Origin of the sequence: Pannus brasiliensis CCIBt3594 (assembly GCF_036688125.1) — a bacterium.
In the GTDB taxonomy this organism is placed as follows: Bacteria; Cyanobacteriota; Cyanobacteriia; order Cyanobacteriales; family Microcystaceae; genus Pannus; species Pannus brasiliensis.
This window is the reverse complement of record NZ_JBAFSM010000020.1, coordinates 1-57,191: the sequence shown is the minus strand read 5'-3', so window position 1 is coordinate 57,191 and position 57,191 is coordinate 1. Positions and strand designations below refer to the sequence as shown.

Here is a 57,191-nt window from a genome sequence, read left to right as displayed (position 1 = left end):
AACTGGCGGCGGCTCTCTGGCAGGGCGCTCACACCCGCGACGACTACGGCACGAAAAAGGCTCTCCTCGCCTTCAAACTCTTCCCGGATGAGGTAATAGAGCGACTGAAACAATTACAGTTCACCGAGTTAAAAGTCGTTGGTTTGCACTTCCCGACGAACGAATATGGCAATCGGCAATGGCGGGGGGAGGAAGTCGATTGTGAAATCGCCCTTCATCCTCTACCCGATAAAACGGGGCAAATCGAGGAAAAACGGGTTATCAAGGTCGGAGGAAAGGTCTTAGCCCCGTTAACGAGTGAATCTTCTTCCCTTCCTGTCGGGACAAAATTTCGGGGGGCGATCGTCTCCGAGCCGAGTTCTTCGGTGATAGCGACCACTCCGAAAGGGAATACCCTCAAAATCGGACAGGTCAAGAACTGCGCTTACAGAGGGCGTGACTGGAAAGGAGAGGATGTGAAGATCTCCGTCGCGAACGTTAGAAACGGCGCGGGGAAAACGATTCCCCTCGTGACGCTTAACGGGAACGCGTTGGGGATTCTCGATCGAGACAGCGAGATGAAATTGAAGGAGCGGGGATTATTGAAAGAGGGAGGTCTGACTTTGAGCGCCCGACTGGAAAACAGCCCACCCACGACAGCACGAGTCATGGTCAAACCGGAAACAGTTCTTTACCCTTGGCAGGAACGGGAGCGAGAACAGCGGGACGAAGCCCGACGCGCCCTCTACCGGGAAAAGTACGAGGCTTACACGACCGAAATTTTGAAAAATCCCTCTTTTAAAGACGTTTCTCCCCGAGACATCGATATAGAGGTGGCGATACGGGCTTATTCGGACGGTCGCGATTCCCATGAGGTCGCGGGAATTTTGAGTCAGAGCGATCGAGTGCGAGAATGGAAAGCGAGCGTCCCCGATCCGGGCGAGTATATCGGGCTGGCGCGAGAGTATCTTCGTCAAGTGCGATCGTCCGCCGAACAACGCTTAGGTCAAACCCCACCATCAAGACAACAGTATTCCGATCGAGGATAAAAAAACGTCAAGAACGAGTGATCGAATAAATGGGAGTAAGTGCGTGAGCGAGCCATTATTAGAACGAATCACCCATCATCCCGATGTCTGTCATGGAAAACCCTGTATTCGCGGGTTAAGATACCCCGTTGAATTTCTTCTCGAACTCCTGAATTCCGGGATGACAACCGAAGAGATCTTGACAGATTACGAGGATTTGGAAAGAGAGGATATTCAAGCCGTTCTACTATCCGCCGCGCGCCGGGGCGATCGTTATCGATAAAAAAATAAAGCGGTCGAACAACCGCTTTACGGGTAAATTGTTCGGCGATCTAGACAGAGGGAGTGCTAGACCTCGATCGGTTCCAAAATTCCCATATTTTTATCGGTTTGCCAGTGAATTCGTCCTAAAGACATTTCGTAGGTCGCGTCCTCCCACCCCATCCGGTAATAGTAATTTTTCGATCGAGGCGGCAGAGAGTTAATCGCGTCCATCTGTCCCGTTGCGAAGTCTTCAATGGCAGTTTCTTGACACCGGTTTCCTTGAATTGTTTTCATTTTTTTCACGGATTCGAGAATTTTTCATAATCGAAAGCCGTTAGGCTATCTTTCTAAACTCTCGTGTTCTGTTCCGAGGTAAACTCGAATTCTAAGTAGAAACTTTTACCGACCGGTATGAAGACCGAATTTTTTTTATTCTTCCTCTGGAGGATGCCAGCCCGCGGAAATCCAAGCCCGTCGCAATACCTCTCGGTTAAGGATTTTCCGGGGCTTCTCGCCTACGGAATTTCAAGGGCTTCAGTATCCTTGTGAATGGGTAAACGATGCTTATCCGAGAAGTATTGAAGCCCGTCGAACGGCGACCGCGATTTGATTGTTAAGCTGTAATGCCTCCACCGTAGCCCGTCCCCGGTTCGTTAATCCCTCAGGGTAAACGCGTCTAAATTTTCTGGACATTAACCAAACATCGTGTATCTAATATTTTCTCGATCTTGGCGTGTTACCTTATCTAAAATTGAGTGCGAAATCTCCCCCACGCTCTAGTGGGGTTGTCAAGTTATTTGACCAATGTTCCGCTTACCTCGCACTCGCTCTTGACGAGATTGACCGATCATTTTCCGTTAAGCGACCGCGAAGGTTAGGATTTTTAAGAGATAATCATTATCGAGTCCCGCTAGATAACGTTTCCTTTTCACGCTTCTTTTATCCCCGATGTCTTGTTTCAAAATATTCAGAGCTAGGCGACGCAATAAAGCGAAGTTTTCGGGGGCGTTTTCCTTACGGATTCGACTTTTATCTTCGGCGAACGTTACATCTAATATCCAATGCACCGTATTTTCAATTCCCCAGTGGCTCCGAATCGCTCCTGCCATCTTTTCCGCATTTTCCATCCAACTACTCAAATAAATATGAGTTTGTCTCGTCGTTTTATTCCAACAAATTCTTTCTCTAACTATCACTACGATATTCTTTAATCCAGAAACGTTGAATCTCGCAATAAAACTTTACATTGAAGTGTACACTAACCCTATCAACGCCATTGATCAGATTGAATAGACAATTTTTCTGAACCAGTGTACATAGCTGGTATGTTGACACATAAAACTCTGTAAATAACGCAGTTTATCTAATAAGCTTTTCCCAAAATCTTCTGCAATATCAATTAATTGCAAAATTAGGTAGGCCAGAATACAGCTATAGATTTGTATCCGAATCCCATTTCCATTTTTGGTAATAATGTTGTCGAGTTTAAGGTGCATTTTTAAAAATTTCCACAGGAGTTCTATCTGCCATCTTCGCCGGTACATTTCCCCGATCTCTTCATTGCTAACCGCCCCTTCCCCTTCTAAAGGTAAATCGGTTGCTATCCGAAATTCAGTCCGGGTTTCTAGATCGCAGAAAGCCACCACTCTAACCTCTACTTGCCTTCTTCCTTTTCCGAGTTTACACCGTCCATTTTCCAGCATTTCTAGGGACATATTATTTTTGACCCTTAGAATAAAATGTTTGTCCTTTTCTTCTAATAACTTTAAAATTCTCGGGCGAGAAACAAACCCTCGCTCCATTGCCCCTACTCCATTTGCCGGGATCGCCTCTACCGTTTTCTCTCCTTCTTTAGAGTCATGACCTTGCCCGAAATGGATCACGATTCCCTCTACGGTTGTCGTGATACTATTCAGTCCCGAAAACAGCTTGACTTGATGCCATCCTTCCTCCCACAATAATTTACTCGTCAAGGTGATTATTGTTGAGTCAATGGGAAACATCGCTCGCGTGTTCGCTTTCCCCTTTTTCGCGATTAATCGTTTCGTTAACTCCGCGATTATTTTCTCGAATGGCTCGGTTTCTCGAATTTTACTGGCTTTAGAAAACGTGGAGAGATTAAGGTTGATTCCTTGAAGGGTCATCCGCGTACATAAGTCTCTCATACTGACGAGGCTTTGATCTAAAGCGAAACCTATCCAACTGGACACGAAGGTAAATGTACTGATGGCCGGATAGTCATTTTTTGGTAAAGGCTTGAGAAGCTCTTTCATGAGTTTTGGAAAAATTGTTGTCATAGCAAAATCAAAATTTGCAGGTTGATAAATTGTCTAAATTCTATCTATAATAGCATTTTTTGTTTCGCTTTTTTCAACGTTCAACACTTCTGTCTTTAATCCTTTCCATTCTCCCTTCGGATCAAGACCGGGGATCTCCTCGACGGGAACTACCCACACTTCTCTTTTTTCAACTCGATGATGTCCGTTCTCTACTTCTTGATAATAATCAGATTTTCGACCGACAAAATTTTCCGCTTTCGCCAATTGAAACCAGTCAAATACTCGTTCGTACATCCCTTTATGGTTCGCTTTCAAACAAAGAATATAATCGGCTTTTTTCTGGATTATCAAGGAAGCGATCTCTTTCTGACACCCCATCGCATCCAACGTTAGCACCGCTCCTTCTATTGATAACATTTCTAGCAATTCCGGGATAGCCGTTATCTCGTTGGACTTATTTTTCACTTTCTGTTGACCGAGAATCAATCGATGGGATGAAGACCACGCACTCACGAGATGTAGGGCTTTTTTTCTTGACTCTCTATCGTAGGAACCTTTCAGCGTTTTCCCATCGATCGCGATCGCCGGAGGCGCACCCTTGGCGACCACTTCTACCCCCAACTTTTCCGTTACCGTTTTGACCCACCCCAAAAAACTTTCCTGAAATTCTTTCGGGTCGATTTTCGCGAAAACTCGACTAAAAGTATCGTGCGAGGGGATTCCGTTCGGTAATTCTAAAAAATTTTTTAACCATTCACATTTCCCTTCTCCGTAAGCTTCGATTTCTTCCCATCCGTCCGCACCACTTAGAACGGCTAACAAGGCGATCGCGATAATGTCGAGTAGGTTATGAGCCTTAGTTCTTTCGATGCGCAGATCTCGGACACTGGCGAAGTGTTTCTGAAATCCAGTCGCTAAAAAGTGTTCTTTTTTGCCTTTCGAGCCACTTTCTTCTTTCGGGTTGGAAACGGGGAGAAAACCTTGAGTCATTTTCAGTATAGATGTTTGCGGACAATTTTAGCTCACGCTTCAACTCTATCCGATTTTTGTCCGAAAATTCCGATCTCATATCTCGAGATATTTTTTTGTATATTTAGTTACTAAATAAGACGCGCTTACCCTGGTTAATCCCTCGATATAAACCCCGTTTTCTTTCCAAGTAAAATGCTCATTCCAATTCCTTTCGCGCGGATTGTAGAGAGGGGCGATCTCGCCGGTCAGAGGGTCTTTTCCCCGTACCTGAATTCCTTTATAACCGTTACATAAACGGCAGGCGAGCCATAAATTTTCCTCGTCATCCGTTCCGCCTAAAGCTTTCGGAATAATGTGGTCAATTTCTAACTGCCCCAACACGTATTTCTGTTGGCTTAGACAGTAGCCACACCGCTCGCGGGCTTCTCTCCGAACTCTCGCCTTTATCTCTTCCGAAATATAGCGGCTCATCCGTCACTCAAAGGAGCGATTAATTCCCGTTTGACGGCCTCGCTCAAAGCCGTCGCTTTCCGTAATAATCCGGCTTGATAAACTCCCATTAAAGTTTGCAGTTCGAGTCTTTCGGACGGAGTTAAATCTCTCGCTTGTTGTTGTTCGAGAAGCTCGCTCAATCGCCGATCCTCTTCGTCCTCCATCTCCAATCGGGTTAACGCGAGTACGCGCTCGTCGGACAGGCTAGAGATCGGCCCGTCGAACTCTGATTCCCGGTCTAATACGGGGAGAAACCTCTGTAGGGTATCGGTTAGAACCTCGGCGATCTCGCGGTTCGAGAGGCGGGCTAAACGCTGGAATCGTTGATAGATTTCATCCGGTAAGTCGATGGTGAGTCGCTCGCTCATTCTTATTCCCTTTCGCTCTCTTTCAATTGTGCCGGTGGATCGCTGGTTTGGAAAGAAAAAAGGGGAGAGTTATCCCCTCCCCTTCCAATACGTTCAAGCCATCGATCGAATCTTCTCGATCACCGTCACCGCCCGCTCGTTAACGGGGATGAAAACGCGGAGTTTCCAATCGATCGTCTCGGTCAGACAACCGATCGCCTTCAAATACATCACCTCGGACTTTTGGTGAACCCCGACGATCTCTAGGCGTTGATTTCCCATGATCGAGGAGGAACGCAACCGCCAACCCCTCGCTAATGGTACGGTTTCCTTTCTCTGCCAGACCGATCGAAACACCTCATCGGCGGTAAGTTTCGGAACGTCGGTAATTCCCAAATTTCGATAGACCGAGGCGATATTGCCCGCGTGGACGAGACGACCGAGCAATTTCTCGCCGTCATCCGTCTGTAGGCGGAATACTCGCATATTCTCGGCATCCAATCGATTCCAGATAGGTAAGAGTAAGCCGGTAATCAAGTAGAAGGAATCGACCTCGAATTCGGGAGATTCCCCCGTTTCCTCCCGCCAGAGACGTTCAAATCGCGCGCGTCCCACCTCCCGCCATGTAGAGGCTCGGAAGGTTTCCACGCTCATCTTCTCGTTGGAAAGCGGACGGATCAAGTTCACCCGCCGCTCGATGGCCCCGTCGTCCGTGACCGCGCTATTGGTGGGGATAGCGATCGCTACCCGACCCGAGCGATCGTTAACGACTAACTGACCCGCGTGAAACCGGACGATATCTAGAGCTTCTTCGGGAGATAAAAGCCGCGCCCGACATTTTCGCTCGATCTTGACGCAATGGGTTCGCGCCCCCGTTTCGGGATGGGTATAGATCACGGTTCGCTCTAAAACCCGAAAACTTTCGGCTTTGAGGGTTTCCACGCCTACCTCGTGGTTTCCCGCGGCGATCGCCTCCTCGATTTTGTTCTCCAATCTGACCTCGAATTCCTCGAATAGCGCGTTTTGCAGTTCGATCCGTAAAGCGAGGACACGGTTGAGGAATTTGGCGATCGGTGGCAATTCCTCTTTGAGATTCCCCTCCTTATCGGTAAGCGTGAGTCCGGTGTGTGTCTCGAACTCTTTGAGGGAACAGCAGGAGAGTTTTCCGAGGTAAAGGGCGTGATAGAGTTGCCGTAGTGCCGCCCTCGCGTAGGGCGATTCCAAGTTATCCTCCTGTCTGAATAATCCCTGTCCTCCCGTCTGCCGTTGTCCCCGCGTCAAAGCGCCCAAAGAATCCAAGCGCCGGGCGATCGTCGAGAGGAAACGTTTCTCGCCTTTCACGTTGGTAGTCACGGGACGGAATCGGGGAGGTCGCGCCTGATTGGTTCGATTGGTGCGCCCCAATCCCTGAATCGCGGAATCGGCTTTCCAACCGGCTTCTAGAAGATAGTGAACGCGGAGACGTTGGTTCTTGGCGTTGAGGTCGGCGTGATAGCTTTGTCCCGTCCCTCCGGCTTCCGAAAAGATGAGAATTCGCTTTTTATCGTCCATAAACGCCCGTGTCTCGGCAATATTGGCCGAACCCGCTCTCGGCTGTAGCGCGAGTCTTTCCCGACCTCCCCCGGTTTCCCGCACAATCCGCTTAGAACGCCCCGTGACCTCCGCCACGTTTTCATGACCGAAATATTGGATGATGCGATCGAGCGCGCCGGGTACAGGAGGCAGAAGCCCCAAACGTTCGACGAGATCCTGCCGTTTCCGTAGAGCCTCCTGACAGAAAACCGAATTCCCCTCGCTATCTTTCACCGCTCTGGAATACTCGTTTCCCTCCTCATCTGTATAGACCTCGTGAAGATGGACGGGGAAAGAGTGCAGAAGATAATCCATGACGTACTCTCGCGGCGTGATGTCCACTTGAAGGTCATGCCATTCCGAGGCGGGAATGTTCGCGAGCCGTCTGTCTAGTAGTGCCTCATCGGTCGAGGTAATTTGAATGACGACCGCGTGACCGTCCGCGAGATCCCGTTCGATCGCTTTCAGGAGCGTCGGGCATTTTATCGAGGTGAGCAGGTGGTTAAAGAATCGTTGTTTATTACTCTCGAACGCCGAGTAAGCCGCCGATTTCGCGTTTCGGTTCCGGGTTTTCCCGCCCGGACTGGTGATATTCGTGGCTTCCAACGCCGCCTCTAGATTTTGGTGGATAATTCGGAAAGCGTCGGCGTAGGCGTTATAAATCTCGATCTGTTCGTCGGTTAACTCGTGTTCGAGTAGATCGTATTCCACCCCCTCGTAAGAAAGCGATCGCGCGGTGTAGAGTCCGAGAGCCTTCAGATCCCGCGAGACCACTTCCAGCGCCGCGATTCCCCCTTTCTCCATCTCGGCCACGAAGTCAGCTTGACTCGCGAAAGGGAATTCTCCCGTCATCCACAGCCCCAACCGTTGAGCGTAGGCGAGATTAGCGATGGTCGTCGCGCCCGTTGCCGAAACGTACAGAACGCGGGCCGAGGGTAGTCCGTGCTGGAGTCTCAATCCGGCGATGCCCTGTAGCGAGGCTTTCTTGATTCCTCGGTCTCCTTTCTCCGGGGAGGCATTGGACATCGCGTGCGCCTCATCGAACACGATCGCCCCCTCGAAATCCTTACCGCACCAATCGATCAGTTGTTCGACACGGGATTTCTTACCCCCCTTCGCCTCGGTGCGGAGAGTGGCGTAGGTGGCGAAGATGATACCTTCCGAGAGTTCGATCGGTTCACCCTGCCGGAAGCGACTTAGCGGAACGATGTGGTCGGGATTGCCTCCTAACGCCGTCCAGTCCCGTCGCGCGTCTTCGAGTAAAGTGTCGGATTTAGAGATCCAGAGAGCTTTCGAGCGTCCCTGTAGGAGATTATCGAGAAGAATCGCGCTCACCTGTCTTCCCTTGCCCACTCCCGTCGAATCGCCGATAAAGTAACCGCGACGGAACCGGACGGTATCGGGGCTTCCGGACGGGGCGATCAAGATCAGATCGAGTGTATCGTCCACTTGATAATTACCCTCCAGAAATTTCCCGTGGGACTCTCCCGCGTGGATGGCCGATTCCAGTTGAGCGTTCGAGAGTATTCCCTCGCTAATCAATCTTTTCGGCAGTAAAGGTTTGTAAACCGGCACGGGAGGCGCGACACTCGCCATCGCGACGCTCTGAACGAGAGGAGACGGATGTTCGAGCGCTCCCTCGATCTCGATCGTTTGAAGTTCGTAGGTCTCGTAGAGAGAATCGGAAATCTCCCGAACGCTTCCCCCGCGCTCGCGGACACCGTAGTTCAGTTCGATAATCTCGTCGGGAGAGATCGCCGGATGAATTGCCGATTTCTGTTCCGAAGCGCTCGATCGTTTCTTGGTTGTCGAATCCGCCGCGGGACGAGGGAGATCGATCGCCGTTACCAACGATTTCGAGGGCGTTTCCTCTCTCGGTTCGCTCTCTACGATCGGGGCGAGTGCCTGACGTTGGGGAATAAACATCCCGACGTAATCGAGCAGGGCGGGTAGCGAAAGAACGCTCTCGAAACAGTTGATAAACTCGTCAGAATTATCGGGTGCGACTTTATCGAAGACGGTCAAACGGGTCTCGATCGCCGTACCGTGTTTGGCGTAGACGTTGCCAGCGATCGGACAAGAGAAGACCACCCGCGCCGAACGTTGCAGTTTCGTGAAACACGAGTGCCATTCAGGATGTAAAGGGGAAAACCAATTCGCGGAGATCGCCACTAGACGACCTCCTTCCGATAGTCTCGCCAGTGCCGAGCTTATATGTTTGTAAGTGGCGTGGGCGTTGCGTTTCCCCATTTTCGGAGAGGCGGAAAAGGGCGGGTTCATGATGACGACGGTAGGGCGGTAACGTCGATCGAGATAATCATCGATCGCTTCCGCATCGTGGCCCGATAACGGGCGATCGGGGAAAATTGCCTTTAGGATTCCCCGACGTTCCGGACAGATCTCGTTCAAAATCAGTTCAACCCCGCCGATTCGGGCGAAGACGGCTAGTATCCCCGTCCCCGCCGATGGCTCTAAAACGAGATCGTCGGGAGTAAGCCGGGCTGCCACGCGAGCGATGTAGGCTAAAGGCAGGGGTGTAGAGAACTGCTGTAACCGGATCGAGGTTTCGGAACGTTTGGTGTGAGTCGGGCATAGCCGATGAATCCGTTCCAATTCCGATCGGGTGGTCTGACGATCGGCTCGATCTAACAATTCCTGACCGTGTTGGTTCACCCACAGGATCTGCGCGACTTCCAAGGCTTCGTAAGCGTCTTTCCAAAGCCAGCAACCTTCCGCATCGGAACCGCCGAAGTTTTCGGTCATCGCGCGCGAGAGAGCGGCATTAGTCACCGGCCGTCCCTCTTCTAAACAGGGTAAAAGTTGACGGGCTACCCGGATTAACGCGAGCGGGCGATCTTCCCCTTTCGAGCCAAGATCACTGACGGGAACGACCCGATCGATCGCTTCGATCGACACGGGAGAAGGAGATTCTTCGATCGCTCCGACCTCGTGGATAGGTTCGGTCGCGGGATTATCCCCCGTGAAAATCTCTTCTAAAGCCGCTCGGATCTCCGTCGAGGTTTCGGGAACTAAAGCGGTTAATTGACCGATCATTTCTAGCGCGGTACTCACCCGGTTAAATCGTTCCGTTACTCGCTGTTTTCGAGTCTCTAATACGGTGAGAGTTCGAGTTAAATTTTCGGTTTCTCGACGGATTCGATCGAGACGATCCGCGAAAAGTTCTTTCGAGGCTATTGCGGTTAGTATCATGACGGTTTATCCAATTACAAAAAAGCCCGTCTAGCGAGACGGGTTAGGGAGAAAATTATTAAGAAGTTCGGGATAAATCGATCGGGGCGGACGATTGCGCTCTGGCGATCCGTGCCCACCCCGAATGATTTTTAACCGGCTATCTCACGCGATTCCCGATTCACGATCGAGTGCGAGCAGGAGTTCGGGAAGATTCACCTCGATCACCGATCGGACTCTCGCCGGGTTCTCGCGGAAGAGTTCTTGGATCTCGGCTTTGATAGAGGTTAGCGGTTTCTCGGTCTTGCCGCGGGTCTGTCGGATACCGAGGGGCTTGCAGATTTTTCGGCAGGAGCGTTTCGTCAGCTTATCGATGAGAATCTCGGTTTGAACGAGAGAATCGTCTTCCCGCTCGAACTGTCGGCTGTCCCCGTCGGGAACCGGGACGATTTCTCGATCGATTGGCGGGGCAGTGATTTCGATTTCCGAGTCCGGTGCGGAAGGGGTGTCCTTCATACTCTCGCTCGCTCCCGACGCGTTCGATCGACGGGTGAGCGTGACTGAAATCACGCAGAAGTAGAGGAGGAACAGGAAGATCGGGAAAAGAGATTCATTGATGGTGGCTAACATATCTTGTCTCCTTGATTTACGTTCGAGCGAGATGCCGTGTAGAGATAGGCGATCGCTCGATCGAAATGGCGTTAGCCATTGATTTATCGGTTCGATATGTGAGCCACGGGCGTTAGTTTCCAGCGAATAATATTTTTTTAGAGTTCGGGAACGGAGATTTGTTCGACGGGCTTCGCGTACACCCGATCGATCATCGCGGCCGAATTTCCCACCCATTTCGCGATCTGGATCGAGGGAATGCCGGCCTCCCGACACAAACTACAGAAGGTATGTCGGGTTTGATAAGGATTACGGTACTCTATATCCGCTAAAGATTTCAGGATCGATTTCCACGCTCGGTTCGTAAAATTATGCCAGTCGATAAATTTCCCTTCGGGACTGGGAAACACGAGAGAATCGAGAACGTTTCCGTGGGGTCGAATCGTTTCGAGTAATCGGCTTAGTCTGGCATTGACAGGAAATTTACGAGAGCGTTGAGTTTTCAGACCCTCTTTGAGTACCGGCCCTTTCCCGTCGTAGATAACGGCTCGCTCGAAAGTGATAAAGGTCTGTCCGATGTGTTTCCACTGCAAAGCGAGTGCCTCGGACGGTCGGCATCCGGTAAAGAATAGGAACTCGATCAAGGGAGCGTAATGCTTGTAATAACGGTTATTCTGGAAAGCTTCGAGAATCCGATCGCGCTCCGAGCGGGTAAACGGTCGGATCTCTTCCTCTTCCGTGCCTCTTTTTTTGACCTTGACCTCGGAAGCGCTCCCCTCGAACGGATTGGAATCTAGCAATCCGGACTTCTTCGCCCATTTACAGCAAGCCGATAGGTGCATAAGGACGCGTTTGGTGGAGTCGGCCGGGACGTTGGCGTTTAACCAATCGAAAATCGCTTGAGCTTCGGTCGGGGAGCGATAGGGACATCGGTCGAGATGGTTGGCGACCCATCCGTACATTCGGAGTGTGGCCGGAGATTTTCCCGCCGAGCGAGCATTACTGTACCGTTGCCACAATTCAGGTAAGGTGGGGAGCGAGACTGCCGGGACGGCCGGCTCGATCGCTGTCGGGAGGGTAATCTGTTTATATTTATCGAGATTGGCGGGATCAAATTCCCCGTAGGCGATGTCCCGTTCGATCTCTAACGCTTTATCCTGCGCCCGTTTACGATTGTAGGGATTATCACCCAATCCTGTCGAGACAAAATACCGCCTGCCCTCGAAAGAGAAAACAAGCTGTAGACGATCATTGCTACTCCGGATCTGGACACTGCCACTTTTCGCTCTTTTACGATTTCGGGAATACATGAGATCGAGATGAATCGCGACGGGATTCGTACAATCATACTATGCCGCCCCGTTCTCTATCACAATTTTTATCTCAATCTTTATCTCAAGTTGCGCCCTAAACTGACCCGATAGCGACCGAAATGACCCGATCGAATCTAGTCCGTCCCTCCGCGACCCGCGCTCCGAAAGCCTTACGGTCAGCGGAAAGCGTTTATTTTCTTAAGAAGCTGGTGATGGGATTTGAACCCGCGACCGACTGATTACAAATCAGTTGCTCTACCACTGAGCTACACCAGCGTTTTAACCCTACCCAGTATAGCACGAGAGCGGAAGCTACGGGGAAGGTGATGATCGATGTCTTTCATCTCTCATATTTTTTATAAAAAGTCAAGTAAGTTTTTTTGATCGCTCGATCGAGTTCGCTTCTAGACCGATCTCGTCGTGGAAATCGCCCCGGGAAAGTTAAAAAAAACGGTGGATATCCCGGGCGGAAAACTCGATTCCTTTATAATTAAACTCCCGTTTTTCTCGATCGCTCATTCCATGAAAATTCGGCTAGATCCTGTAACATTCCCTCGTAATTCGTAACGATCGAATCCTGTCATCCCGCCCGGTAGTCCGTTATACTAAAAGAAACCACCTAAGTCAGTGGGTGTTTGTAAATCCATTCAGTTCTCGGGTGGGCCTAGCCCACCAGAATTCCTTTTTTTATAGTTTACCTCGCTATTAATCTAACGTTTTCTATCTTTTTTTATCGCTCCGTTAACAAAATTCAATCTATTTAACCGTTTCCCCCGAAACGCCCGAGAAATCGATTTAATAAAAAACAGTTTTCGATACAGAAACAACGGGGAGCGATACACATGGAAGCTTTACACGAAACGCTCGCGCCCTCGGCCGGTGTCAAGGGCGCGGCCGCGGCGATCGAGCGGGAACCGATCCATCTCTACAATCGAATTCAGCCCCACGGGATTTTATTCGTCCTCGGCGAACCCGATCTACAAGTCCTGCAAGCGAGCGAGAATACCCGCTCGATCTTGAAGATTTCCCCGCGGGATCTGATCGGCAAAACTTTAGAGGAAATTTTCGATCCCGTCCAGATCGATCCGCTCAAAGAGGCGATCGAGAACAACGATTTCGACGCGCTCAACCCCTCGAAACTGTGGGCGCGGATCGACGGGGACGAGTTCGCGGTTTTCGACGCGATCTTCCATCGCGGGGCCGATTATTTACTGATTCTCGAATTAGAACCCGCGATCTCCTACGAGAACATTCCCTTTTTAAGCTTCTATCACCTCGCCAAAACCTCGATCGATAAACTCGAAGCCACCCGAAGCCTGAAAGATTTCTGTAACATTATCGTCCGGGAAGTCCGGAAAATGACCGGGTTCGATCGGGTGATGCTCTACCGATTCGACGAGGAAGATAACGGGGACGTGATCGCCGAGGATAAGATCGACGAACTCGAACCCTATCTCGGCCTGCGCTATCCCGCCTCGGATATCCCCTTCCCCGCGCGACGTTTACTAAGTTCCAACTGGATTCGCCAGATCCCCGACGCGACCGCGGAAGCGATCGATCTCTTCCCCAACGTCAACCCGATCACCAAGCAATCGATCGATCTCACCCTTTCCAGTCTGCGCGCCGCGTCTCCCTGCCACCTGGAATACCTGCACAATATGGGAGTCGGCGCGTCCCTGACCATCTCCCTGATCGAGAATAAACGCCTCTGGGGGATTATCGCCTGTCACCACCGAACCCCGAAATTCGTTTCCTACGAACTCCGCAAAGCCTGCGAGTTTCTCGGTCGGGTGGTGTTCTCGGAAATCTCCGCGCGCGAGGAAACCGAGGATTACGACTATCGGGTGAAATTGACCTTTATCCAATCGCTATTGGTCGATTTCATGACCCGCGAGGAGAACTTTATCGACGGATTGATAAACCATCAGCCCAATCTACTCGATCTGACCGGCGCGACCGGCGCGGCCCTCTGTCTGGGGGGAAATTACACGCTGATCGGTCAGACTCCCGACGAGGAGGAATTAAGCTACCTGATCGGCTGGCTGGAGAAAAACGTTCACGAGGAGATTTTCTATACCAACTCCCTGCCCCGTCTCTACGCCGACGCGGGGAAATATAAAGACATCGCCAGCGGGTTACTGGCGATCCCGATCGCCAAACGGAATTACGTCCTCTGGTTCCGGCCGGAAGTGATCCAGACGGTGAACTGGGGGGGAGATCCGGGGAAAGCGATCGAGACCGTCCGCGTCGATGGCGAGATCCGTCTGGGCCCCCGCAAATCCTTTGAACTGTGGAAAGAGACCGTCCGCCTGAAATCTTTACCGTGGAAAGCGGTGGAAATTAACGCCGCGCTGGAATTACGCAAGGCGATCGTTAATATCATTCTCAAACAGGCCGACGAACTGGCGCGACTGGCGCGGGATCTGGAACTGTCGAACGCGGAGTTGAAAAAATTCGCCTACGTCGCCTCCCACGATTTACAGGAACCGCTCAATCAGGTGGCGAACTACGTGCAGTTGTTGGAATTGCGCTATCGATCGGCACTCGACGAGGACGCGCTAGAATTTATCACCTTCGCCGTCGAGGGGGTGAGTTTGATGCAAACCCTGATCGACGACGTTCTCGCCTACTCGAAAGTGGACCTGCAAGCGGCGGAATTCACCACGATCGACGCGAACGAGGCGCTGGAAAAAGCCCTAGCCAACCTACGCGGGCGGATCGCCGAAAATCACGCCGCTATCACCGTCGATCCCCTGCCGATCGTCATGGCGGATAAAACCCAGTTAATGCAGTTGTTCCAGAACCTGATCGGCAACGCGATCAAATTCCGCGGCCGCGAAACTCCGGTCATTCACATCAGCGCCCGACGGGAGGACGAGGAATGGCTATTCTCGGTGAGCGATAACGGTATCGGCATCGATTCTCGGTTCTTCGAGCGTATTTTCATCATTTTCCAACGGCTCCACACCCGCGACGAGTACCCCGGCACCGGCATGGGACTGGCGATCTGTAAGAAAATTATCGAGTGCCATCGCGGCCGGATCTGGGTCGAGTCCGAGGTGGGTAAAGGAGCGACTTTCTATTTCACCATTCCCCTAGGAGGTAGCGATCGTGAGCGTCGGCGAGGACGTAGCGCGCAAAATTATCTTGTTGGTGGAGGACAGTAAGGCCGATATCCGCCTCATCCAAGAGGTGTTGAAAACCAGCACCGTACAGCACGAATTGGTCGTCGTTCGCGATGGCGTGGAGGCGATGGCCTATCTCCGGCGAGAGGGGGATTACACCGAGTCCCCCCGGCCGGATCTCATCCTCCTCGACCTCAATCTCCCGAAAAAAGACGGGCGGGAGGTACTGGCGGAGATTAAAGGCGATTCCGGGTTAAAAAGGATTCCCGTGGTCGTTCTCACCACCTCGCGCAACGAGGAGGATATTTTTCATAGCTACGAACTGCACGTCAACTGCTATATCACCAAATCTCGTAACTTGACCGATCTGTTTAAAATTGTTAAAAATATAGAGGCTTTCTGGTTAGAAACCGTTACTTTTCCCACAGAATGAGTGAGAGGCCGATCGTCGGGGATCGGGAGTCGGACAGCCTGTTTTCTCGGGCCGAGCGTTGTCATCGAACTCGTTATCGTCATCGTTGAAGGATCGACTACTACCCGCCCAAATTCAAGCTTTTTAGCGAAAATGATAGTGTCGCGAGCGATTCATGTGTTATTGATCGAGGATAATGTAGCGGAGGCTCGACTGTACCGCGAAATTCTCAAGGACGCGAGCGCGAGAGAGTTTTATCTGTTTCATGTGAAACGGTTGGCGGAGGCGATCGAATCTTTAGAGAATAACGATTTCGACGTGATTTTACTGGATTTAACGTTACCGGATAGCTACGGGATAGCTTCCCTCGATTCTCTACTGAAAATCGCTCCCCGCTTACCGATCGTCGTTTTAACGAATACGAATGATGATAATCTTGCGGTCGAGGCCGTTCGCCGGGGAGCGCAGGATTATTTAATGAAACGGGAGGTATCGCTCGATCGATTGACCCGATCGCTGTGTTACGCGATCGAGCGCAAACAGACGGAAGAAGCCTTACGGGAATCGAATCAAACTTTACAGACGAGGGTGCGGGAAAGTACGAGCGAGTTGGAGAGAGCCAAGGAGTTAAACCAACAGAAAACCGAGTTCGTTTCCATGCTATCCCACGATTTCCGCAACCCGTTAAATAAGATTTCACTTTCCGCGGGATTGTTGGAAGAAAGCCGGGATCGGTTAACGAAAGAACAACAGGTCGCGTACTTCCGGATGATCCGATCGGCGATCAAAGATATGGATCGATTGTTAACGGAAGTTTTATTGATCGGTCGCGCGGATTCGGGCCGGCTTTCGGTGCAGTTTGACGAGGTGGATCTGTTGGGTTTCTGTCAACAATTGGTGGAATCTTTCTCGATCAAATGCGAAGATCGATCGCCGATTCTTTTCTCGATCGAGGGACAACTCGATCGGGGTTTGTGGGATGTAAATTTAATTAAACATATCTTGATAAATTTATTAGAAAATGCTATTAAATATTCTCCCGCCGCCACTCCCGTCGAGTTTCGCGTCAAAGTGGAGAGCGATCGGGTGATTTTCCGGGTGGAGGATCGGGGGATCGGTATCCCCCAGAGCGATCGGGCGCATCTTTTCCAACCTTTCTATCGCGGGGAAAACGTCGAGGGGATCGGGGGGACGGGATTGGGACTGGCGATCGTCGCGCGTTGCGTGGAAGCGCACCGGGGGGAGATCTCGATCGAGAGCGAGGAGGGAACCGGCACGATCGTCACCGTTACCTTACCGATTCTAACCGAGATAGAATGGTAATCTCTCTCTAGAATGCCCGGCGGATTTCACGGCGAAATTTTCATACCGATAATTCTTGTTGTCTATAATTAGATTCATTGGGTCTTGTTCGCGCTAATTCTACATAGTCGCGATTAATTTCTATCCAGTAATTAGTAAATCAACTAATTAGTAAATCAACAAGATTACGGGTAGTCATAAAATCTCGATCGTGCCAGATCTCCCTAGTCATTATCGTATTCTATCCCGCGATCGCCATCAACACAAATTTCCGAACGCGCTAGATCTCTCGTTCAGAAAAAAAACGCCCGATCGAACCGGGCGTTTCTTCCGAAAAACTTCCCCCCCGATTACAATGCCGGGGAGACCTTATCGATCACTTTCAGGGTTCCGTCGTCGTTCACCGTCCAGACATCGTAGCTACCGACCACATCGCCGTTCTCGTCGATGTCCACGTTGCCACTCGCGCCCTGATAGTTAATATCTTCCCCCTTGCGAACCAGTTCCATCGCCTGACAGGCATCGCTAACTTCCGTACCGGGGCCGCCGGCCACCTCGCGGATCTTACTCTGGATCGCCTCGCCGGTGTTCGCTTTCGCCGCCTCGGCCGCCAGCATCATCAATATCGCCGCGTCCCAGGTGTGGGGAACGAAAGCCGTCACTTCTTTACCCGTTTTCTCCTTCCAGAGTTTGGTAAAAGCTTCTAACGCTTTTCCATCCGCGCCCGGAACCGTTCCCAACGCGCCGGCGATAATCGATTTGCCGTCGGTTCCTTTCCCGACCTGTTTGGTGAAATCCTCCGAGTACACGCCATCGGTGAGCAGTACCGTAACTCCCTTCGTCAACCCCTGTTTATAGGCCGCCTGGAGAAGTAAACTTCCCGTCTCGGTGTAGAGAACCGCCGCTACCGCGTCGGGTTTGTTGGCGAAGGCCGCGGCCGCCTCACTATCGAGGGTGGGGGCTTTGGGATCGTAACGGACGGGTTTATCTTTATTGGTCAGTTTACCGCCCGCTTTGGTCAGGGCGTTAACGAAAGCTTGCTCGAATCCCACGCCGTAATCGTTATTAATCACCACCGTACCGACGTTTTCAAAGCCTTTTTTCTTGGCGAGGGCGGCGAGCGCGGCGGCTTGATAGGTATCGGGAGGGGCGGTACGCGCCCAATAACCTTGGAAATCGCCTTTTTTCGCCCGATCGGTAAATACCGGACTGGTACTACCGGGGGAAACTAACATAATCTTATTTCTAGCGGCGATATCGACCGCGGCGCCGGAAACGCTACTGGCGAAGGAACCGACGACCCCGGCGACTTTATCCGATTCCGCGAGTTTGGACATGGCGGCCGCGCCCGCCGCGGGATCGGTCTGATCGTCCTCTTTGACGAGGGTGACGGGTTTGCCGTTCACCCCACCGCAGGCGTTAATCGTATCGACGGCTAACTGGGCGGCTTCGGGCATATTCTGACCGATCGCCGCGAGATCCCCCGTGATCGGCAGTAACGCGCCGAGTTTCAAGCCGCCATCGCCACCGGCGGCCGCGGGAGAGGAACCGGTGGCCGCGGGGGAGGAACCGGGGGACGGATTCTCCGCGGTTTGATTTCCCGAACAGGCGGTTAAGAGGTTAGCCATCAGGCTGGTAACGACTAGGGTAATGGCGACCGGTACTCGAACTCTTCTTTGCATCATTCAGCGCTCCTTCCCAGGTAAAGGTTTTAGTGTAAAGCTTAACGGAATATTAATCCTAAAAACGGAAGTCTAACACGAGAAAGAAAAACGTCCATAGGAGTTAGGGTTCTGACGGTGATTTCCGGGGAAGGGTTGCCGGGATACAGGAAAAAAGGGGAGCGGGAGCGATAAGCTTCTCCCTTTCCCCTTTCCCGTTCGATACCGCGATCGATCGACCGGTTATCGAGTCATGTCTTTAACATTGCCGGACGCGTCATCGATCGCCGAACCGACGTTCTCTTTCAGGTTTTCCAAACCGCGTCGCGCGCCGCGTCCCATATCTTCGAGGGAATCGCTCACTTTCTCCGCGGTCCGATCGCTATCGTAATTTCTCCGGATACCTTCCTCGGAAGCGCGACGTTCCATATCGCCGACACGACTGGTTTTATCGAGGCGTTTCTCGGCCCGATCGACTAACTGTTCGGTTCTTTTCTGCGCGGCGGAATAGTTATCTTTCTGGCGGATATCTACATCTAATCCCTCGTTCATGCCCTTTCTCGGCGCGGTGGGGGTGTAGCTCTCTTCCATGTGCCGTTCCATATTGCGATCGAGGCGGTAGGACGGGGGATTATCTCGCCGCGTCCGTTGCGTATCGCCGCCGGACATCAATCGATTATCGCGAGCGGAGGGTTGATCGGGATAGTTACTATCCACTCTTCTGGCCACGTTCGTCGGGTTGGTACACGCGGTACTGACGAAAAGAACCGCGCCCGCAAGAAAGACGAGAACGATTCTCGCGAGGTTTACCCGTTGGAGAAAGTTGATGATCTTTTTCATAGTTAGCCCTCGATGAAATGGAAATTTATAGGTAGAATCGGCGGGGGTCGATCGGGAAAATCAATCTTTTCTTCCCTGATTGAAGATACGAACCCGCCCGTGATTCCAGGTAAGCGGCCCTTCCATCGGCCCGTTCGCGTCTTTCCAACCTTGAATTCCCCCTTCTAAATGGGAAACATTCGGGAAACCCGCTTCTCGTAAAGCGTTCGCCGCTTGTTCGGCCCGATCGTCGTTCTCCCCGTAGACGTAGATATCGCGGTTCCACGGTAAACTATCGCGGGCGGTTTTCACCAGAACATCGAAGGGCATACACATCGCGCCCGTGATATGTTCCTGGTTAAAATCTTCCCGTTTCCGCGCGTCGATGATCGTTAACGCGGGTTCTCCCCAGTTCAGGCGTTTTTTTAACGCTTCCGCGCTGGAATTTTCGGTTAACGGCGGTGGGGTGGGAATCGGTTTCGTGATGGTTTCTTTGGCGGATATAATGGTGTTTTCGACTGGATTCACGATGTTAAATCCTCTTGAATTCTGCGATTTCTCATTCCGTATCAAGCCTAACAAAATCTCGATTTCTTTCTATCTTTCTCCAGAAAGATCGATCGGGGGATTGGACTCTAACTTGAAACGTAGAAGGTAGGAGGCGGAAGTTAGGAGGCAGGAGGAAACCTATAAGCTTAGAATTTACCCGCGGGTTAGCTTAACAGCTAGAAAAAATAGGAAATGGTTACAAATATTTAATTATCGGGCTTCACTTCATTTCCCGCGACCGACGGGAGAAAATTTTTCGATCGATCGAAAAGGTTGATTTTATTTCTCTCTTTTCTGTTAATTCTCGCTAAAAATACTTGACAAACTACCTTTTATTCAAATCGGAATCGCGGGTAATTCCCGACAGTTCCATTCCTTGCCGACGCGTTCGACCACGTTCGGGCGAACGAGAAAGCGTGGCGGCGTTCCCGGTAACGTATCGACGCGTAAGAAAGAGTAGGGACGGCGTTTTCGCGAACCCTGACCGCTACGACCGACAAAAAGACCCGATCGAGCCATTAATTTCCCGTCCTCGTAGAGATCTCCCCCCTCCGGCCGTTGCCGGCGTAAACTGTAACCACTGCCCCCGCAGACGAACCAGGGAATCCCCGCGTCCGCGCGCGCGGGATCGATCGTTCGCAGGTATTCCAGACAGTGAGCGTGTCCGTTAAGCACTAAATCGACGAGCGGACGATTATCGGGGCGTTTTCCCAGTATATTTAATACCCTACGCAAAACTTCCCGAATATTCTGACGGATAGCGCGGGTTTGGGCGAGATTCCATTTTGTCGCTTCCGTCACGTAGGGGGGATGGTGGAAAAACAGTACCCGGCCGCGTACCTCGGAGCGATTCCAGGATTCGACCAGATTCCGCTCTAACCAGTCGAGTTGTTCGAGATCGATCGCCGGTTCGCCGGTTGTCTCCAGTTGTTTCCGGATATCGAGGGTCATTTCCTCGATCTGTTCCAATTTAACCCGTAGATCGTGAATTATTTCCTCTTCCTCGGTAGATCGGATCGCCCGATCGAGTTCCCGCGCGATCGCCCCTTCTTCCGCCTCCAGATCCTGCAATTGCTGTTCTAACTGATGCCGCAATACCTCCCCCTCCCCCGTTTTCGGGATCGGCGAGGGCGCGTTAAAGGTGTTCGAGTCTAGGGCGAAGAAATCGATACCCCCGTGGCGGAAGGTGTAGTATCGGTTCGGTAAACGGGTAAAAACGCCCGGACGGTAGCGTAAACAGTACCCCGTGTCCGTCGGCGCGTCGTAGTGGCGATCGAGATGTTCCCCGAACCGCGGGCCGCGCTCGAAACGGGCGAGATAATCGAGAAAAGCGCGCGCGAAAGCCTGTCCCTGATGGGAACCGTGCCAACCCACGTCGAGATCCCATCTCAAGCTTAAAAAACGCCGAAAAGGTAGGGTTAAGCCGGAAAATACCCCTTCGAGTAGGGGCAGATCGTAATAGTCGTGATTGCCTAAAACGGGAAACATCGGCGTTTTAAAGAGAATCCGATCGAGATCGATCGTTTCCGGTCGATCGCCCCCCACTAGCATCTCTTTATAGGGTTTGATGAAGTTTTCCGGGTAATACTCGCTCGAACCCACCAGATACACCACGTCCCCGGTGTGCAGGGTGAAACGACAGTCGGCGAGATGGGGCAACATCCGTAGCGCCACCTGACGCTGGGGATTGTACTTCTGCTGTCCGGTTCCCGTATCGCCGATAACGAGAAAGGAAAACTCGGGCGAATCCCCGCGAGGATCGTCGAGAAAAAAGCGCGTTTGATCGATTTTCCGGCGGCTAATCTCCGGATCTCGCCAGCGAATCCGCTCTTTCATCTTTTGAATTTTCACGGCGATCGGCGGATCGGCTACAAATTGCATGGGGAATGGGGAGATGGGAAGATAGGGAGATGGGGAGATGGGGGGATAGGGGGATGGGGAGTGGGGAGATAGTAATGGTATTTTTCCCTCCTGACTCCTGACTCCTGACTCCTGCCTCCTGCCTCCTCCGGCCGCTGAAAGCCCGCGAAGGGAAATTAGCTTAAAATTTCCTTGGCTCTTTGAATTTCGTCTTCATCTCCCTCGATCGAGATTGTATACTCTTCGGTCACGGCCCGATCGCTGTGCGGTAGGGTTCTCGGCGCGTCGCTACCGGAGAGCGCCCCGATCGAGCCGAACCCGGCCGCGCCGACGATCGCCCCGAAAACGATTCCCAGAAAAGGGTTCGCGTCCGGATTGGCCGCCGCGGAATCGGGCAGGTAATTGACGAGAAAAGTAAAGGTATAGCCCGCTAAAGCGCCGAGAACCGCCCCGATCAGCGCCCCACCTTTCGCCCCCTCTCTCGTGGCCGCCTCGTAGTAACGCATTTTCAAATCGAGCGATCGCCGTTCGAGGTGTAGTCTGTCCTCGGGAAAACCGGCGTTAAGTAAAGTCTCGATCGCCGATCGAGCGTCCTCGGGGGTGGGAAAAATGGCGACCTCCGTTCCCCGGTTCGTTCCTGAAACCGTCATATTTTTTCAAAGCCCGCTTACTCTCGATCGAGTTTACCCCGCGGGAATTTCCGCTCGCTTCTACTAGAGGGGAGAGGCGATCGCTATCCCGAATTTTTCCCCCGAATCGAAAGGATAGACGGAAAAGCGATCGGGGAAACTTCGTTTTCGGGATCGATTAACAAACTGAAAAATAACGACATTCTCTATCGAAAGTTATAATCCGAGAAAGAATCGGTAAATTGTGAATTATAGTAGAGTTACGATCGAAATCATTTCCGTTATTCCCCGTTCCCGATTCCCGGAGGTTCCAGTATGGGATCTATTTTCGTCACGCTAACGATTACCAATCGGGCCGATCGGATTCTCGCCGATCGCGGGATTATCTCCGCCGAGCTTGTTCGTTCCATCCCCCTCGATCGTGTCCTCCTCGACACGGGAGCGACCACGCTCTGTTTACCGATCGATATTATCGAACAACTCGGTTTAGAAGTATTGCGAGATGTCGAGGTGGAGATGGCCGGGGGGATCGAAAGGGTGAGATTATTCCGGGACGCGACGATCGCCCTGTTCGATCGGGAGGGAACTTTTGAATGTCTGGAATTGCCCCGGAATCGCTCTCCTTTATTGGGTGTGATCCCCCTAGAAGCGTTAGGAATCGAGCTAGATCTACAGAAGCAAACCGCGCGAACCCTGCCGATCGATCCCGACAATACCTATTTAACGATCAAGCTTTCAGCGCTCGGCGATCGGCTTTCAAAGACCGCCACCGAGCGCGCCCGCGACGACGGCCGATTGCCGATCGCCGCTCTCTAGCGAGGAACGAAACCGTTCCTGAAAAACCGATCGCCGAGCGCTAAGAGCTACCCCCCAGCCTCCCCCGTTTTTTACCACGGAAAAAACCGCTATAAATCATCATTCTAGAGATAGATAAAGGTCAGAAAAATCATACTTATTCCCAAAGGTACGAGAGCGTTCCTATCAAAAAGTAGATGGATTTTCCCCGCTCGGCGTGTCAGATTATTTGTAGAACAACTGGTATAAAACCGATTCTAGAAAATCAAGGGAGAACATCTTTTATGGTGACTACTCTGACCGACGAAAAGCGGATGGCGATCGCGGAAAAACTCGCCGATATGAAAGCCATTCAAAATTTATCGATCGCCAACGAGGAACAGTTCCTACGGGAAAGCCGGGATGGAGACATCAGCGATCGCTTTAGAAAGATGCTCGAAGATGACCGGAAAAATCTGGGCATCCTCGAAACCGTGATGGTACAGTACGGCATCCAATCCGAACCCCGCCAAACCGTGAGCGAGATGGTGAACAAAGTACAGGGACTGATGCGGGGTTCCGAGTTGAGCTTCTATGAAAAAGTCGCCCAACACGAACTGCTCAAACACGGTCAAGTTATGTCCGGTTTACTCGTTCATAAAGCGGGGCAGTTAGTCGGCGCGGACGTGGAAGCGGCGATCGCTCCCCTGAACACGGTTAACTTTGAAAACCGCGCCCACCAGGAACAACTCAAGGGAATTCTAGAGGTCTTGGGAACCCGCGAACTGATCGGTCGCGATCCGGATCAGGGCGTTTGGGGACGGGTGCAGGACGCGGTGGCCGCGCTCAGTGGCGTGTTCGGTAGTGCCGTCACCCAGACGAGTGATAAATCGGACATGAACATTCAGGATGTCCTCCGTCTCGATCACAATAAAGCGAACACGCTCATGACCGAGATCCTCAACTCTAACGACCCCAAGAAAATACAAGAGTATTTCGGTCAGTTATACATGGATCTGAACGTTCACGCGGAAGCGGAAGAACAGGTAGTCTATCCGACCGTCCGTTCTTTCTACGACGACACGCAGGAACTCTACGACGAGCAGGCGCGCATGAAAGTTCTCCTCAACGAACTGAAAGCCATGAGTCCCTCCGCGTCGAATTTCAAAGACACGATCCGACAACTGATGGATATCGTCGGCGACCACATCCGTCAAGAGGAAAGCACCATGTTCGCCGCCATCCGGAACAACTGTTCCAGCGACGAGAGCGAACAACTCGCCACCCGCTTTAAAGAAGCCAAACGGCAACTACAAAGCCAGATGGCCGTGTAATTCGATCGCTCGCTAACTCCCGCACCCTCCTAGCTCGCTAGGGGGGTGTATTTTTGTCAGGCAGGAGTCAGGAGTCAGGAGTCAGGAGGGAAGGGTGTAGGGAATAACTTTCTGAAATTATCTATTGATTTCCCACTCCCCATCTCCCCACACCCTAACCTTCCTCCGTCTCGATTTTGGGCAGTTGAAGCACGTAGCGATAACCCGATTCCGGGGAACCCTGGATGACGATTTTACCGTTCTGGTGTTCGGCGAGATAGCAAGCGAGTAGAAGTCCGAGTAAAGCTTGAGGACTCCTTTCCTCCCGTTTGCCATCGTGAGTTTTTAAACGGGCTAAATTTTCCTCTAACGTGGCGATCGTCAGTACCCGATCGGTCGCTCGCTCCTCCAATCGATCGATCGCCGGCCACGCGGGTAAAATCTCCCGTTCCACCGATCCGTTGGCGAGGGCCGACGCGTACAGTTTGACCTGGGGCAAGCCATCCCCGAGCCAGGGATGTGTCACCCAGAGCGCGATATTGAGGGTGGCCGCGCGCCTAGAGATATGTACCCGCACCTCCCCGCCGGTTTCCGACGATTCGATCGAACTGGCGACGAGATAGTACAGTGCCTGCTGAACCTTCTCCTTATCCAGCAGGAAGAGCCGTTTTCCCGGTTCGACCGATAAACGCAACTCCTGCCGTTTTCCCGCGGCCATCGAGGACAGATCGCCGAGGATCTGCTGACAGAGCATTTCCAGATTCACCGGAACCAAGTTCGGTTTTCCGGTTTCCTCGCGGGTGGTTTCCAGGCGGAGGATCTCGTTAACCAGCGTATTTAACTGCTGACCGCTATTGTGGATCAGTTTGACGTATTCTTTCTGTTTGTGGGTCAGGGGACCGAACACCTCGCCCCCGAGAATACTGGCCATCCCGATCACCGTCGTCAGGGGGGTTCGCAGTTCTCGCGTCAGTTCCCCGAGTAATTCTAGCTTGATATCGCTGATCGAGTAGGCCGGCTCGCGTCGGGTGGAACGATCGAGCGTTTCGAGCGCGCGCGACGGACAATCGATCGCCCCCTCTCCCCATTCTTCCTGTCGCGACGCGCGCGCCTGTAACAGATGATCCCGCTCGAACTCGCGTAGACACCAGCGGGCGATCAGCGCCAGAAACTCGATATCTTTCGGCGCGAACTGTCGGGGGACGGTATCCATCACGGCCAGCGTCCCGATACAGAAACCGTCATGGGTGACGAGCGGGGTTCCCAGATAGGAGCGGACGTGATAGTGTTGTGCCAGAATACTCCCGGCGAAAACCGTTTCCCGCAAAGTATCCTCGATGCACAGCGTTTGTTGCGCGTCCACCACGTAGGTGCAATACGCTTCGGATCGGGGAATCTGACGGGACGTTGCCAGCGGATTCATCAATCCTAACCGCGAGAGTCCCACCGATGCCTTAATCCACAATCGATCGTGTACCATGATCCCCAAGAAACAGATCGGTACCTCTAAAAATCTCGCCGCCGTTTGCGTGGCCTCGTCAAAAACGGGAACCGATTCGGTTTCGAGCAGGCCGAGCGATTTCGACACGTTCGCCCTTTTCTGTTCCCGCGCGGCCGGGGCAAGCCCATCTAAACGACAGAATAATCGATGGCTGGAATTTGACATGATCGTTGCTTGACTTGGATTGATCTGCTCGAATTTACCTACCGGGTTGAATTCCGCCGGCTCGCGTGACAGTAATTTCCCGGACTCCCGCGTGCCGGAAACGAGATCTTCGTGTATTTCGGAAAGCCTCTCGCTAGAAACGCTCGCCGAATTCCTATTTTTAAAATTCCCAAATCTTCGATCGAACGAACATCGATCGACCCGTTTCCGATCGATTTTTTGGGGGAAACCCGCGTTTCGGCGGTGGCCGCGTTCTGTAAAACCCGCGATCGCCGATTCGCCCGCGTCATTTCCACGGAGATCGCCTTCATTTAATCTTAAGAAATTCCCGAAAAGTTCCGAGTTCGCGCGGGGAGCGCGTTACACTCTGTCAACAATCGATCGGGTACGATCGTTCACTTCACCACGCCAGTCTATGTACGAGAAAATCACACCGCCCACTACCGGCTCGAAAATCACCTTCGCCGACGGGAAACCCATCGTTCCCGACGATCCGATCGTTCCCTTCATCCGCGGCGACGGTACGGGAGTCGATATCTGGCCCGCCACGGAAAGAGTGATCGACGCGGCCGTGGCGACCGCCTACGGGGACCGACGGAAAATTCATTGGTTTAAAGTCTACGCCGGGGACGAGGCTTGCGAACTGTACGGAACCTATCAATATCTCCCGGAAGATACCTTGACAGCTATCAAAGAATATGGTGTAGCCATCAAGGGACCGTTAACCACCCCGATCGGCGGCGGTATCCGTTCCCTGAATGTCGCTCTCCGCCAGATTTTCGACCTATACGCCTGCGTTCGCCCCTGCCGCTACTACGCGGGAACCCCCTCCCCCCACAAAAGTCCCGATAAACTCGATGTGATCGTCTACCGGGAAAATACCGAGGATATATACTTAGGCATCGAGTGGAAAGAGGGATCGCCCATCGCCGAAAAACTGATCCATTACCTGAACGCGGAACTGATTCCCGCCACTCCCGAACACGGCAAGAAACAGATTCCCCTCGACTCCGGCATCGGCATCAAACCGATCAGTAAAAAGGGTTCGCAAAGACTCGTCCGCCGGGCGATCGAACACGCGATCCGTCTCCCCAAACCGAAAAACCAAGTCACCCTCGTCCACAAGGGCAATATTATGAAATACACCGAGGGGGCGTTTCGCGATTGGGGTTACGAGTTAGCCACCGCGGAATTCCGCGCCGATTGCGTGACCGAACGCGAGTCCTGGATTCTCGGCAATAAGGAGAAAAACCCCGATCTCAGCGTCGAGGACAACGCGCGCATGGTGGAACCCGGTTACGACGCGCTCACCGACGAGAAAAAAGCGAAAGTCTGTCAGGAAGTGGAAAGCGTCCTGACCTCGATCTGGGAGACCCACGGCAACGGGAAATGGAAAGATAAGGTGATGGTGAACGATCGCATCGCCGACAGCATTTTCCAACAGATCCAGACCCGTCCCGACGAGTATTCCATCCTCGCCACCATGAACCTCAACGGCGATTATCTCTCCGACGCGGCCGCGGCGATCGTCGGCGGTCTCGGCATGGGACCGGGCGCGAATATCGGCGATACCTGCGCCATTTTCGAGGCCACCCACGGAACTGCCCCGAAACACGCGGGATTAGACCGAATCAATCCCGGTTCGGTGATTCTCTCCGGGGTGATGATGTTGGAATACATGGGATGGCAGGAAGCGGCGGATCTGATTAAAAAAGGCCTCGCGGCGGCGATCGTCCATCGGGAAGTCACCTACGATCTCGCCCGTCTCATGGAACCCCCCGTCGATCCCCCGCTAAAATGCTCCGAATTCGCCAGCGCGATTATCCGGCATTTCGACGATTAAAAAAGTCAGGAGGCGGGAGTCAGGAGTCAGGAGGCAGGAGGCAGGAGGCAGGAGGCAGAAGGCAGGAGATTACTTATCTTTATAATCTCCCCCATCTCCCTCACCTCCCCCATCTCCCTCACCTCCCCATCCCCCTCACCCGCGGCCGCGGCCGAAAAAATTATCCGTCCCCGGCACTAGGCTAAAGACGGATAACCGACAAATTTATTCCAAAAGCCGATCGCTAGAAGAAATTCGGCTTATGACGGATGAGATTTAAATACTCCTCGCGGGTTTTCTGCTCCTCTTGGAACACCCCTAACATGGCGCTCGTGACCGTCCAAGACCCCGGCTTCTGTACCCCGCGCATCACCATACACATATGGGTCGCCTCCATGACCACGGCCACCCCCTGCGGGTCGAGAATTTCTTGAATCGCCTCGGCGATCTGACGGGTCAGGCGCTCTTGTACCTGTAAGCGTCGCGAGTACATTTCCACGATCCGCGCCAGTTTACTCAAGCCTACCACCTTTTGATTGGGGATATAGGCGACGTGCGCCCGTCCCATGAAGGGAAGCATATGATGCTCGCAGAGGCTAAAGAAATCGATGTCGCGCACCAAGACCATCTCGTTATGACCTTCATCGAAGATCGCCCCGTTGACGAGGGTTTCCAGGGATTGGCTATAGCCCTGGGTGAGAAACTGCATCGCCTCGGCGACCCGTTTCGGCGTTTTCAGTAGACCCTCCCGTTCGGGATCTTCACCGACCGCCTCTAGAATATTCCTTACCGCGTCCATCATCTGTTCTTTATTTTCTTCCGTCGTCGGATGGATCTCGGCGGCTTTACCGTTGTGGGTGTTGCGATCGGGACGGGTGGAGAGACGGGCGTTAATAGTGTCCGAAAGATTACCGTTCAAACCGTTAGAAGTAGCGATGGTCATAAATTTACAAAGCCCGTGGGCGAAGTGATAGATGAAAGAAAGAAAGAAAATCGGGTTAGAGCGCTCCCGCGCTAGGCGTGATGGTCATCGTTTCCACGACAGCCCCGGCCGGCAGGGAAACCGCTTGCAGGATCGCTCCGGCGATGATATCCGGGGTGAGCATGGCGGAGCGATCGAAATCGGCTTCCACGCTGTCCGTATCCCAGATCGGGGTATTCACCGCGCCGGGGGTGATAATCGTCACGCGGATGCCGTTGGCCCGCTCTTCCACCGCTAGGGTACGGGAGAAAGCGACCAGGCCCGCTTTACTGACGCTATAGGCTCCCCATCCGGGAAAGGGAGTTTCCGCGGCGATCGACGAGACGTTAATAATCATTCCCCGACCCCGCGCGCGCATCGAGGGCAAAACCCCCCGCGCGCATAAATACGGACTCGTCAGATTGAGATCGATCACCTTCCGCCAATCACCGAGGGGCGTATCGGCCAGAGGGTTCGTGTAGCCCATCCCCGCGTTATTCACGAGGATGTCGATCGGCCCGAACTCGTCGGCGACGCGCGCGATCCGTTCCTCGACCCGATCGATCTCCGCGAGATCCATGCCGTAAGCCGTCGCCGTCACCCCCAGATCGCGGGCGGCCATCGCGGTGGCTTCCAGTTTCTCCAAATTCCGACCGATTAAGGCGAGATCGATCCCCGCGCCCGCGAAAGCTAGAGCGGTCGCTTTCCCGATGCCACTCCCGGCCCCGGTGATCATCGCTCGCTGTTGACTCAGAACAGAACTCATGGTATAATGCGGGGTCTAATAATTCTTGCCAGATTCGGGAAAAAGTTCCCATCGGCGATCGATCCTAGGGAAGTGTATAGGATCGAGTGCCTTCGCACAAATTTTCGGGTAGCCCGTGTAACAACGCGCTCGGTAGGTCGGGTTCAAGATTAATAATTGTTACAAAATTTTACCTCGCCAATTATAACACTCTCACGTCAGGGATCGTTGTAAATTGTCGGGGGAGAAGTTCGGTAGGGGATGGGGGGATGGGGGGATGGGGAGTTTTTCGGGGAAAAGGGACCCCGGAAAAAGGAAAAGAGCTTTCTTCCTCCTTTCCCCTTTCACCCCCCTCACCCCCCCGTCTCCCGACTCGCTTATGAAACAAGGTCTATTTATCGGTCTGACGACGTTGGATTGGATTTACCGGACGGAACGCTATCCGGGCGCGAACGAGAAAGTGGTAGCGATCGAGCAAACCATCGCGGCCGGGGGGCCGGCCACGAACGCGGCGGTCGCTTTCGCGGGGTTAGGGGGAAAATCTCTTGTATATAGCGCGCTGGGACAACATCCCATCACCGGGTTAATTCGAGAGGATCTAGAAAAACATCAAGTGATCTCGCGGGATTTACGGCCGGATTGGTCGGAGATCCCGCCGATTTCCTCGATTACCGTCACCGAAACGACCGGGGAACGAGCGGTCATCTCCCTCAACGCCACGCGCGCGCGGGCGGATCTCCGATATTTACCCGAGGAGCCTTTACAAAATATCGATATTGTGCTTGTAGACGGACATCAGATCGTCGTCGGCGAAGCGATCGCCCGGCAGGCGCGAGAGAGAGGGATTCCCGTGGCGATCGACGGGGGCAGTTGGAAAGAGGGATTCGAGAAGATCCTGCCCTTCGTCGATTATTCGATCGTCAGCGCGGATTTTTACCCGCCATCCTGTAGCGATAAAGAGGACGTGTTCGCGTACCTAGAGGATTTCCGGATTCCGTATATCGCCATCACCGACGGGGAGAGAGCGATCGAGTATAGCGCCCTCGGGGAAAGGGGAGCGATCGAGGTGAATCCGGTACGGGCGATCGATACATTAGGCGCGGGAGATATCTTTCACGGGGCGTTCTGTTACTTTATTCTACAGACCGATTTTCCCTCGGCCCTACAAAAAGCCTCGGAAGTGGCCGCCCTCTCCTGCCAATTTTTCGGAACCCGACGCTGGTTGGAGAAACGTCCGGCAAGCTCGATCGAGTGACCGGAAACCGACGGGGGGCGAGCCAAGCGTTCCCGAAAATCTCGGTTCCCCCCGCGCGAGAGACTAAAATGGAAGAAAATAGTTAACCCGATCGAGGGAATCGCATGGCCGCTAACGTAGAAATTTACACTTGGAGTTCCTGCCCTTTCTGCATCCGGGCGAAAGCCTTATTAACGAAAAAAGGGGTAGATTTCACCGAATACTGCATCGACGGGGATAACGAGTCCCGCGCGAAAATGGCCGAGAGAGCGAACGGACGGAGAAGCTTACCGCAGATTTTCATCGACGATCGACATATCGGCGGTTGTGACGATCTCCACGCCCTGGACGGACAGGGAGAATTAGACCCGCTCTTACAGTAACGGTAAGGATTCCCCCTCCATGAAACTAGCCTTTATTATCGACCCGATCGAGCGTCTCGATCCGGGCCACGATACCAGTGTCGCGCTGATGGAAGCCGCCGATCGAGCCGGTCACGAGGTCTGGATCGCCGCCATGAGCGATCTCAGCGCCATCGACGGCAAAGCGTGGGCGAAACTCTCGCGGGTTCACCTCGTCCCGGTGGAATTGAAGGGCGATCGCTGGATCTCGGTTCCCGAATGGTATCGAATCTCCGCAACCGTTTTCACCCCGCTCGAAGAAATGGATTTCGTCTGGATGCGGAAAGATCCCCCCGTGACGATTCCCTATCTCTACGCCACCTATCTTCTGGAACTGATCGACCCCGCGCGAACCCGCGTGATCAACTCCCCGCAAGGACTCCGGGAAGCCAACGAGAAACTATACACCCTACAGTTCGCGTCGGTGATGCCGGAAACGATCGTCTCGCAGGATAAAGCCATCATTCGCGAATTCGTCACCGAAAAAGGCGCGGCCGTCCTCAAACCCCTCGGGGGCAAAGCGGGAGAGGGAATTCTCTTCCTCAACCCCGACGATCGCAATTTTAACTCGATGATCGAGATCAGTACGAGATGGGGGCAGGAACCGGTGATGATTCAAACCTATCTCCCCTCGGCCAAAGACGGGGATAAACGCATTATCGTCCTCGACGGCGAACCGATCGGCGCGGTCAATCGTATCCCGACCGGCTTGGAGTTTCGTGGTAACATGGCGGTCGGGGGACGGGTCGCGAGAACGGAAATCACCCCTCGCGAGTTAGAGATCTGCGCCACCCTCGCCCCGAAATTGCGTCGCGATGGCCTGGTTTTCGTCGGACTGGACGTGATCGGCGGCTACCTCACCGAAGTCAACGTCACCAGCCCCACCGGAATCCGCGAGATCGATCGACTCGATAACGTCCGTCTCGGCGAAAAAGTGATCGGATGGCTAGAAAGTATCGCGGGAGTTAGGACTTAGGAGGCAGGATAAGAGGGAAAAGGGTAAAGGCCGAACAGTAGTCTTTTCCCTTTTCCCCTTCCCCTTTCCCCCAAAAACTCCCCCATCTCCCTCACCTCCTGCCTTCTGCCCCCTGCCCCCTGCCTTCCCAAATGACCGCCCTATCAATTCCCACCTGGATCGTTCATATTTCGAGTGTTATCGAGTGGATCGCCGCTATCTGGTGCGTTTGGACCTATGGCGAGGTAAGCGGCGATCGATCCTGGCGTTGGTTATCCTTCGGGATGTTACCCTCGTTAATCAGCGCCATGTGTGCCTGTACGTGGCACTTTTTCGATAATCCCCCGGCCCTATCCTGGCTTGTCACCCTACAGGCGGCGATGACCGTACTGGGCAATATAACGCTCTGTCTCGCCGGTTGGTGGCTGTGGCGATCGACGAGAATCCCGGCTAAAAATGAGTAAAGATACCTTGTTCGCGGTTTCCCTATTTCCCTATCTGGGCTTTCTCTGGTTTATCACTCGATCGGGGAAAATGCCCCGTTTAGCCCTAATCGGCTTTTACGTGTTGTTAATCTTCGTTATCGTCACCATTCCCGCGGGAATCTACGCCAAGATTCACTACGGCAAAGAACTCGCGAACGTCGATTGGTTACACGGAAGCGCCGAATTTTTTCTCACCCTGTCCAATATCTTCGTTGTCCTGGGATTTCGCGAGGCTATCTTGAAAAAACGCCAGGAGGATAGGGTATAGCGGGTAGGAAATGAGGGAGATAAGGGAGGTGAGGGGGAGGGGGGAGGACGGCTCGGAACTTTACCGCGAGCGGGAAGCGTCCGTGATATAATCCCCCAAACTGTCTGTATCGGTCATGCAATCCCTCCCGTCCCCCGGCATATCGAACGATCGAACCCGCGAGATTTTCCCCTACCGGCTATCGGTGGTCGTCCCCGTATACAACGAGGTGGACAGTATCCCCCATCTAGTCAACAACATCGCCGACGTTTTGCAAACCCTACAGCTAGATTACGAGATTATCTGTGTCGATGACGGATCGCGGGACGGTTCGGCGGAAATATTGACCGATCTCGCCCGAAATCGCCACGATCTCAAAGCGGTGATCCTGCGACGCAATTACGGGCAAACCCCGGCGATGGCGGCCGGGTTCAACTACGCGACCGGCGAGGTGATCGTCACCCTAGACGGCGATCTCCAGAACGATCCGAACGATATTCCCCGATTATTAGCGAAACTGGCCGAAGGATACGATCTCGTCAGTGGTTGGCGGGAAAAACGCCAGGATGACCGCTTAACTAGGCTTTTACCCTCAAAAATAGCCAACTGGATCATCGGAAAGGTGACAGGGGTAAAATTGCACGACTACGGCTGTTCTTTGAAAGCCTATCGAGCCGAATTGATCGCCGATATGAACCTTTACGGCGAACTGCACCGTTTCCTTCCCGCCCTAGCCTTTATCGAGGGCGCGAAAATTACCGAGATTCCCGTTAACCATCACGCGCGACGCTTCGGAAAGAGTAAATACGGCTTGGGACGCACGATCCGCGTCGTTATGGACTTATTTACCGTATTTTTCATCAAAAAATTCCTGACCCGCCCGATGCACATCTTCGGGTCTTTCGGGCTGTTATCGATGGTTTTAGGGGTAATTTTAGGAACCTACCTGACGATTCTCAAGCTCGGTTTCGGGCAGTCGATCGGCAGTCGTCCCCTATTAATCCTAGCGGTGTTATTCTTATTAACGGGGATACAATTATTCTGTTTCGGTCTGCTCGCGGAAGTGCTGATGCGAACCTATCACGAGTCGCAAAAACGCCCCATCTATCGAGTGCGTCAGGTGGTGGGCGGCGGAACGAATCTCGATCGATAACCCCATTTTTTACCGTTTATTATTCACGTTTACAATGACCATTTGGGAACTCGATTTTTACTCTCGCCCGGTTGTCGATGAAGAAAATAAAAAACGCTGGGAAGTTCTGATCTGTGAAACACCGACCGAGATCGATCGATCCCCCGACGCTCTCTTCCGTTTCGCCCGGTACTGTCCCGCGAAAACCGTCAATTCTCTCTGGCTGGGAGAAGCGATTACCGCCGCCATCGAAGAAGCCGGAGTCACCCCGAAAAAAATCCGTTTCTTCCGGCGCCAGATGAACAACATGATCGTCAAAGCCTGCGAGGATATCGGTATTCCCGCCGCCCCCAGCCGCCGAACCCACGCCCTCACCCGATGGCTAGAGGAAAGAAACCGGGACTTTTACCCGAATCAGGAAGGCTATAACGAAGCCCTCGTCAATGTCGCCTCGGTACAGTATCCCCCTCTAAACGCGGTTCCCCTGCCCGATGCCGTCCGGGGCGATAAAAGCGATAAATGGGCGTTCGTTACCCTAGAAGTCGGGGCTTTTGACGATTATTCGGAATGGGAGGTCGGTTTCGGCGAGGTTCTTCCCTTGAAGGCGATGGGATTGGATGAAGCGACGAAAATTCCCGGTTTAGTTATTTTCTCTCCCCGCGCGCTACCCCTCGCCGGTTGGATGTCCGGGTTAGAGATGGCCTATTTAAAGTTAGAAACGAATCCGAAGGCGATAATCCGTCTGGAAACGGGAGTTAGTGACAGTTGGATTCTCGTGAATGTCACCGATCCGGAAACGCTAACAGAGGCGAAAAATTTCGAGACGGCCAAAAGTAAGGCCGGCAATCTACATTTCCTCGCCGTTCAATCGAGTCCCGAATCGGAATCCTTCGCGGGTTTCTGGTTATTGCAGGAAGAAGAAGCCGTTTAATTCGATCGGGAAATTAGCGATAGGTTTCCCCGAAAGAATTTACCCGAATCTCGGGGAAAAATAAGCGGGGGTTACTCGTTGAGAAACGGAAGGATTTGACGTTCGGGGGGTATTTTTTCGTCCGACTTTTCCTTACAGAAGTCGTAAAGTTTTCGGTTCCTCGAAGAAGGGATGTCGGTCATCGATCGATTGAAAATCGTCAATTCAAATCTGGATGGGCGGGATGGGATCGCGCTTGAAAAAGGGAACCGACACCGATAATATTCCCTGAAAAATAAGGGTTCGATCGAGCCTCAACTTTCCGATCGCTCTTCCCTCTCCCGCCCGCCAGTACCGTTCCAATCTATCCGCGTCCCCCCCGCTCAGAACGATCGAACTGTCCGGGTACCTTTTCCACCAATCCTCGATAAATCGCTCCATTCCCGCCCGGAGCGTGTGAATAATGCCGCTCTCGATCGCCTCCCGCGTATTTCGCGCCCACAAAGGCGGCAATTCCCCTGGAAGCTCCAGATACGGTAAGTTCGCGGTTCGTTCCCCCAAACTCCGGAACTGAAGCCCCAATCCGGGCAAGATCGCCCCCCCCATCAACCGCCGCCCCGCGTCCACTCCCGTGAAGGTGAGCGCGGTTCCCGCGTCGATAACCAGACAGGGAAACCCGTACCGCTCCCCGGCCCCCAAAACCGCCAAAGCCCGATCGATCCCCAACGTCGGGTAGAGATCTTCGAGGGGAATCTCCGCTAGGGTGATTACTCTCGCCCCCGGATAGCCCGCGCACAACTCCGTTTGTCGGGGAACCACCGAAGCGATCCGCAATGGCAATACACGACTCGCGTTTTTTGTCAATAGATCGGGGACGATTTCCGGGAGATTGTCGAGGGAGAGAGGAACGGTCAGATGGGGCGTGTCGAGGACGGATTCCAATCGATCCCCGCGGAACCGTCCCCAGTGGAGGCGGGAATTGCCGATCGCCAGGGCGAGCCAATCGTCGAGGAAGGTCATGAGCGTGTTTTCGGGAACTCCCGCTCTCGTTGTCATGGTTTCTTCACAAAAGAGAAAGAACCCGCGATGCGGAAAGGTTATCATGACTAAGTATAGAAGTTTACAAAAGTGGTCGATCCAATCTTGCTCGAATCGATAACGCAACGCGAGACGGATTCCTTTGCCGCCACGATCTTCCGGCTAGATCACGGTTTGACGGTCATCCATCAACACGTACCCGTCACTCCCGTCGTCGTGGTGGACGTGTGGATCGACGCGGGAGCGATCGCCGAACCCGACGAGTGGACGGGAATGGCGCATTTCCTCGAACACATGATCTTTAAAGGAACCCGCGATATCCCGCCCGGACTGTTCGATTACCTGATCGAGAATCGCGGGGGCATGACCAACGCCGCCACCAGCCACGATTACGCGCATTTTTACCTGACCACGAGCGTCGATCGGATCGGCGACACCCTGCCCCTTCTCGCCGAGATCCTCCTGCGCGCGGAAATTGCCGACGAGGAATTCTACCGCGAAAAAGACGTGGTACTCGAAGAACTCCGCTCCTGTTACGATGACCCCGATTGGATCGCCTATCAAACGTTACTGGAGACAATTTACCGCGCCCATCCCTACGGGCGTTCCATCCTCGGCGATACCGCCAGCCTCGCGCGTTTAACTCCCAATCAGATGCGCTGTTTCCACCGCACCCACTACCGGCCGGAAAAGATGACCGTGGCGATCGTCGGGGGCATCGATCGCCAACAAGCGCTATCCCTGATCGAGTCCGCCTTCGGGGAATTTCCCGCACCGGGAGAATGTCCCCCCGCGAATGTCGAGGCCGAACCCCCGCCGATCGAGATCCGTCGCTCGCGGTTGTATTTGCCCGGTTTAGAACATTCCCGACTACTCGCCGGATGGGTGGGGCCGGGGATCGATCGTCTCGAAGACGCGTTCGGACTCGATGTACTCTCGGTCATTCTGGCCGGGGGACGCTGTTCCCGACTCGTTCGCCATCTACGCGAGGAACTGCGGATCGTCCTCGATATCGAGAGTAATTTCTCCCTACAGCGCGATTCGGGCCTGTTTACCGTCGGCGCGTGGCTTTCCTCCTCCCGGATCTCCGAGGTCGAGGCGATCGTCCGCGAGCATATCACCGACCTACAACACCATCCCGTCACCGACGAGGAACTACACCGGGCCAAACGGTTACTCTGTAACGATTACATTTTCACCACCGAAACCCCCGGTCAACTAGCCGGACTCTACGGCTATTACCAAACCCTGAAAGACGCTCGTTTAGCCGTCCTCTATCCCGAAACGATCCGCGAATTCCAACCGCGCGATCTCCAGCGTCTCGCCCGCCAGTACCTATCCCCGGAACGCTACGCGATCACCATCCTACAACCCTGTGAATAGTGCGGGAGACAGGAGACAGGAGATTAGGAGACAGGAGATTAGGAGACAGGAGACAGGAGACGGGAGACAGGAGGAGAAAAGTCGAAGATAGGTTCAGACAGAGAAAAAGACCTTTCCCCTCGATCGCTCGACGGAAAATCGATCGCTGAATGCTGATAGTCGAAAAAAAGCTTACGATTCCCGCTCCGGGAATGACATCGCCGCTAAGATCGCGAAAATCCTCGCCGACCCCTCGCTAGGGTCTAAAAACCGCGGGAACTAGAACTATACAAAATAAAGAGAATTTTTTTGAATTTTTTAGCCATCTTAATTCTTTAATTATTCCTCCTAACTCCTAACTCCTAACTCCTGGTTCCTGCCTCCTGACTCCTGACTCCTTAGCCACACGACAATTTTTGAATTCCGCAAGAGGTCTAATGCTTACCGCTTCTCCCGTTCATCGTTTAACGCTCGATAATGGCATCACGCTCTTATTCGTAGAAAACCCGGCCGCCGACGTGATCGCGGGGCGAATTTTTCTGAAAAACGCGGGAACCCGCTACGAAAACCGCGAGAAAGCCGGTTTATTTCACCTATTAGCCACTCTGCTCACCAAGGGAACGGAAAACCGTTCCTCCGTCGAGATCGCCGAAATGGTAGAATCCACGGGGGCGAGTTTGGGCGCGGACACGGGGACGGATTATTTCGTCGTCAGTTTGAAAACCGTTTCCTCGGACTTTCTGGAGATTTTCCGCCTCGCCGAAGAGATCCTGCGCTGTCCGAGCTTTCCGGAGACGGAGATCGAGTTAGAGAAAAATTTAACCTGCCAGAGTATTCGATCGCAACAGGAACAGCCTTTTAACGTCGCTTTCCACCAACTGCGAACGATCATGTATCCCGACCATCCCTACGGGTTATCGATTCTCGGAACCGAGGAAAGCGTCGCGCGGATCGATCGAGAGGATCTGCTGAACTGTCACCGAACCTTTTTCCGTCCCGATAATCTGGTCATCAGTCTATCGGGTCGCTGTACCCTAGAACAAGCCGTCCGCGCCGTCGAGGAAGTTTTCGGTTCCTGGTCGGTTCCCGATTCCGTCCTGCCCCCGCTCGCTCTGCCGACGGTGCGGGTCGATCCCCGTCGCGCCACCACCGCGCGGGACACCCAACAATCGATCGTCATGCTGGGCTATCTCGGCGCGTCCGTCCTCGAAGAAGACTACGCCGTTTTAAAATTACTCGGCACGTACCTGGGAAACGGTTTATCGAGCCGGTTATTCGTCGAACTGCGGGAAAAACGGGGACTCGCCTACGATGTTTCCGCTCTCTATCCCACCCGGCTCTATCCCTCGCAATTCGTGATCTATCTGGGAACCGCGCCGGTCAATACCTCGATCGCCCTCGACGGATTGCGAGCGGAAGCGGAACGTCTCTGTCACGCTACCCTCTCCGAGGACGAACTGCAATCGGCGAAAAATAAACTCCTGGGACAGTACGCCCTGGGAAAACAAACCAACGCCGAGATCGCCCAGTTATACGGATGGTACGAAGCGTTAGGACTGGGGATCGACTTCGATCTCGTCTTCCAGGAAGCGATCGCCCGCGTCTCCGCCGAACAAGCCCGACAAGCGGCCGCCAAATATCTAGAACAGCCCTATCTATCCCTGGTCGGCCCGGCGGAAGCGATCGAGCTTTAACGCCGATTTTCCCAAAAACGGATCTTGATTTTTCAAACTCCCCAGGTAGGATTCGAACCTACGACCAATCGGTTAACAGCCGACCGCTCTACCACTGAGCTACTGAGGAACGTTAGCCACAGTTATTGATTATAACGCCATCCCCCGCGAGAAAGCAAGCCCTCTCGGGAATTTTTTTTTCAGTCCGCGAAATCGAGAGCGGGCGAACCCCCTAGTGTCTCGCGACCGGTTTCTCGGTTTTAATCGCGCTCGAAAAGCTAATTTTCTCCGAAACAATCTTTATTTCGTTTTATATCTAGTTTTTCCGTCTCCCGTCCCGATCTCGCGGGTCGATCGGGACGGACACCCGGAACGGGTCGGGCTTCCTTGTCCTCCGGCGATCGCCAAGAGGGAAGTCATATACAACTTGAATTTTGCATTTTCTAGGAAAAATAAGCATTTATGGTTTTTAGGTTCTTCTTAAACCTCTTATCTTCTTTTTATTCCTAAATACGGGTTAATTCAGAGATCAGTCCCTCCTAACTCCTGACAAAACCGAAAGATTGTCAAGTTTCGCGGGAGGTATTATGACGCGAATCACCTTCGATCGGTGATAAATTCCTCTCGCTCGGGTGATCTGGATTATGGTTCGATTCGCGGAGGAAAGGGACAATAAGTTCAGGATTCAAAAAGCGGATGCATAGCATAAAAAGTGGTTAGTTGTTGGGTGAATCCGATAACTAGCCATTCTTCTTTCGTAAAATTTTGTAAAATTAGGAATCGGGATCGATCTCGCGATGTCCCGCGGGTATTCGCCCAAAGCCCCGATCTCGTACACTCACTTGATTTTGACGATGGAATCCTTTTCGCCAGAACGCTTTTCCCTACTGATCGTGGATGACATCGGCCATAATTTGCAATTACTGGAAACGATCTTGGAACGGGCGAAATACCGGGTCGTCCGCGCGACCAACGGGGAACGAGCGCTAGAGCAGATCGAGCGGAAAGCACCCGATCTGATCCTGCTGGATCTGATGATGCCGGGGATGGACGGGTTACAGGTGTGTCGAATCCTGAAAGCGGACGATCGCTATCGAGAGATCCCGATTATTTTTCTCACCGCCAATAATGAATCGAAAAATCTGATCGAGGCTTTCCAGTCGGGAGCGGTAGATTATATCACCAAACCTTTTAACGTTCTCGAACTCCTGGCGAGAGTGAAAACCCACCTGGAGCTAAAACACGCCAAGGATCAATTACAGCAAGCCCTCAGAGAACTCGAACAGTTAGTCTTGACCGATCCGTTAACCCGCGTCTCTAACCGTCGCCATCTTTATCAGGTCGCCGAGATGGAGATCGCCCGCACTCGCGGTTACAACTATCCTTTCTCGGCTCTGATCCTCGATATCGATCGCTTCAAACAGGTGAACGATACCTACGGCCATCTCGTGGGAGACGAGGTGTTACAATCGGTCGCCTCGATCGTGAAAAATACCTTGCGACAAGAAGATTGTCTAGCCCGTTTCGGGGGCGAGGAATTCGTCGTCCTCCTCCCCCATACCGATAGTTCGGGGGCGATCGCCGTGGCCAATCGGATTCGCGATCTGATCGCCTCCTCCTCGATCGTCATCGGGGGAAAGGAGATCGCCGTGACCGCGAGTATCGGGGTGGCCACCTTCGGGTTCGACGATCGAGATCTCGACGATCTGTTGAACCGTGCCGATGAAGCTTTACTGAACGCCAAACGTCAAGGCCGCGATCGCTGTGTTCTCCATCTGGCGAACCTCGATAGTTCCGCGGTCGTTTGATCTCGATCGGTGCGAAATATCACGGAAACCAGAAGATCGCGATCACACAACATCCCGATCGAATTTTTTAGAATTAGCGGATAGGAATAATATTTAGCGTTTTTTTAACAAAGCTTCCAAGTTGATAAAAAAAACCAGCTAAACCATGTCTAGCTGGAGATAGATTTTCAGTAGTGCGAAAACATCTCTAACGTAACCAATTGATCCTGTTAGCGTCATTGACACGGATCACACCCCCTTGTGATCCGTGTCACAAGATCCGATTAGGCTTCCACTAAACGAAAAGCGGCGCCCAGTCCCACGGCGATCTCGTCGGGCGTGATCTTGCCGTCGTGGTTGGTGTCGATCGCGTCGAACACCGCGTCGGTTCCCGCCCATTCCTCGCGGGTCACGAACCCGTCGCCGTCTAGGTCGTAAACGCGGAAAATATCTTCGGCGGCGTGATCGAGGGTTTCCTGACTTTCCAGACGGGTTAACCGCCCGATTAATAGCTCTTCGAGGAGTTCTAACGCCTTGGTGAAACCTTGAATCCCTTCCGTCAGTTTCTCGGAAGCCATGCGATCCTCGGCGTGCAGGCGATCGAAGGTTTCTTTATCGATCGAGATCTTCTTGATGTCCAGACCTGCCGCGGCGGCGGGATCGAGTTTGCGGGGGAGTTCGTCCACGGTGGATCGCAGTTGATCGAGCAGTTTCGGGGAGATAGTGAGGAGATCGCACCCGGCTAACTCTCGTATCTCTTCGATATTGCGGAAACTCGCCCCCATCACCTCGGTTTTGTAGCCGAATTTTTTGTAGTAGTTATAAATGGTCGTGACCGAGATCACACCGGGGTCTTCGGCTCCCGGATAGTCCTTACCCGTTTCTTTCTTGTACCAGTCGAGAATCCGACCGACGAACGGGGAGATCAGGGTGACACCGGCTTCGGCACAGGCGATCGCCTGATGGATTCCGAATAATAGCGTTAAATTACAGTGAATTCCCTCTTTTTCGAGGATTTCCGCCGCCTTAATCCCTTCCCAGGTGGAAGCGATCTTGATTAATACCCTATCGGGGGAAATTCCCGCCGCCGCGTATTGGGCGATAATCTCGCGGGCTTTGGCGACCGTGGCCTCGGTATCGTAGGAGAGACGGGCATCGACCTCGGTAGAAACGCGACCGGGGATAATTTGCAGGATTTTCAGACCGAAACTAACGGCGAGGCGATCGAAGGCTAATTTCGCAACTTCCGAGGCCGGCGCGCCCGATCCCAGTTCCCGCCGCGCTTTTTGCAGGGTTTCATCGACGATCGATTGATACTCCGGCATTTGCGCCGCGGCCGTGATTAGGGAGGGATTGGTGGTCGCGTCGCGGGGGGTAAAGGTCTCGATCGCCTGGATATCGCCCGTATCGGCGACCACGATCGTCATTTCCCGTAACTGTTCGAGGAGGTTTGTAGCCATGACTGATCCAAACGGGTGTTAACGTGAGATTCTCTAAAATCTTAGCGAGTCGATCGGGGACAGCCCGAAAACTCCCGATTGATTTAATTCCGGGGGATAGATAAAGATCGGCCACCGCTCACCCGGTAGAACGCACCACGCGAATTAACCGGCCGTCGAGAGATTCTACCGTGACGATCGCCGCATGAATAGTTGAAGCCGCTCGCTGGAAGTCGGGATCTTCCGTACAGACGATAATTCCCGCGTGAACCGCGTTCGATCGGTGTAGAGCGATAAAATCCCGACGATTTCTGGTTAAAATCGCTCGTCGATCGCTAGTGGAGAAAGCTAACACGCCCTCATCTGGAATCCTTTGGTTCGCTTGTCCGGCTTCCTTAGCGGTCAGAACATCGTGACCGAAAGCGCGTAACCACCGGACAACCGGTAGCGGGAAATTTTCATCCGCGTAGAGTCGCGCCACGGTTAATCCGTCTCTTCTTCCGACAGTATTTCCTCGTTTTCCCGGATCGCGAGCGCGATTTCCTCGGGGTACGCGTCCGCGTAAGCCCACGCGTTGACTAAATCAGCGGCGGTTAGATCGGGAAACGCTTCCAATATCCGCGCGTCGCTCAACCCGAGACGGCGATCGTTGACCAGCGACCAAACGGGAATTCGGGTATCCCCGATACAGGCAGACCCACCGCAAACCCCCGCGTTTTTTTGAATCCCTCGCGAACCGTTCGTTAAATTTCGGGTTAAAATTTCGATTAATTCAGCTTTTTGGGATAAATCGAGAGAAAATAATTTCGTTTCTAATTCTTCGCGTGTCATCGGGGTCCGCCTCGTCTCTAGCCACGATTCTAGCGAAACCGCGCCCGCCGAAGATCCCCGCCGGTTTCCCGGACTCCGGGTTACGGTTATCCCCCACCCGTCCGATGTAAAGAAAACGTTACAGTTAAGGAAGGAAAGACCTATCAGTAATCTGGAATCCGCCGATCATGTTTGAATATTTCAACGAAAAAGCCATTCGGGCGGTCATGTTCGCCCAAGAGGAAGCCCGTCGTACCGGTCACAACGTCGTCGGAACCGAGCATTTACTGTTAGGGTTAATCGGTGAGGCGACCGCGACGGCCTCCGTTATTTTAAAAGATCTGGGCGTAACGCTCCACGAGACGAGACGGGCGATCGAGGGAATGACCGGCCGCGGCCCCGGTTACAGTCCCGTGAATATGCCCTTTACCCCGAAAGTGAAAAAGATTTTCGAGCAGGCCCTACAAGAAGTGCGACAGTTAGGGGACACGGCACGCGCTCAGAATCGGCTCTCGATCGCTCCCGAACACCTATTACTCGCCATCACCACCGATCCCGAATCCCTGGCGGCGAAAATTCTCATCCTACAGGGAGTCGATCTATTACACCTGCGTACCCTGTTGATTAAAAACGCGGGCGAGAAAGTGGCCACCAGTATCGGCCAGGGATTCGGGGAGGAACCGCGGCGATCGAAACGGGGGAAACTCCTCGAAGAGTTCGGACGGAATCTCACCCGCGAGGCCAAAGAAGGCAAACTCGACCCCGTGGTGGGTCGCGAGAACGAGATCGCCCGTGTCGTGCAGATTCTCGGTCGTCGTACCAAGAATAACCCCGTGCTTATCGGCGAACCGGGAGTCGGGAAAACAGCGATCGCCGAGGGATTAGCCCGTCGTATCGTCGAGGGAGATCTGCCGGAAATCCTCCACGAGAAAGAGGTGATCGCGCTCGATATGGGATCTCTGCTCGCGGGAACCCGTCTCCGCGGCGAGTTCGAGGAACGCGTCAAAGGCATTATCGAGGAAGTGCGTCAGGCGGGAAATATCATCCTCGTGATAGATGAAATCCATACTCTCGTCGGCGCGGGCGCGCTGGGAGGGACAATGGACGCGGCGAATATGCTCAAACCCGCGCTCGCGCGAGGGGAGATCCAATGTCTCGGCGCGACGACTCTCGACGAGTATCGCCAGTATATCGAGCGGGACGCGGCGCTAGAGCGTCGTTTTCAGCCGGTGAAGGTGGGGGAACCCTCGGTCGCGGAAACGATCGAGATCCTGCGCGGTTTACGTCCCTCCTACGAGGATTTCCACAAGGTGAAATACTCGGACGCGGCGATCGAGGCGGCCGCTACCCTGTCCGATCGCTATATTAGCGATCGCTTCCTGCCGGATAAAGCGATCGATCTGCTCGACGAGGCCGGATCGCGGACCCATTTACGCTATTCCCAGGTAACGAAAGTTCGATCGGGCGAGATCCCCGTCGATACCGGATCGCCCCTGATTAACCCCGAATCCCTCGTTCCCGTGGTGGACGAGGAAGAGATCGCCCAAATCGTCGCCTCCTGGACGGGGGTTCCCGTGACCAAATTAACCGAGACGGAATCGGAATCCCTACTCAACCTAGAAGCGCGACTACACGAGCGGATTATCGGTCAGGACGAGGCGGTAAAAGCCGTCTCCCGCGCCATCCGTCGCGCGCGGGTGAATCTGAAAAATCCCGATCGACCGATCGCGTCCTTCCTGTTCGCCGGCCCCACCGGAGTCGGCAAAACGGAACTGAGTAAAGCGCTCGCGCGTTTCCTGTTCGGTTCGGAAGAGGCGATGATCCGTCTGGATATGTCGGAATTCATGGAACCGCACACGGTTTCTAAACTTATCGGCTCGCCTCCGGGCTATATCGGCTACGAGGAAGGTGGACAACTTACCGAGGCCGCGCGTCGTAAACCCTACACGGTGGTACTTTTCGACGAGATCGAGAAAGCCCATCCCGACGTGTTTAACCTGCTGTTGCAACTGTTAGAGGATGGTCGTCTTACGGACGCGAAAGGTCGGACGGTGAGCTTTAAAAATACGCTGATCATTCTGACCTCGAATATCGGTTCCAAGGCGATCGAGAAAGGAGGGAGCGGACTCGGTTTCGAGATCTCGGGAAACTCCGAGGAAGCGCGATACAAGCAGATCCGCGCCCGTGTGAACGACGAGTTGAAACAATACTTCCGTCCCGAATTCCTCAACCGTCTCGATGATACGATCGTTTTCCGTCCTCTAGCGCGGGAAGAAGTCGCTCGGATCGGCGAGATTCTCGTCGCCGAAATCGCGGGACAACTCGCAGAACGGGGAATCACGTTAGAAGTAACGGAGGCGTTTATTTCTCTGGTGGTGAACGAGGGGTACGATCCGGGTTACGGCGCCCGTCCCCTACGTCGCGCGCTCACCCGACGCTTAGAAGATAGTCTCGCGGAAGCGATGTTATCGGGACAGGTAAAAGAAGGCGATCGCGCGATCCTGGACGTGACCGACGACGGTACGGTAACGGTTCACGCGACGGCTCGATCGAGTCTCCAACTACAACCGGTCGGTTAGAAAGTGAGGGGGATGAATCAACAATCGTTATCATCCCTCTCGTTATATTCATTTATGATAAAAATCCATATTTTTTGGATCGCTCGAATCACAATCAAGGTAGAATAATTACGGAAAGCTTTGCTTGATAAAAGAAATGATTATCGGGAAGATTTTCGGATTAATATATCATCGAATCAAAGAGATTTTAGAAAATCATGGATCGATCAAATTAATGGCGGAAGTAGAGGATGACGAACTACTTTCGGGAGAGGACGCGCGCGCTTATTATCGATCTTTAAAAAACTCTATTGTAGAAAAGTAACCACACCGGTGAGGCGCCGACGGGAGATCGATCGAGTTTTCCCGCGCGTACCGAAAAAATCGAAATATTAAGAAACAAGACAGTACCCCCGACGACGGAAGCGGAGAATGAATAAGATATAGAAGAGTGATAGGCTCGGGGGGATTATGCGGGTAGAAGACAACGCGCTCGATCGAAAGGCAGAACGGTATCGACAATTACAGGAGCGATTGAAACAGATCTGGCAGGGGGAAGAAATCGCCGCCTCGGACGAGTACGATTACGATATTCTCGTCGTTCCCTCCTTCAGTATCGATCAGCGGGTAGGGCAAAAAGTCCCCGGTTTCCTACATTACGAGGAACGGTTACTATTTTCTCTAATCCGTTTGCGACACCCGAAAACCCGGTTGATCTACGTGACCGCGCAACCGTTATCGCGGATGATTATCGACTATTATTTACAATTATTACCGGGTATTCCCTTCTCTCACGCTCGAAATCGGCTTTTACTCTTAAACGCTCACGATAACTCGTTTCAACCCCTAACGCGGAAAATTCTCGATCGCCCGCGATTGATCGCGCGTATCCGCCAGGCTCTACGGCACGATCGAGCCTACATGGTCTGTTTCAACGCCACGGAATTAGAGCGGGAACTAGCCCTACAATTAGATATCCCGATGTTCGCCTGTAATCCCGATCTCCTGTACTGGGGGTCGAAAAGCGGTAGCCGGGAGATTTTCGGCGAGGGCAATATCCCGCACCCCGACGGCAGTTTACAGGTGAATACGGTCAAGGATCTGCTGTACGAGGCCGCTTCTCTGTGGGAGCGTCAACCGGATTTACAGCGGATGGTTATCAAGCTGAACGAGGGATTTTCCGGGGAGGGAAACGCGGTTCTCGATTTACGTCCGGTCTTGAAAACGATCGCTACGGACGCGCTCTCGATCGGCGATCGCATGGCGATTATCGAGAGAGAAGTAACCTCGATGAGCTTTCAGGCGGCGGATGAAACATGGGAGGGTTTTTCGTCGCGGATTGGTGAATTGGGGGCGATCGTCGAGGCATTTATCGAGGGCGAGGAAAAGCGATCGCCCAGCGTGCAGGGGTATATCACCCCGACGGGAGAGGCGAAAATTCTCTCCACCCACGATCAGATTCTCGGCGGCCCCGACGGTCAGATCTATCTCGGGTGTCGTTTTCCCGCCGACCCCGCCTATCGCCTGCAATTACAGGAACTCGGCTTGAAAGTAGGCCAGATCCTGGCGGAAAAAGGAGCGATCGAGCGTTACGGGGTGGATTTCGTGGCGGTTCACCACCCGGAGACGGGAAAATGGGATCTACAGGCGATCGAGATCAATCTTCGCAAGGGAGGCACGACGCACCCGTTCATGACGTTAAAACTTCTCACCAACGGTAGATACGATTCTGAAACGGGACTGTTTTTCAGCGAACCGGGACAGGCGAAATACTATATCGCCTCGGATAATCTCCAGAAACCGCAGTATCAGGGCTTACTTCCCGACGATCTGATGGATATTATCGCCAAACACCGGTTACACTTCGACAGTAGTACGAAGACGGGGACGGTTTTCCATCTGATGGGAGCGCTCTCGGAGTTCGGGAAATTGGGCTTAACCTGTATCGGTAACTCACCAGAAGAAGCGGAGACGATTTATCGGCGAGTGGAGGCGGTTTTAGACCAGGAAACACAATATTTCGAGGATATTCCCGCTCGATCGGGCCGACCGATCGCCTGGAGTTAATCTTTCCGGGGGAAAAGAGTGTAACGGATATTATTCGCGAGATCTCTGCCCTGGGAGAAAATTAAATTCCAAAAATAACCGCGCTCGGGAAATTTTTTAACCAGTAAGATTTCCACGAGAAAATAAAAACGATTGCTTCTTTTCTGGTCGGGGGGATTATCCTCGATGCGGATCTGTTCGGCAATACTCGGCATCCAATGCCCGATCGTTTTGTCGGGATCGAAAAATTTCGCTTGAATATACAATCCGAGCGTTCGATCGAGACACCAGAAAGGAACGTATTTAATCGGCCCCGCGACGCTCATCGATTCGGTAATCTCCCGGATCGCGGGTCGCACGAGTTCATTTTTCCAGACTCTTTTATCGAAATTTTCCATGTGAGGGCCGTGATGATCCTTGCGAAACCCGCTGAGGGCGGACCAATCGATCGGCTTTTCCAAAGGAGCGATCGGGATTTCTAATAAATAAGTATTCTCTTTAAATAAGGCTTGGGTATTTTCTCGTTTACTACAAGTCCCCAGGGTTTGAACCTCCGGTATCGTCGGCCAGGGAGCGCTTAAATTTGCGAGATCGCCGTAGGGAAAATCTCGCCCCGTCAAGCGGAGAACCCAACTATCGGGAAATCGAGCGAAATAATCCCGAACCAAATTCTCGATATCGGGATGGAGATATTCATCGCAATTGAGCGAGAGAATATAAGTCCCGGACGCGTTGATCAATCCCGTACTCCTCTGGATCACCTCGCCGCGGAGGGGACTCACGATCTGTTTCATTCGGGGATCGTTGACGAGGGGAGGTGTGGTGCCGGGGGGATGGATGAGGATAAATTCAACCCGTCCCTTTACTTTCAATAATTCCGTCAGCCAATGCTCGCTAAAGCCGGGGCGCGTGGGGATAACGATCGATAAAAAAGGGATGGCAACTTCCTGACTCATAAAGTAACGAGAACACGGGAGGATTGACGCGATTCTATCATCGATCGCCCGGGGAAATCCTTCACGATGTCTCGCTAGAACCGAGTAACTCTTCTAGCCGGGATTTAGCGAGGTCGAAATCGGGCGCGATTTCTAGGGCTTTCCGATAGCAGTCGAGCGCTTCCTCGTTGCGATCGAGATTTTCCAGGGTACTGCCGCGATTGTACCAAGCCTGATAGAAATCTTCCTGTAACTGTAAAACTTTATCCCAACAGGACAAGGCTTCTTCCCAACGCTGTAATCCGTAGAGCGCGTTTCCTCTGGCGTTCCAGATCTGCGCGTCTTCGGGGTTAATCGCGATCGCCCTGTCAAAACTCTCCAGCGCCTCCTCGTAACGTCCCAGTAACGCGAGCGCGCTTCCCCGATTGTGCCATCCGGGGGCGAGATCCGGATCGAGGTCGAGCGCGTTATCCCAACAGGCGATCGCCCCTTCCCAATCGCCACTATTCGCCTGTTGTAAACCGATTTGAAACCATTCCGCGGCGGTCTCCGGCGATTTTGCTTCCTGAGCTTGGAATTGGTGGAGGAGATTCTCGATAATCGCGTTCGCGTCGGTTCCCTCGATGCCTAACTGTTCCGCCATCTGGCCCGCGAGGACGGGATCGGTTTGTAGGCGATCGAATAGTTCCTCCAGCGATATCGTTTCCGTCCGCGGATTTTCCCCGTTATCGGCCGGCGCTTCCGGTCGCTCGACCGGTTCCCCGTCCGGGCCCGCGAACTCCCAGATTAAATTCTCGGTTTCCTTGGTGTAGAGTTGATAGCCCACCTGATAGGCCGCTTCACCGACGCGCTCGATGCCGGGAAACGCGCGGGCCAGTTCCCCGAGACGGATCATCCGTAACGCTAACTGTTGATTGTTGGCCGCGGAGGACTGTAACCGGGTTCCGAAGCGATCGAGCCATTCCACCCAGTCCCTCTGCCGTCCCCGATCGCCCAATTTCTCGAAAAATTTCAGGATTCTCCCCTCGTGCCAACCGTGGGCGACCCCGTCGAGCAACTGCATGAACAGGAATTCGTAATCGGTATCGGTGAGCGCGACCGTTTCCCGCTCGGTTACTACCCGTCGCGTCCGGCCCCCGAACAGCGATCGAAAAAATTCCCGGATAGCCCGCACGATTTTCTGGATAAGTCCCTGCATTCTCGTCTCGATCTCACTATAGATACGGTTCCCGTAATACTCTAGTCTAGTCGGTAATCGCGGGCAATAGGGGGTTCGATCGCCGGTGTTCGGGATCGTCCCCAAAAGCGACGCGAGCGTTTCTTCCCGGCGCGGTCGCTCCAAATGATCCGAACTCGATCGAACAGGAACCGGGGGAATCCGGGCGATCGCCTATAATCAAAAGATAAGTATTCCCGAAACGGCCTTCCATGCAGATCGTTCTCCCCCCCGAACTAGAAGACCTCGTGCAAAGACAACTCGCGAGCGGTAAATATCGATCGGCGATCGAGGTCATCACCGCGGGGGTGCAACTTCTCCAACAGCAAGAGGATATTTACCGGGGACGACTGCCAGATCTACAACGAGAAGCCCGCGTCGGATGGGAAGCCGTCGAACGCGGTGAACTAATCGACGGTCCCACCGCTATGGCACAAATTCGAGCGAATCTACGCTCGCGCCACGTTGAACCCTCATGACCTCGCCGTTTCGTCTCACGCGACCCGCCATTCAAGATATCGAGGAGATCGCGGATTCTATCGCCCGTGAATCCGGTTTCGCGCGAGCCGATCGCTTTCTGGCTAGACTTGAGGCTAAATTGAGCCATATCGCGCGATTTCCACGCATCGGCCGAAAACGGGACGAAATTCTCCCGAAACTACGAACTTTTCCCCTCGATCGCTATCTAATTCTCTATATAGCTGAAAACCGAACGATAGAGATCCTTCGAGTGGTCAGCGGCTATCGCGATCTGTCCGCCCTCTTTACCGAACCGGAAGAAGAATAGACCTCCTGCAAAAATCAAAAATTTCTGGTTGGGACGGGAGCCAGGAGTCAGGAGTCAGGAGTCAGGAGGAGAAAGGAGGACTAAAGAGAGTATAAAAGTATAAGACGTGAACTTTCCGCTCTTTTTTTTTGAAATCGTAAGTTTCTAGTTGAATTTAACTTTCGATCCTTACTTTTGCAGGAAGTCTAATGAACCCGATGTAGCGGAAATCTTCCCCTCGGCGCAATACCTCTCGGTTAAGGATTTCCTGGAGTTTCTCGCCCACGAAATTGCGAGGGTTTCAGTATTCTTGTGAACGAGTGAATGGCGTTATCCGAGAAGTATTGCCCCTCGGCGGATGCGGTGAGCGAAGCGTTACGGTTTCGCGTCCGGGGGAGTCGATCGAACCGGGAAACGCACGGACTAAACTAGCGGCGGATGTTCGCTCCCCGATCGAGGCGAGTAGGTTACAATCTAGGAGGAAACCCGATCGATGAAGAAATATTACTTATGAGTAACCCCGTGATTCACGCCTTTTTCCTGGGACGGGCGATCGCCGAAGTCGTGAGCGAGAAATTCGAGGACGCGTTTACTAACGCCCTGAGCGATCTCGGTAAATTCGATGCCGAAGCGCGGGAAAACCTGCGTCAATTCGTCGAGGAAATCCAGGTTCGCGCCGATCTCGCTATGGAACGGGGGATCTATACCGGCACCGGATCGAGTTCTCCCGCCGGTCCCGCGTCCGAAGACCTACAGGAAGTGATCGACGACCTCAGAGCCGAGATCGCCCGAACCCGATCGGAACTGAAAAACTACCGCAATCAATCCGTCTAACATCGATCGTTCTCTAGCCCGAGGAATCGAGTGTCCGCGCTGTTACCCCCACCCCCCGCCGTCCCCCTACCGTCATCGAACAACGAGATGCCGACCCTAGAAGTCGCGAAAAGTAGTTATCGCTGGAATCGAGAAAATTATTCCGTAAACCGCCGCCGGTTCGATATCTGGCGGTTCGTTTTGACCTTGCTCGGGCAATTCTGGCTCAATGGCAAAAAATGGAGCTATACCGGGGGCTACAGCGAGGAAAAACTCGCCCGCAGACGGAAAAAACAAGCGGCCTGGATTCGCGAGAGTTTACTAGAGTTGGGGCCGACCTTTATTAAAGTCGGTCAACTATTCTCTACCCGCGCCGATCTCTTTCCCGCCGAGTACGTCGAGGAGCTATCCAAACTCCAGGATCAGGTTCCCGCGTTCACCTACGAGCAGGTTTGCAAGATTATCGAGACCGATTTCGGCAAACCGTTACACGAGCTTTTTAATAGTTTCGATCCCATTCCCCTCGCGGCCGCCAGTCTCGGACAGGTTCACAAGGCGCGGCTGAACACCGGGGAAGAGGTGGTCGCGAAAATCCAACGTCCCGGCCTGAAAAAACTCTTCACCATCGATCTGGCCATCCTGAAAAAGATTTCCCAATATTTCCAGAATCATCCCAAATGGGGTAAAGGGCGCGATTGGATCGGCATTTACGACGAATGCTGTCGGATCTTGTGGGAGGAAACCGATTATCTCAACGAGGGACGGAACGCGGACACCTTCCGGCGCAACTTCCGCGGGGAGGATTGGGTGAAAGTGCCGCGGGTGTACTGGCGCTACACGTCGCCGCGGGTACTGACATTAGAGTATCTGCCGGGGATCAAGATCAGTCACTACGAGGCGCTGGAAGCGGCGGGACTCGATCGCAAACTCCTGGCCCGACTCGGCGCGCGCGCGTACCTACAACAGTTATTAAACGACGGTTTCTTCCACGCCGATCCCCATCCGGGTAATATCGCCGTAAATAGTGACGGATCGTTGATTTTCTACGATTTCGGCATGATGGGGCAGATAAAAACCAACGTGCGCGAGAAATTGATGCAAACCCTCTTCGGCATCGCGCAGAAAGACGCGGATCGCGTGGTAACTTCCCTGATCGATCTCGGCGCGTTGACTCCCACCGGGGATATGGGCGCGGTCCGGCGATCAATCCAGTATATGCTGGATAACTTCATGGATAAACCCTTCGAGGAACAATCCGTGGCGGCGATTAGCGACGATCTCTACGATATCGCCTACGATCAGCCCTTTCGCTTCCCCGCGACCTTTACCTTCGTCATGCGCGCGTTTTCCACCCTGGAGGGGGTGGGGAAAGGACTCGATCCCGAATTTAACTTTATGGAGGTGGCGCAACCGTTCGCCCTACAACTGATGAGTGATATGACGGGAAATAATGGAAGTAGTATTTTCGATGAAATCGGCCGGCAGGCCGCCCAGGTGGGCAGTACCGCCCTCGGCCTGCCGCGGCGCATCGACGACACGATCGAGAAACTAGAGCGCGGCGATATCCGCGTCCGGGTGCGATCGAGCGAATCCGATCGACTGTTACGCCGGTTGGGTTCCATTCAAATGGGGACGAACTATACTGTACTTATCGGCGCTCTACTCGTCTCGGCCACGCTTCTATTCGTCAACGGTTTTCTGCCGATCGCTCTAGGAGTGTTGGCGCTGGCACTGTTACCCGGCATCGCCCTTTTTCGCCTGCTAAGACGGATCGATCGTCAGGATAGAATGTTATAGTGAAAGATCGCTGGTATTGTGGAAAAAGTTAGAGAATCCATGACAAACCGTTCTTACGCGGCCTGTACCGATACGGGATTAGTGCGCTCGGTCAACCAAGACAGTTACTATCTCGATCCGTTGAAGCGATTTTTTATCGTCGCCGACGGCATGGGAGGCCACGCGGGGGGACAGGAAGCCAGCCAGATCGCGACGGACGAGATTCAAACCTATCTGAACGAGTGCTGGGACTCGGAAATCTCTTCCGAAGAGTTACTGCAAGAAGCGATCGCCAGGGCGAACGAGCGGATTATCCAGGATCAGATGGAGCATCCCGAACGGCAGGAGATGGGAACGACCCTCGTTATGATCCTTTTTCGGGCAGAACAGGCCTGGCGCGTTCACATCGGCGATTCCCGTCTCTATCGTTTTCGGGAGGAAACCTTAGAGCAGATCACCGAAGATCATAGCTACGTGGCGCGGGCGACCCGTCAGGGCGAGATGACCAAGGAGGAAGCGAGAGTTCACCCGTGGCGTAATATTTTATTGCAGTGTCTCGGTCGTCGCGATCTCCGTCCCGCGGAGGTCTTCCCCCTCGAAACCCGACCGGGCGATATTTTCCTACTCTGTAGCGATGGCCTGACCGAAGAAGTAACGGACGAGGAAATCGTCAATTATCTAAAAGAGGGTACGGATTGCGAGGAAATGGTGATAAAACTCGTCGAAGCGGCTAAAAACGCGGGCGGATCGGATAATATCACCGTGGTAATGGTACGGGAATAGACAGGGAACGGAACCGAGGATAAATCCCGTTGACCGAAGCCGAACGAAAGCCTCCCCTTTCAAGGGGAAAAGTTTTCGCCGGGAGTAGAAGTTGACAACCCCCCCGCCTTCTCTAGACCTCTGGCAAAATTGAAAATCGAGAGTCAAATTCCCTAAAAACTTACGATTTCAAAAATATAAAAGCGAAAAATACTGGATTTTTAGCCTCTCGTTCTCTTTAATTCTCCTTGCTCCTCCTGACTCCTGACTCCTGGCTCCTAGCTTCTCTGACGGCGCTCTCTTAACCTTTCGATAAATCGACTTCGGGCGGACTCGGGCTAGGATCGATCGAGGGTTCGATCGTTTCCGACTCCCCTCGGCGGAAATCCGGCCGGAATTTTTCGTTATCTTTCCGTTTTCTTCCCCGTTCCCCGAAAGTCTATGACTACCGTTTCTACCGTCATCCCGGAAATCAACTTGAAAGACCCGCGATACTATTTCAACCGCGAGTTAAGTTGGTTGGAGTTTAATAAGCGAGTGTTGAGCGAGGCGCTAGATCCGCGCACACCCTTACTAGAACGATTGAAATTTACCGCGATTTTCTGCTCCAATCTCGACGAATTTTTCATGGTGCGGGTGGCCGTTCTCAAGCAACAGGTAGAAGCGAATGTCACCACACTCTCCCCCGACGGCCGGACTCCCTCGGAACAGATAGCCGAGATCGGCAAACGTCTCCGCGTCTCGATCGAACAGCAGGATCGTCTTTTCGAGTACACCCTGAGACCCCAGTTAGCCGAACACGGCATCCACCTGATCGATTACGTCGATCTCGGACAGGAACAGAGAACCTATTTACACGATTACTTTGATCGGGTGATTTTCCCCGTTCTAACGCCCCTCGCCGTCGATCCGAGCCATCCTTTCCCCTATATCTCCAATTTAAGCCTGAATCTCGCCGTGGTCGTGCGCGATCCGGACACCGATAAAGAACTCTTCGCCCGCGTGAAAGTTCCCCAAGTTTTCCCCCGTTTCGTGGCACTACCCAAGGAATTACGACAAAATGACGGGAAAGCGTCGATCTGGACGGGAGTTCCCCTAGAACAGGTGGTCGCGCACAATTTAGAAGCCCTTTTCCCCGGCATGATCATCCAGGAGTGCTACCCGTTTCGGGTGACGCGGAACGCGGATATCTCGGTCGAAGAGGACGAGGCCGATGATTTGTTATTAGCGATCCAGGAGGAAGTCCGCAAGCGTCGCGTCGGTAAATCCGCCGTCCGTCTGGAGATCGATCGCTCCACCCCCGAAAATATCAAAGAACGTATCCGCGAGGATCTCGGATTAGAATCGATCGATGTCTACGACGTGGAAGGACTGCTCGGCCACAAAGATTTATTCTACTTCCTCTCCCTTCCCTGCCCCGACCTTAAAGATCCCCCGTGGAATCCCGTCACCCCCCCCGCGCTAGAGGGCCTTCGCGAGATCGTCGATGGCAACGAGGACGGGATAGTGGAACAGGAGGGCGAGGATATTTTCACCCTGATCCGCTCCGGCGATATTCTCGTCCATCACCCCTATCATTCCTTTAGTGCCTCGGTCCAGCAGTTTATCGCCCAAGCCGGTCACGATCCGCACGTTCTCGCCATTAAAATGACCCTATACCGGACTTCCGGGGACTCGCCGATCGTGAACGCCCTGATCGCCGCCGCCGAAAACGGCAAACAGGTAGCCGCTCTCGTGGAATTAAAAGCCCGCTTTGACGAGGAAAATAATATTACCTGGGCGAGAAAGCTAGAGCAAGCTGGGGTTCACGTCGTTTACGGGCTAGTGGGGCTAAAAACCCACACGAAAATCGTTCTCGTCGTCCGTCAGGAAGGGGAGAAGATCCGTCGTTACGTCCATATCGGTACGGGAAACTATAACCCGAAAACGGCGAAATCATACACGGATCTGGGCTTATTAAGCTGTCGGGAAGATCTCGGGGCCGATATCACCGATTTATTTAATTTCCTGACAGGCTACTCCCGCCAGCAATCCTATCGGAAACTGCTCGTCGCGCCGGTCAGTATGCGGAAGCGTATGCTAGAGATGATCCGACGGGAGACGGAAAACTGCCGGAACGGGGGAACCGGGCGCATCGTTGCCAAGATGAACGCGCTCGTCGATCCGAAGATTATCGAGGCCCTGTACGACGCGTCGCGCGCGGGGGTAAAAATCGATCTGATCGTGCGGGGGATGTGCTGTTTGCGTCCCGGATTGCCGGAGGTGAGCGAAAATATCCGGGTGATCAGCATTATCGGGCGTTTTCTCGAACACTCGCGGATTTTCTACTTCTATAACGGGGGCGCGGACGAGGTGTATATCGGGAGCGCGGATTGGATGACGCGAAATCTCAGTCGTCGGGTAGAGGCGATCGCCCCGATCGACGATCCGGCGATCGCCAAGGAACTGGAGGAAATTCTCGGCATCATGCTCTCGGATAACCGTCAGGCGTGGGATTTACAGCCGGACGGCAGTTATATTCAGCGTCGCCCGGCGGAAGGAGAACAGGAACACGGTACACAGACGATCTTGATGGAAAAAGCCTTAACATCGGCGGGAATCGTCTAACGGTTAGAGGAGGCTTGTAGCTAAGCTCGACTTTATCCAATTTTAGATTTGGAGAGCCGCAAAAGTAGCAAGATGGGGGAAGCGTTGTGGGCTTCTTCCCGATGAATCCGCTACCGAAGGAATTCCTGCCATTAATCTTGGTGTTCGCCCCTTTATTTTCCCGACCGACATGGCGCTCGGCACTTGTACTGCTGGTGGGAGCGATTCTCGCACCAGGAAAGCGGACAGTCAGCGCGCTCTTGAAGGTGATGGGATTAAAAGATGAGCCTCACTTTCAAAACTATCATTGCGTTCTTAACCGAGCCGTATGGTCAAGCGGTCAGGCGAGTCGTCTGCTGTTACAGCAGTTGGTCAAGGTCTTCGTCCCGGACGGGGTGTTATCCCTCTTTCATCAGAGTAGGATCGGTTCCAATACTTCTCGGTTAAGGACAAAGAGTGTAAAGTGGGTGTAATCCCCCGATTCCCCGAATCAAACACGAGTGTTACTGAAAGAATTTTCCTTAATAGACCTCCTGCATGAATAGCAAGACCCCGTGCCGGTTAAGGCAAGTTCGGGG

General features: G+C 53.2%; 53 protein-coding genes and 2 tRNA genes (1 of these 55 running past the window's edge). 29 read left to right on the top strand and 26 right to left on the bottom strand.

Annotated features, from left to right (window positions below; genetic code table 11):
- On the top strand, positions 1-1,028 hold the final stretch of the coding sequence (locus tag V0288_RS12005) for a hypothetical protein (protein ID WP_332865332.1). The gene continues 2,560 nt to the left of window position 1, outside the view; 1,028 of the gene's 3,588 nt are visible here — the last part of the coding sequence; the start codon falls outside the window, past its left edge; its stop codon occupies positions 1,026-1,028.
- A 43-nt stretch (positions 1,029-1,071) separates the two neighbouring features.
- Positions 1,072-1,290, top strand: coding sequence for a DUF433 domain-containing protein (locus V0288_RS12000; protein WP_332865331.1), 219 nt, complete (start codon positions 1,072-1,074; stop codon positions 1,288-1,290).
- Between the two features lie 65 nt (positions 1,291-1,355).
- Here V0288_RS12000 and V0288_RS11995 read toward each other — a convergent pair whose 3' ends face one another.
- The 10 genes from V0288_RS11995 to V0288_RS11950 all read right to left on the bottom strand — a co-directional run bounded on the left by V0288_RS11995 (position 1,356) and on the right by V0288_RS11950 (position 12,320).
- The gene (locus tag V0288_RS11995) at positions 1,356-1,565 is read right to left on the bottom strand and encodes a hypothetical protein (protein ID WP_332865330.1); all 210 of its coding nucleotides are present in this window, start codon (positions 1,563-1,565) and stop codon (positions 1,356-1,358) included.
- Positions 1,566-2,128: 563 nt separating this feature from the next.
- Positions 2,129-2,506: an ISAs1 family transposase gene (locus tag V0288_RS11990; protein WP_332865370.1), complete on the bottom strand. Its 378-nt coding sequence runs from the start codon at positions 2,504-2,506 to the stop codon at positions 2,129-2,131.
- 45 nt (positions 2,507-2,551) lie between these two features.
- Positions 2,552-3,568: an IS4 family transposase gene (locus V0288_RS11985; protein ID WP_332865329.1), complete on the bottom strand. Its 1,017-nt coding sequence runs from the start codon at positions 3,566-3,568 to the stop codon at positions 2,552-2,554.
- A gap of 33 nt (positions 3,569-3,601) precedes the next feature.
- Positions 3,602-4,540 (bottom strand): ISAs1 family transposase, encoded by a 939-nt coding sequence (locus tag V0288_RS11980; protein ID WP_332865328.1) that lies wholly within the window; start codon positions 4,538-4,540, stop codon positions 3,602-3,604.
- Between the two features lie 75 nt (positions 4,541-4,615).
- Positions 4,616-4,993, bottom strand: coding sequence for an HNH endonuclease (locus tag V0288_RS11975; RefSeq protein ID WP_332865327.1), 378 nt, complete (start codon positions 4,991-4,993; stop codon positions 4,616-4,618).
- Positions 4,990-5,382 (bottom strand): CBS domain-containing protein, encoded by a 393-nt coding sequence (locus V0288_RS11970; protein ID WP_332865326.1) that lies wholly within the window; start codon positions 5,380-5,382, stop codon positions 4,990-4,992. Before V0288_RS11970 ends, V0288_RS11975 begins: the two co-directional genes overlap by 4 nt.
- A gap of 93 nt (positions 5,383-5,475) precedes the next feature.
- Positions 5,476-10,143 carry a strawberry notch-like NTP hydrolase domain-containing protein gene (locus V0288_RS11965; RefSeq protein WP_332865325.1) on the bottom strand — a complete coding sequence of 1,556 codons (4,668 nt, stop codon included), beginning with the start codon at positions 10,141-10,143 and terminating at the stop codon, positions 5,476-5,478.
- A gap of 144 nt (positions 10,144-10,287) precedes the next feature.
- The gene (locus V0288_RS11960; protein ID WP_332865324.1) at positions 10,288-10,752 is read right to left on the bottom strand and encodes a hypothetical protein; all 465 of its coding nucleotides are present in this window, start codon (positions 10,750-10,752) and stop codon (positions 10,288-10,290) included.
- Between the two features lie 137 nt (positions 10,753-10,889).
- Positions 10,890-12,041: an Arm DNA-binding domain-containing protein gene (locus tag V0288_RS11955; RefSeq protein ID WP_332865323.1), complete on the bottom strand. Its 1,152-nt coding sequence runs from the start codon at positions 12,039-12,041 to the stop codon at positions 10,890-10,892.
- A 207-nt stretch (positions 12,042-12,248) separates the two neighbouring features.
- Positions 12,249-12,320, bottom strand: a tRNA-Thr gene (locus V0288_RS11950).
- Between the two features lie 566 nt (positions 12,321-12,886).
- Here V0288_RS11950 and V0288_RS11945 point away from each other — a divergent pair.
- From V0288_RS11945 to V0288_RS11935, 3 genes are all read left to right on the top strand, one after another.
- Entirely contained in the window at positions 12,887-15,211 is a 2,325-nt protein-coding gene (locus tag V0288_RS11945; RefSeq protein WP_332865322.1) for an ATP-binding protein, read from the top strand.
- Positions 15,156-15,602: a response regulator gene (locus V0288_RS11940; protein WP_332865321.1), complete on the top strand. Its 447-nt coding sequence runs from the start codon at positions 15,156-15,158 to the stop codon at positions 15,600-15,602. The genes V0288_RS11945 and V0288_RS11940 overlap by 56 nt, the downstream gene beginning before the upstream one ends.
- A gap of 132 nt (positions 15,603-15,734) precedes the next feature.
- A complete protein-coding gene (locus V0288_RS11935) occupies positions 15,735-16,904 on the top strand; it encodes a hybrid sensor histidine kinase/response regulator (RefSeq protein WP_332865320.1) in 1,170 nt (389 codons plus the stop codon).
- A gap of 329 nt (positions 16,905-17,233) precedes the next feature.
- On the opposite strand, the gene V0288_RS11930 is transcribed toward V0288_RS11935, so the two are convergent.
- The 5 genes from V0288_RS11930 to V0288_RS11910 form a co-directional block, all read right to left on the bottom strand.
- Positions 17,234-18,565 carry an ABC transporter substrate-binding protein gene (locus V0288_RS11930; protein ID WP_332865369.1) on the bottom strand — a complete coding sequence of 444 codons (1,332 nt, stop codon included), beginning with the start codon at positions 18,563-18,565 and terminating at the stop codon, positions 17,234-17,236.
- A 222-nt stretch (positions 18,566-18,787) separates the two neighbouring features.
- Positions 18,788-19,384, bottom strand: a complete 597-nt coding sequence (locus V0288_RS11925; protein WP_332865319.1) for a DUF6658 family protein — start codon at positions 19,382-19,384, stop codon at positions 18,788-18,790.
- 60 nt (positions 19,385-19,444) lie between these two features.
- Positions 19,445-19,891 (bottom strand): rhodanese-like domain-containing protein, encoded by a 447-nt coding sequence (locus V0288_RS11920; RefSeq protein WP_332865318.1) that lies wholly within the window; start codon positions 19,889-19,891, stop codon positions 19,445-19,447.
- Between the two features lie 357 nt (positions 19,892-20,248).
- Positions 20,249-21,793 carry a metallophosphoesterase family protein gene (locus V0288_RS11915; protein ID WP_332865317.1) on the bottom strand — a complete coding sequence of 515 codons (1,545 nt, stop codon included), beginning with the start codon at positions 21,791-21,793 and terminating at the stop codon, positions 20,249-20,251.
- Between the two features lie 155 nt (positions 21,794-21,948).
- On the bottom strand, positions 21,949-22,422 hold the full coding sequence (locus V0288_RS11910) for a hypothetical protein (protein ID WP_332865316.1): 474 nt from the start codon (positions 22,420-22,422) through the stop codon (positions 21,949-21,951).
- Positions 22,423-22,716: 294 nt separating this feature from the next.
- Here V0288_RS11910 and V0288_RS11905 point away from each other — a divergent pair, with 294 nt between their 5' ends.
- Both V0288_RS11905 and V0288_RS11900 read left to right on the top strand, forming a co-directional pair.
- Positions 22,717-23,217 (top strand): aspartyl protease, encoded by a 501-nt coding sequence (locus tag V0288_RS11905; RefSeq protein WP_332865315.1) that lies wholly within the window; start codon positions 22,717-22,719, stop codon positions 23,215-23,217.
- 263 nt (positions 23,218-23,480) lie between these two features.
- Positions 23,481-24,509, top strand: a complete 1,029-nt coding sequence (locus tag V0288_RS11900) for a hemerythrin domain-containing protein (protein WP_332865314.1) — start codon at positions 23,481-23,483, stop codon at positions 24,507-24,509.
- 154 nt (positions 24,510-24,663) lie between these two features.
- On the opposite strand, the gene V0288_RS11895 is transcribed toward V0288_RS11900, so the two are convergent.
- Both V0288_RS11895 and V0288_RS11890 read right to left on the bottom strand, forming a co-directional pair.
- On the bottom strand, positions 24,664-26,154 hold the full coding sequence (locus V0288_RS11895; RefSeq protein ID WP_332865313.1) for a GAF domain-containing sensor histidine kinase: 1,491 nt from the start codon (positions 26,152-26,154) through the stop codon (positions 24,664-24,666).
- A gap of 38 nt (positions 26,155-26,192) precedes the next feature.
- On the bottom strand, positions 26,193-26,465 hold the full coding sequence (locus V0288_RS11890) for a hypothetical protein (RefSeq protein WP_332865312.1): 273 nt from the start codon (positions 26,463-26,465) through the stop codon (positions 26,193-26,195).
- A 104-nt stretch (positions 26,466-26,569) separates the two neighbouring features.
- Here V0288_RS11890 and V0288_RS11885 point away from each other — a divergent pair, with 104 nt between their 5' ends.
- Together V0288_RS11885 and V0288_RS11880 are read left to right on the top strand one after the other, a co-directional pair.
- Entirely contained in the window at positions 26,570-27,997 is a 1,428-nt protein-coding gene (locus V0288_RS11885) for an NADP-dependent isocitrate dehydrogenase (protein WP_332865311.1), read from the top strand.
- The gene (locus V0288_RS11880) at positions 27,952-28,182 is read left to right on the top strand and encodes a hypothetical protein (RefSeq protein WP_332865310.1); all 231 of its coding nucleotides are present in this window, start codon (positions 27,952-27,954) and stop codon (positions 28,180-28,182) included. The genes V0288_RS11885 and V0288_RS11880 overlap by 46 nt, the downstream gene beginning before the upstream one ends.
- Before the next feature lie 38 nt (positions 28,183-28,220).
- On the opposite strand, the gene folE is transcribed toward V0288_RS11880, so the two are convergent.
- Together folE and V0288_RS11870 are read right to left on the bottom strand one after the other, a co-directional pair.
- A complete protein-coding gene (folE, locus tag V0288_RS11875; protein WP_332865309.1) occupies positions 28,221-28,919 on the bottom strand; it encodes a GTP cyclohydrolase I FolE in 699 nt (232 codons plus the stop codon).
- Between the two features lie 55 nt (positions 28,920-28,974).
- Positions 28,975-29,703 carry an SDR family oxidoreductase gene (locus tag V0288_RS11870; RefSeq protein WP_332865308.1) on the bottom strand — a complete coding sequence of 243 codons (729 nt, stop codon included), beginning with the start codon at positions 29,701-29,703 and terminating at the stop codon, positions 28,975-28,977.
- Between the two features lie 358 nt (positions 29,704-30,061).
- On the opposite strand from V0288_RS11870, the gene V0288_RS11865 reads away from it, so the two are divergent.
- The 7 genes from V0288_RS11865 (at position 30,062) to V0288_RS11835 (ending at position 35,067) form a co-directional block, all read left to right on the top strand.
- On the top strand, positions 30,062-30,937 hold the full coding sequence (locus V0288_RS11865; protein ID WP_332865307.1) for a sugar kinase: 876 nt from the start codon (positions 30,062-30,064) through the stop codon (positions 30,935-30,937).
- A gap of 104 nt (positions 30,938-31,041) precedes the next feature.
- A complete protein-coding gene (grxC, locus tag V0288_RS11860) occupies positions 31,042-31,299 on the top strand; it encodes a glutaredoxin 3 (RefSeq protein ID WP_332865306.1) in 258 nt (85 codons plus the stop codon).
- 19 nt (positions 31,300-31,318) lie between these two features.
- Positions 31,319-32,293, top strand: a complete 975-nt coding sequence (gene gshB, locus V0288_RS11855) for a glutathione synthase (RefSeq protein ID WP_332865305.1) — start codon at positions 31,319-31,321, stop codon at positions 32,291-32,293.
- A gap of 131 nt (positions 32,294-32,424) precedes the next feature.
- Positions 32,425-32,736 carry a DUF2499 domain-containing protein gene (locus V0288_RS11850; RefSeq protein ID WP_332865304.1) on the top strand — a complete coding sequence of 104 codons (312 nt, stop codon included), beginning with the start codon at positions 32,425-32,427 and terminating at the stop codon, positions 32,734-32,736.
- Complete coding sequence (locus V0288_RS11845; protein WP_332865303.1) at positions 32,729-33,025, top strand: DUF3593 domain-containing protein; 297 nt, start codon at positions 32,729-32,731, stop codon at positions 33,023-33,025. Before V0288_RS11850 ends, V0288_RS11845 begins: the two co-directional genes overlap by 8 nt.
- Before the next feature lie 115 nt (positions 33,026-33,140).
- A complete protein-coding gene (locus V0288_RS11840) occupies positions 33,141-34,157 on the top strand; it encodes a glycosyltransferase family 2 protein (RefSeq protein WP_332865302.1) in 1,017 nt (338 codons plus the stop codon).
- A 34-nt stretch (positions 34,158-34,191) separates the two neighbouring features.
- The gene (locus V0288_RS11835) at positions 34,192-35,067 is read left to right on the top strand and encodes a Tab2/Atab2 family RNA-binding protein (protein WP_332865301.1); all 876 of its coding nucleotides are present in this window, start codon (positions 34,192-34,194) and stop codon (positions 35,065-35,067) included.
- Positions 35,068-35,271: 204 nt separating this feature from the next.
- Here the strand turns inward: V0288_RS11835 and V0288_RS11830 are convergent, their stop codons facing one another.
- A complete protein-coding gene (locus V0288_RS11830; RefSeq protein ID WP_332865300.1) occupies positions 35,272-36,102 on the bottom strand; it encodes a pantothenate kinase in 831 nt (276 codons plus the stop codon).
- Positions 36,103-36,189: 87 nt separating this feature from the next.
- On the opposite strand from V0288_RS11830, the gene V0288_RS11825 reads away from it, so the two are divergent.
- Together V0288_RS11825 and V0288_RS11820 are read left to right on the top strand one after the other, a co-directional pair.
- On the top strand, positions 36,190-37,467 hold the full coding sequence (locus tag V0288_RS11825; protein ID WP_332865299.1) for a M16 family metallopeptidase: 1,278 nt from the start codon (positions 36,190-36,192) through the stop codon (positions 37,465-37,467).
- Between the two features lie 416 nt (positions 37,468-37,883).
- The gene (locus tag V0288_RS11820; protein ID WP_332865298.1) at positions 37,884-39,140 is read left to right on the top strand and encodes a M16 family metallopeptidase; all 1,257 of its coding nucleotides are present in this window, start codon (positions 37,884-37,886) and stop codon (positions 39,138-39,140) included.
- 37 nt (positions 39,141-39,177) lie between these two features.
- On the opposite strand, the gene V0288_RS11815 is transcribed toward V0288_RS11820, so the two are convergent.
- Positions 39,178-39,249, bottom strand: a tRNA-Asn gene (locus tag V0288_RS11815).
- Positions 39,250-39,973: 724 nt separating this feature from the next.
- Here V0288_RS11815 and V0288_RS11810 point away from each other — a divergent pair.
- The gene (locus V0288_RS11810; RefSeq protein WP_332865297.1) at positions 39,974-40,927 is read left to right on the top strand and encodes a diguanylate cyclase; all 954 of its coding nucleotides are present in this window, start codon (positions 39,974-39,976) and stop codon (positions 40,925-40,927) included.
- Positions 40,928-41,190: 263 nt separating this feature from the next.
- Here V0288_RS11810 and V0288_RS11805 read toward each other — a convergent pair whose 3' ends face one another.
- From V0288_RS11805 to V0288_RS11795, 3 genes are all read right to left on the bottom strand, one after another.
- Positions 41,191-42,366, bottom strand: coding sequence for a transaldolase (locus tag V0288_RS11805; RefSeq protein ID WP_332865296.1), 1,176 nt, complete (start codon positions 42,364-42,366; stop codon positions 41,191-41,193).
- Between the two features lie 118 nt (positions 42,367-42,484).
- Positions 42,485-42,826, bottom strand: a complete 342-nt coding sequence (locus V0288_RS11800) for a DUF5615 family PIN-like protein (protein ID WP_332865295.1) — start codon at positions 42,824-42,826, stop codon at positions 42,485-42,487.
- A gap of 2 nt (positions 42,827-42,828) precedes the next feature.
- Entirely contained in the window at positions 42,829-43,176 is a 348-nt protein-coding gene (locus tag V0288_RS11795) for a DUF433 domain-containing protein (protein WP_332865294.1), read from the bottom strand.
- 167 nt (positions 43,177-43,343) lie between these two features.
- Between V0288_RS11795 and V0288_RS11790 the strand changes: the two genes are divergently transcribed.
- From V0288_RS11790 to V0288_RS11780, 3 genes are all read left to right on the top strand, one after another.
- On the top strand, positions 43,344-45,734 hold the full coding sequence (locus V0288_RS11790; RefSeq protein ID WP_332865293.1) for an ATP-dependent Clp protease ATP-binding subunit: 2,391 nt from the start codon (positions 43,344-43,346) through the stop codon (positions 45,732-45,734).
- A gap of 136 nt (positions 45,735-45,870) precedes the next feature.
- Positions 45,871-46,038 carry a hypothetical protein gene (locus V0288_RS11785; RefSeq protein ID WP_332865368.1) on the top strand — a complete coding sequence of 56 codons (168 nt, stop codon included), beginning with the start codon at positions 45,871-45,873 and terminating at the stop codon, positions 46,036-46,038.
- Between the two features lie 146 nt (positions 46,039-46,184).
- The gene (locus V0288_RS11780) at positions 46,185-47,780 is read left to right on the top strand and encodes a peptide ligase PGM1-related protein (RefSeq protein ID WP_332865292.1); all 1,596 of its coding nucleotides are present in this window, start codon (positions 46,185-46,187) and stop codon (positions 47,778-47,780) included.
- Here V0288_RS11780 and V0288_RS11775 read toward each other — a convergent pair.
- Together V0288_RS11775 and V0288_RS11770 are read right to left on the bottom strand one after the other, a co-directional pair.
- Positions 47,777-48,715 carry a hypothetical protein gene (locus V0288_RS11775; protein ID WP_332865291.1) on the bottom strand — a complete coding sequence of 313 codons (939 nt, stop codon included), beginning with the start codon at positions 48,713-48,715 and terminating at the stop codon, positions 47,777-47,779. The genes V0288_RS11780 and V0288_RS11775 overlap by 4 nt on opposite strands.
- Positions 48,716-48,776: 61 nt before the next feature.
- Entirely contained in the window at positions 48,777-49,892 is a 1,116-nt protein-coding gene (locus V0288_RS11770) for a tetratricopeptide repeat protein (RefSeq protein ID WP_422661964.1), read from the bottom strand.
- 230 nt (positions 49,893-50,122) lie between these two features.
- Between V0288_RS11770 and V0288_RS11765 the strand changes: the two genes are divergently transcribed.
- The 7 genes from V0288_RS11765 to V0288_RS11735 all read left to right on the top strand — a co-directional run bounded on the left by V0288_RS11765 (position 50,123) and on the right by V0288_RS11735 (position 57,086).
- Positions 50,123-50,389 carry a ribbon-helix-helix domain-containing protein gene (locus tag V0288_RS11765; RefSeq protein ID WP_332865289.1) on the top strand — a complete coding sequence of 89 codons (267 nt, stop codon included), beginning with the start codon at positions 50,123-50,125 and terminating at the stop codon, positions 50,387-50,389.
- On the top strand, positions 50,386-50,697 hold the full coding sequence (locus V0288_RS11760) for a type II toxin-antitoxin system RelE/ParE family toxin (RefSeq protein WP_332865288.1): 312 nt from the start codon (positions 50,386-50,388) through the stop codon (positions 50,695-50,697). The genes V0288_RS11765 and V0288_RS11760 overlap by 4 nt, the downstream gene beginning before the upstream one ends.
- A 489-nt stretch (positions 50,698-51,186) precedes the next feature.
- Entirely contained in the window at positions 51,187-51,510 is a 324-nt protein-coding gene (locus V0288_RS11755) for a DUF6825 family protein (protein WP_332865287.1), read from the top strand.
- Positions 51,511-51,597: 87 nt separating this feature from the next.
- Positions 51,598-53,286, top strand: coding sequence for an ABC1 kinase family protein (locus V0288_RS11750; protein WP_332865367.1), 1,689 nt, complete (start codon positions 51,598-51,600; stop codon positions 53,284-53,286).
- A gap of 39 nt (positions 53,287-53,325) precedes the next feature.
- Positions 53,326-54,048 (top strand): Stp1/IreP family PP2C-type Ser/Thr phosphatase, encoded by a 723-nt coding sequence (locus tag V0288_RS11745; protein ID WP_332865286.1) that lies wholly within the window; start codon positions 53,326-53,328, stop codon positions 54,046-54,048.
- Between the two features lie 420 nt (positions 54,049-54,468).
- On the top strand, positions 54,469-56,634 hold the full coding sequence (gene ppk1, locus V0288_RS11740; RefSeq protein ID WP_332865285.1) for a polyphosphate kinase 1: 2,166 nt from the start codon (positions 54,469-54,471) through the stop codon (positions 56,632-56,634).
- A 101-nt stretch (positions 56,635-56,735) separates the two neighbouring features.
- On the top strand, positions 56,736-57,086 hold the full coding sequence (locus V0288_RS11735) for a transposase (RefSeq protein ID WP_332865284.1): 351 nt from the start codon (positions 56,736-56,738) through the stop codon (positions 57,084-57,086).
- Positions 57,087-57,191 lie beyond the last annotated feature (105 nt).

What these genes read in the sequence shown, in the direction of transcription:
- V0288_RS11995 (WP_332865330.1), bottom strand. Translation starts at nt 1,565, where the DNA reads ATGAAAACAATTCAAGGAAACCGGTGTCAAGAAACTGCCATTGAAGAC.
- V0288_RS11945 (WP_332865322.1), top strand. Translation starts at nt 12,887, where the DNA reads ATGGAAGCTTTACACGAAACGCTCGCGCCCTCGGCCGGTGTCAAGGGC.
- ppk1 (WP_332865285.1), top strand. Translation starts at nt 54,469, where the DNA reads ATGACTACCGTTTCTACCGTCATCCCGGAAATCAACTTGAAAGACCCG.
- V0288_RS11890 (WP_332865312.1), bottom strand. Translation starts at nt 26,465, where the DNA reads ATGAAGGCGATCTCCGTGGAAATGACGCGGGCGAATCGGCGATCGCGG.
- V0288_RS11905 (WP_332865315.1), top strand. Translation starts at nt 22,717, where the DNA reads ATGGGATCTATTTTCGTCACGCTAACGATTACCAATCGGGCCGATCGG.
- V0288_RS11980 (WP_332865328.1), bottom strand. Translation starts at nt 4,540, where the DNA reads ATGACTCAAGGTTTTCTCCCCGTTTCCAACCCGAAAGAAGAAAGTGGC.
- V0288_RS11880 (WP_332865310.1), top strand. Translation starts at nt 27,952, where the DNA reads ATGCTCCGAATTCGCCAGCGCGATTATCCGGCATTTCGACGATTAAAA.
- V0288_RS11790 (WP_332865293.1), top strand. Translation starts at nt 43,344, where the DNA reads ATGTTTGAATATTTCAACGAAAAAGCCATTCGGGCGGTCATGTTCGCC.
- V0288_RS11865 (WP_332865307.1), top strand. Translation starts at nt 30,062, where the DNA reads ATGAAACAAGGTCTATTTATCGGTCTGACGACGTTGGATTGGATTTAC.
- V0288_RS11935 (WP_332865320.1), top strand. Translation starts at nt 15,735, where the DNA reads ATGATAGTGTCGCGAGCGATTCATGTGTTATTGATCGAGGATAATGTA.
- V0288_RS11900 (WP_332865314.1), top strand. Translation starts at nt 23,481, where the DNA reads ATGGTGACTACTCTGACCGACGAAAAGCGGATGGCGATCGCGGAAAAA.
- V0288_RS11930 (WP_332865369.1), bottom strand. Translation starts at nt 18,565, where the DNA reads ATGCAAAGAAGAGTTCGAGTACCGGTCGCCATTACCCTAGTCGTTACC.
- grxC (WP_332865306.1), top strand. Translation starts at nt 31,042, where the DNA reads ATGGCCGCTAACGTAGAAATTTACACTTGGAGTTCCTGCCCTTTCTGC.
- V0288_RS11925 (WP_332865319.1), bottom strand. Translation starts at nt 19,384, where the DNA reads ATGAAAAAGATCATCAACTTTCTCCAACGGGTAAACCTCGCGAGAATC.
- V0288_RS11735 (WP_332865284.1), top strand. Translation starts at nt 56,736, where the DNA reads ATGAATCCGCTACCGAAGGAATTCCTGCCATTAATCTTGGTGTTCGCC.
- V0288_RS11885 (WP_332865311.1), top strand. Translation starts at nt 26,570, where the DNA reads ATGTACGAGAAAATCACACCGCCCACTACCGGCTCGAAAATCACCTTC.
- V0288_RS11970 (WP_332865326.1), bottom strand. Translation starts at nt 5,382, where the DNA reads ATGAGCGAGCGACTCACCATCGACTTACCGGATGAAATCTATCAACGA.
- V0288_RS11915 (WP_332865317.1), bottom strand. Translation starts at nt 21,793, where the DNA reads ATGCAATTTGTAGCCGATCCGCCGATCGCCGTGAAAATTCAAAAGATG.
- V0288_RS11750 (WP_332865367.1), top strand. Translation starts at nt 51,598, where the DNA reads ATGCCGACCCTAGAAGTCGCGAAAAGTAGTTATCGCTGGAATCGAGAA.
- V0288_RS11795 (WP_332865294.1), bottom strand. Translation starts at nt 43,176, where the DNA reads ATGACACGCGAAGAATTAGAAACGAAATTATTTTCTCTCGATTTATCC.
- V0288_RS11850 (WP_332865304.1), top strand. Translation starts at nt 32,425, where the DNA reads ATGACCGCCCTATCAATTCCCACCTGGATCGTTCATATTTCGAGTGTT.
- V0288_RS11985 (WP_332865329.1), bottom strand. Translation starts at nt 3,568, where the DNA reads ATGACAACAATTTTTCCAAAACTCATGAAAGAGCTTCTCAAGCCTTTA.
- V0288_RS11975 (WP_332865327.1), bottom strand. Translation starts at nt 4,993, where the DNA reads ATGAGCCGCTATATTTCGGAAGAGATAAAGGCGAGAGTTCGGAGAGAA.
- V0288_RS11870 (WP_332865308.1), bottom strand. Translation starts at nt 29,703, where the DNA reads ATGAGTTCTGTTCTGAGTCAACAGCGAGCGATGATCACCGGGGCCGGG.
- V0288_RS11760 (WP_332865288.1), top strand. Translation starts at nt 50,386, where the DNA reads ATGACCTCGCCGTTTCGTCTCACGCGACCCGCCATTCAAGATATCGAG.
- V0288_RS11780 (WP_332865292.1), top strand. Translation starts at nt 46,185, where the DNA reads ATGCGGGTAGAAGACAACGCGCTCGATCGAAAGGCAGAACGGTATCGA.
- V0288_RS11830 (WP_332865300.1), bottom strand. Translation starts at nt 36,102, where the DNA reads ATGACAACGAGAGCGGGAGTTCCCGAAAACACGCTCATGACCTTCCTC.
- V0288_RS11895 (WP_332865313.1), bottom strand. Translation starts at nt 26,154, where the DNA reads ATGTCAAATTCCAGCCATCGATTATTCTGTCGTTTAGATGGGCTTGCC.
- folE (WP_332865309.1), bottom strand. Translation starts at nt 28,919, where the DNA reads ATGACCATCGCTACTTCTAACGGTTTGAACGGTAATCTTTCGGACACT.
- V0288_RS11755 (WP_332865287.1), top strand. Translation starts at nt 51,187, where the DNA reads ATGAGTAACCCCGTGATTCACGCCTTTTTCCTGGGACGGGCGATCGCC.
- V0288_RS11845 (WP_332865303.1), top strand. Translation starts at nt 32,729, where the DNA reads ATGAGTAAAGATACCTTGTTCGCGGTTTCCCTATTTCCCTATCTGGGC.
- V0288_RS11965 (WP_332865325.1), bottom strand. Translation starts at nt 10,143, where the DNA reads ATGATACTAACCGCAATAGCCTCGAAAGAACTTTTCGCGGATCGTCTC.
- V0288_RS11955 (WP_332865323.1), bottom strand. Translation starts at nt 12,041, where the DNA reads ATGTATTCCCGAAATCGTAAAAGAGCGAAAAGTGGCAGTGTCCAGATC.
- V0288_RS11960 (WP_332865324.1), bottom strand. Translation starts at nt 10,752, where the DNA reads ATGTTAGCCACCATCAATGAATCTCTTTTCCCGATCTTCCTGTTCCTC.
- V0288_RS11820 (WP_332865298.1), top strand. Translation starts at nt 37,884, where the DNA reads ATGCTTACCGCTTCTCCCGTTCATCGTTTAACGCTCGATAATGGCATC.
- V0288_RS11805 (WP_332865296.1), bottom strand. Translation starts at nt 42,366, where the DNA reads ATGGCTACAAACCTCCTCGAACAGTTACGGGAAATGACGATCGTGGTC.
- V0288_RS11785 (WP_332865368.1), top strand. Translation starts at nt 45,871, where the DNA reads ATGATTATCGGGAAGATTTTCGGATTAATATATCATCGAATCAAAGAG.
- gshB (WP_332865305.1), top strand. Translation starts at nt 31,319, where the DNA reads ATGAAACTAGCCTTTATTATCGACCCGATCGAGCGTCTCGATCCGGGC.
- V0288_RS11770 (WP_422661964.1), bottom strand. Translation starts at nt 49,892, where the DNA reads ATGCAGGGACTTATCCAGAAAATCGTGCGGGCTATCCGGGAATTTTTT.
- V0288_RS11840 (WP_332865302.1), top strand. Translation starts at nt 33,141, where the DNA reads ATGCAATCCCTCCCGTCCCCCGGCATATCGAACGATCGAACCCGCGAG.
- V0288_RS11775 (WP_332865291.1), bottom strand. Translation starts at nt 48,715, where the DNA reads ATGAGTCAGGAAGTTGCCATCCCTTTTTTATCGATCGTTATCCCCACG.
- V0288_RS11810 (WP_332865297.1), top strand. Translation starts at nt 39,974, where the DNA reads ATGGAATCCTTTTCGCCAGAACGCTTTTCCCTACTGATCGTGGATGAC.
- V0288_RS11910 (WP_332865316.1), bottom strand. Translation starts at nt 22,422, where the DNA reads ATGACGGTTTCAGGAACGAACCGGGGAACGGAGGTCGCCATTTTTCCC.
- V0288_RS11745 (WP_332865286.1), top strand. Translation starts at nt 53,326, where the DNA reads ATGACAAACCGTTCTTACGCGGCCTGTACCGATACGGGATTAGTGCGC.
- V0288_RS11765 (WP_332865289.1), top strand. Translation starts at nt 50,123, where the DNA reads ATGCAGATCGTTCTCCCCCCCGAACTAGAAGACCTCGTGCAAAGACAA.
- V0288_RS11835 (WP_332865301.1), top strand. Translation starts at nt 34,192, where the DNA reads ATGACCATTTGGGAACTCGATTTTTACTCTCGCCCGGTTGTCGATGAA.